The organism is Rhodococcus sp. 14-2470-1b, from assembly GCF_002259415.1.
In the GTDB taxonomy this organism is placed as follows: domain Bacteria; phylum Actinomycetota; class Actinomycetes; order Mycobacteriales; family Mycobacteriaceae; genus Rhodococcoides.
Genome location: NZ_NPFY01000006.1, coordinates 56,256 through 112,618, shown reverse-complemented (window position 1 = coordinate 112,618; position 56,363 = coordinate 56,256). Strand labels below are relative to the sequence as shown.

Genomic DNA, 56,363 nt, shown 5'->3' with positions numbered 1-56,363 from the left:
CGAATCGGTTGCGGCTCACCCAGTTCGGCGGCGATCTCCGTGACGACGGAGATGAACTCCGAGTTGGTCAGGACCGCGTCGATGTCGAAGGTCGCGCTGCTGCAGACGATCTCGTGCGTCGTCACGGCTCGCGACGCGTGACGGTAGCGGGTCAGCTCGCGTCGGGACGCCTTCTCGAACGCCAATCGTGCCGCGGCACGCACGGATGCCGGCGCCACCCGTCTCACCAGAGACACCGCATCCATCACGTCCGATGTCGAGCGCGGAGGAGGCTCGGGCGCAGAGCCTTCGAATGCCACTCCGGCTGCTGCCACCAGTCCGGCAGCGTCGGCCAGGGTGTGTGAACACGCCAACGACATGACGGTGCCGCCGGCGTCCGTGGTCGCCACCGCCATCCGCCAGCCGGGTCCGAACTCCGGGTCGAGGTCCACGTCGGCCTGCCGATCGGCCCAGTCGAGGATCTCGGAGGTCTTGACCGGCGAGGGTTCGACGGCCAGCGCATAAGACTGCGCCGCGTCGACCCAGCGCCGACGAGCGCCGGGAACCTTCGGGCTGATTATCCGTCGGCCTAGTCGTCCGAGACTCAGGTTGGCGTGGACTGCTGCGAAATCGGCTCGGTCGACCGCGTCGTCGCTACGCCAAATGCCCTGCAGTGCAATGGGTAAACCGTAGCCCCTGTGTGTTCTGAGGAAGATCTCGTCGACGACGGACAGTCGGCCCGGAGTCAACGCCCGTGTCTTCCCGCACCCGACGCGAACTGCTGTGCACCGCTGAGTGCATCCGCAGCCATCGAGATGGCGCCGTGCCGGAATTCGTTCACGATGGCCGCTTCCTCGTCGAGTCCGTCCTGCTCGAGCAAGGACAACCGATCCTCCCGCATGCATGTCTGCGGGAGCAAGGCCAGTTCGGCTGCGAGTGCTTCGGCCTCGGAGCGTGCGCGACCGACGGGCACGACACGGTTGGCGAGACCGATCGCAAGGGCTTCCTCGGCGTCGACGGCGCGACCGGTGAGGATCAGATCCATGGCGCGCGACGTCCCGATCAACCGCGGAAGACGCACGGTACCGCCGTCGATCAGCGGAACACCCCACCTCCGGCAGAAGACTCCGAAAGTGCTGTCGTCCTCGACGATTCGGAGGTCGCACCACAGAGCGAGTTCGAGACCGCCGGCAACCGCGTACCCGGAGACAGCGGCGATGACGGGCTTGGACAGGCGCATACGCGTCGGGCCCATCGGTCCGTCGCCGTGTTCGGTGGCGTGATTGGAGCGTTCGGTGCCGAGCGCTTTGAGGTCTGCACCGGAGCAGAATGTCCCGCCTTCGCCCCACAGCACCGCAACGGCGGCCGAGTCGTCGGCGTCGAACTCCTCGAATGCGCTGACCAACTGCTCCGCTGTGGGACCGTCGACGGCGTTTCTCGCCTCGGGCCTCGACAGGACGACGGTGGTGACGGGCCCCGAGCGTTCGATCCTCACTGGCATGACTCGACCGTACTCGAGAGGGCTTGCCTGAAGCAATGAATCAGTGCTTCACTTCTTGGCATGCCTTACCGACGGACCACCGCCGTACAAGCACGAATCGACGCCGGACGAGAGAAACTGTTCGACGCCGCCGTCGAGGTGCTGTCTTCACAGGGTTACCGAGGACTGTCCATCGCGTCCGTGGCCGCAGCTGCGGGAGTGTCGGCGGGTAGCGTCTACACGCACTTCGACAGCAAGTCCGACCTCGTCGTCGCGATCTTCCGCACCGTCTGTGGACGGGAAGTGCAGGCTGTCGTCGACGCGTCAGGCGCGAGTGGAGCCCGCGGAATGAGCCGGACGGGGTCGGGCAGCGTCGTGGAACGGGTCACGGCGATCGTCGAGACCTTCGCCGGGCGCGCGATGAAGAACCGCACCATGGCCTACGCGCTGTTGGCCGAGCCCGTCGATCCAGCCGTCGACGCCGAGCGTCTGGTGTTCCGCCGCAGCTTCGCCGCGGCGATCGGTGATGCTGTCGCCGACGGCATCGCGGCGGGCGACATCCCCGAGCAGAACGTCGAGATCGCTGCCGCGGCCCTCGTCGGAGCGGTGGGGGAAGTGCTCGTCGGCCCGCTGAGTCCGGACCGCACCGACACCGCCGACGTGATTCCGGATCTCGTTGCATTCGCCCTGCGATCGTTAGGAGTGTCATGACCTTCCCAGCCACCCATACCGTCTTCAACCAGGTCCCCGATCTGCTTCCATACGACACGTCCGACGACGCGTCGCTGCTCGAGGGCCTCCGCCGCGAAGGGGGCGGGTGGTCCGAGGACGAGGTTCGGCAGCTCGGGGCTCGCGCGGGAAGCGTGGAGGCCCAGGAGTGGGGACGCCTCGCGAACGAGAACCCGCCCGCACTGCGCACGCACGACAGGTACGGCAATCGAGTCGACGAGGTCGAGTTCCATCCGCACTGGCACGACCTGATGAACGTCGCGATCGAGAACGGACTGCACGCGACGCCGTGGCAGGACACCAGGCCCGGTGCACACGTCGCCCGGGCGGCCAAGTTCTACGCGTGGGGCCAGGCCGACGCCGGCCACATGTGCCCGATCTCGATGACCTACGCGGCCGTACCCGCATTGCGACACAACCCGGATCTGGCCGAGACGTACGAGCCGCTGTTGGCCTCGACCGACTACGATTTCGGTCTCCGCGTCCCCACCGAGAAGCGCGGTCTGACCGCGGGGATGTCGATGACCGAGAAACAAGGCGGCTCGGACGTTCGGTCGGGCACGACCATCGCGACACCGTCCACGGACGGCACGTACACGATCGTCGGACACAAATGGTTCACGTCCGCGCCGACGTCGGACATGTTCCTGACCTTGGCGCAGGCACCCGGCGGGCTGTCCTGCTTCCTGCTGCCGCGCGTGCTGCCCGACGGCTCCCTCAACCGCATCCAGGTGCAACGGCTCAAGGACAAGCTGGGCAACAAGTCCAATGCGTCCGGCGAGCTCGAATACCTCGGTGCCACAGGATGGCTCGTCGGCGACGAAGGCCGGGGCGTGAAGACGATCATCGAGATGGTCAACATGACCCGACTCGACTGCGTCATCGGTTCCGCGGCAGGAATGCGCAATGCCACCGTTCGAGCGGTGCATCACGCTCGCCACCGTTCCGCGTTCGGTGCCGCGTTGATCGAGCAGCCGTTGATGCGAAATGTTTTGTCGGACTTGATCGTCGAATCGGAAGCCGCCACAGCGGCCATGATCCGTCTGGCCGGAGCGACCGACCGGTCCGCACGTGGAGATGCGCAGGAGACCGAACTGCGCCGAATAACGTTGGCGATCACCAAGTACTGGGTCTGCAAGCGAGCGCCGTCTCACGCCGCCGAAGCGCTGGAATGTCTCGGCGGTAACGGGTACGTCGAGGAATCCGGTATGCCGAGACTGTTCCGGGAATCCCCGCTGATGTCGATTTGGGAAGGGTCGGGCAACGTCGCCGCGCTGGATTCGCTTCGCGCACTGGCCAAGCAACCCGACGTGGTGGAGGCGTACTTCGCCGAGGTCACGTCGGCGACAGGGGCGGATTCACGTCTGGACGACGCCATTGCGCGCGTGGGTAAGGAGCTCTCCGACACCAGTGACATGGAGTACCGCGCCCGCAGGGTGGTCGAACTGATGGCACTGGTGTTCCAGGGTTCGCTGCTGGTGCGGCACGGTGATCCCGCGGTGGCCGACGCATTCTGCGCGAGCCGCCTGGGAGAAGACTGGGGAGGAGCTTTCGGAACCCTGCCTACGGGATTGGACACCGCCGCGATAGTGGCCCGAATCTGAGAGTTACTTGGAAGTGGAGCTGTAGTGGCCCAACGGTTTTCGGTTGGATGCGGCCTGTACGAACGCTCGGGCGATTCTGTCGGTGAATTCTCGCGGTGTGGACAGGTCCTCCCAGTCCCACCGCACCACCGTCCACCCGAGCTGCTCCATTCGATGTCGCTCGCGTCGACCATCGATGTCCGTCAGCACCGGATCTGCGCCGTATACCCCTTCGCCCTCGTACCGTCCGACGACTCCATGATCCGGGTAGAGGAACGGCGAGCGTCCGACGTACCCGCCCACCTCGTCGAACAGAGACTGCCCCAGCAACGGAGGTGGCAGCGGCAGCGTGTCCAACAACATCCTGCTGCGCGTTTCACCGGTGCTCTGGCTGCGGCTCGACATCGACTGCACGGCCTGGCGTGCCTTGGCGATGCCGGTTCGGTTCCGGGCGTCGGTGAGCGCATCCTGAAGTTCCCGGTGCGTGGTGAGCCCGGCGCGCATGGCGTAGTCGCCGATACACACAGCCGGGTGCAGTGGAAGCGACCGAGCCAGGTCCACGATCGTCCGAGTCGGCGCGGTGACCGGAAACCCTTCCCGCTCGGTCAGATCCGCAGCCGGAAGTGGTGACCCGTGCAGCACTCGCTGGCGCCCCTTCTTGCCCGCATACGACCGCGCAACGGTGAACGTGACTTTGTCCAGCGGAATGTCCCACGTCTCCATCCGATGTAGAACCGCCGCCGACACATGACTGAACACCGCATCGGTGCTCGACTCCGCATAGATCGCCTCGGCGAGCACAGCATGCCGTCGATGCGCGTCGAGCCGTCGGTAGACGTCCGCGCGCACGAAATAACCGCGGCGGATGGTGACGATCTCCCCGCTTGCACGGCCGCGTCGCAGATCGTCGTCGGTGTATCCCCGTGCAAGCGCCTCGGTGCGCGAGAACATCCCCTGCTGATCGAAGTCCATACTGAATTGGACGCACCGGAGGGCCGTTCGGTTCACTCCGGGCAAATCCACCCACCCGTTGTGAGTTATCGGACCCTCTCAACGCACAACAGGTGGGTGGATTTCAGGGTCGGTACGGGGGAAGCGGTTCGGCTCGAAATGTCCCCTCAGGTTCCGGCATTCGTGCTCCACGAGCAAGCATCCGTCGGACCCGTTCGGTCAGAGCGTTCGGTTGCGCAAGATCACGCCAGCTCGCGCGCGCGAACGGCCATCCAGCGTCGCGGATGCGGTTCTCACGGTCCTTCTCGGCGAGCACGCTTGCCCGCGTGTCGGCCGCGTTCACTCCGTACTTGTCGGCCCCGTCGAACTCGAAGCATCCCCACGGCCCGGTGAACAAGAAATCCGTTCGGCCCAGGAACGTGCCGCCGGCGTCGTACACCGACTGATTGAGAAGGGGAGCAAACCCGGCGTCGACGAGAATCAATCGGGTGCGGGACTCCCCGACGCTGTCGCTGCGATCGGTCATCGCGGCTACGGCCCGGACGGCGTTCTGGATACCGGTGCGGTGCCGTGCGCTGCAGAGAGCCTCGTCCAGTTCGGTCCTGGTGACGAGGCCTCGACGCAACGCCGAGTCGCCCACGCACACTGCTCGTTCGAACGTCGTGGATCGCGCGATGTCCACCACCGTCCGGGTTGGGGTAGTGAGCGAAAGTCCGTGAAAGACTGTGCTTTCCGATTCCGACAGCGTCGAACCGTGCACAATTCGGCGCCGGCCCTTCCGTGCAGTGATGGTGCGTCCGGTCGTCGAGTGGACGTGCGCGAGGGGCAGCGCCCAGACATCCATTCCCCACGCGATTGCCGCCGACTGGTGGCTCAGCACCACCGGGGCTTCGTGAGCAATCGCGCGCGCGAGCAGCAGATGCTGCTGCTCGGAATTCAAGGTGGCGAAGAACGCTGCCGACACGAACGCGCCTGGCCGGACCGCGATCAGTTCACCGCGCAATCGCGCGTGCCGCAGTTGACCGTCGGTGACGCCCGATGCCAGAGCGTCGGAGCGAAAGAGCAGGCCCTCGAAGTCCATACCTACTTGGACGCGACGGAGGCAGGCTCGGTTCAGTCAGGTCGGCAAATCCACCCACCTGTTGTGAGTTATCGGACCCTCGCAACGCACAACAGGTGGGTGAATTCGAGGGAAGTGCTACTTGGAGCGACCCCGCTGATCGCGGTACCAGCGCACGAGAGCGTCGGTCGACGAATCGCTCTGCGGTGCAGGAGCTTCGGCGTCGGTCAGGACAGGCGTCAGTTCCAGCGCCTGGGTCTTGCCGAGTTCGACACCCCACTGATCGAACGAGTCGACACCCCACACGACACCCTCGACGAACACCTGGTGCTCGTACAACGCGATCAGCTGGCCGACCACCGACGGCGTCAGCTTCGGGGCGAGGATCGAGGTGGACGGACGGTTGCCGGGCATGACCTTGTGCGGAACGACGTCGGCGGCGGTACCTTCGGCGGCGATCTCCTCGGCGGTCTTGCCGAATGCCAGCACCTTGGTCTGCGCGAAGAAGTTGCTCATCAGCAGGTCGTGCATGGACCCGGTGCCGTCGCGCGTGGGGAGGTCGTCGGTGGGCTCGGCGAATCCGATGAAGTCGGCCGGAATCAACCGGGTGCCCTGGTGTAGCAGCTGGTAGAACGCGTGCTGTCCGTTGGTGCCCGGCTCACCCCAGAAGATCTCGCCGGTCGACGTGGTGACGGGGGTGCCGTCGGCCTTGACGGACTTGCCGTTGGATTCCATCGTCAACTGCTGCAAGTAGGCCGGGAAACGAGACAGGTCGTTGGAGTACGGCAACACCGCACGGGTCTCCGCGCCGAAGAAGTTGCTGTACCAGAGTCCGATCAGGCCGAGCAGCGCAGGCGCGTTGCTCTCGAGCGGCGTCGTGCGGAAGTGCTCGTCGATCTGGTGGAAGCCGTCGAGGAATTCACCGAACGCTTCCTTGCCGATGACAGCCATGACCGACAGGCCGATCGCGGAGTCCACCGAGTAACGGCCGCCGACCCAGTCCCAGAAACCGAACATGTTGGCCGTGTCGATGCCGAACTCGGACACTCGCTCTGCGTTGGTCGAGACCGCGACGAAGTGTTTGGACACGGCGTCGTCGCCCAGTGCGTCGACGAGCCAGCGCCTTGCGGCGGTGGCATTGGTCAGCGTCTCCAGAGTGGAGAACGTCTTCGACGCCACGATGAACAGTGTCGTTGCCGGATCCAGCCCATCGAGAGCGGCAACCAGATCGGCGGGGTCGACGTTGGAGACGAACTTCGCCGAGATGCCGGCATCGGCGTAGTGGCGCAGAGCGTCGTACACCATGACGGGGCCGAGATCGCTGCCACCGATGCCGATGTTGACGACGGTGGAGATCTTCGAGCCGGTGGCGCCGACCCACTCACCCGACCGGACGCGGTCGGTGAAATCACCCATGCGAGTGAGGACTTCGTGCACATCGGCGACGACGTTCTGGCCGTCGACCTTGAGAGTCGCGTCGGCGGGTAGGCGAAGGGCGGTGTGCAGGACCGCGCGGTCCTCGGAGGTGTTGATGTGGGTGCCCGAGAACATCGCGTCGCGACGGCCTTCCACGTCGGCGGCCCGGGCGAGCTCGACCAGAAGCGAGACGGTCTCGGAATCGACGATGTGCTTGCTGTAGTCGATGTGAAGATCACCCGCGGCGAGAGTGAACGCGCGTCCACGATCGTCGTCAGCGGCGAACAGCTCGCGGAGCGTCGTGGCTCCGAGTGCGTCGTGGTGTGCCTTCAGGTTCTTCCAGGCTTCCGTGCCCGTGATGTCGACGCTCATATCGTCCAACAATAGTGCCGGGCGCCTCGCTGTGCGCGCCTTCCTCGTTTGTCGTGGCACCGGTGAGGGCACACTCTCGGTATGGAGATCAACGCACTCATCGAATGCATTTCACCGAAACTGTGGATCGGCGGCCACGCCGTCGACGCGGAGAACGGCGCCACGTTCGACGTCGTCGACCCCGCCACCGGCAAGCCCTTCGCCAAGGTCGCCGACGCGAGTCCGGCCGACGCGAAGAAGGCGATCGACGCTGCTGCGTCGGCGCAGAAGTCCTGGGCGAAGACCCCCGCGCGTGAGCGTGGCGAAGTGCTGCGTTCGGTGTTCGAGAAGATCACCGAACGGGCGGACGACGTAGCCGCGATCATGACCAAGGAAATGGGCAAGGCGCTCGCCGAGTCCAAGGCCGAGGTCAAGTACGGCGCCGAGTTCTTCCGTTGGTTCGCCGAGGAGGCAGTGCGCATCGAGGGCCGCTTCACCCCCGCGCCGGCAGGCAACGGTCGGATCCTGGTCACCAAGGTGCCAGTGGGGCCGGTCCTGGCGATCACGCCGTGGAACTTCCCGCTGGCCATGGGTACACGCAAGATCGGACCGGCGCTCGCAGCCGGGTGCACCATCATCGTCAAACCAGCGGGTGAGACGCCGTTGACGATGCTGTTCCTTGCGCAACTCTTCGCCGAGGCGGGATTGCCCGACGGTGTCCTCTCGGTGATCACCTCGTCGAAGTCCAGTGCGGTCAGTGCGCCCATCCTCGAGGATCCTCGACTGCGCAAGCTGACCTTCACCGGGTCGACGGAAGTCGGCCGAAAGCTCGTCGAACAGTCTGCAGGCGGTCTGCTGCGCACATCCATGGAGTTGGGTGGCAACGCACCGTTCGTCGTCTTCGACGATGCCGATATCGACGCTGCCGTCGAAGGCGCGATGCTGGCGAAGATGCGCAACGGTGGCGAGGCATGCACTGCGGCCAACCGGATCCATGTCGCCAACAGTGTGCGCGAGGAATTCACCGCCAAGTTCGTCGCCAAGATGAAGGACATGACACTCGGTGCCGGCATCGACCCGGACACGAAACTCGGACCACTGATCAACGCAGACCAGCTGAGCAAGGTGCAGGAACTCGTCGACGATGCAGTGAACGCGGGCGCGACAGTGGCGCTCGGCGGCAAAGCACCCGGCGGCGACGGCTACTTCTACCCGGCCACGGTGCTGACCGATGTCCCGGCGAACGCCAGGATCCTGAAGGAAGAGGTCTTCGGTCCGGTCGCCCCGATCGTCGGGTTCGACACCGAGGAAGAAGGAATCGACGCGGCGAACGACACCGAGTTCGGATTGGCGTCGTACATCTACACCCGCGGCCTCGACCGCGCACTACGGGTCGCCGACGCCATCGACAGCGGAATGGTGGGCGTCAACCGCGGAGTCATCTCGGACGCGGCCGCACCGTTCGGTGGAGTGAAGGATTCAGGCTTCGGTCGCGAAGGCGGAAGCGAAGGAATCGAGGAGTACCTGGAAACCAAGTACATCGCCCTGACCTAGACAGTCGGGCCGGAGCCCCGGCGGAACCGAATGTACCGTTCGGTCACTCCAAGTGACCCAACGGTACATTCGCTCCCAAAAAGTCAGCTCGCGAAAGGTCAGCGGCCGAGACGCCCGCGGCCGAGACGGAGCAGCAGCATGGCGAGGGTGTGGCCCTCCTGGCCGAGGCTGCTGAAGCGGTCCAGCACCTTCATTTCGCGGCTGTGCACCATGCGCGGCCCGCCCGAGGCCATGCGAGTACGGCCGATCAGCTGGGAAACTTCGCTGCGACGCTGGATTGCCGCAAGAATTTCGGAATCGAGGCGGTCGATCTCCTGACGCAAGGAATCGATCTCAGCCTCGGACGTCGGCACTGCGCTCTCGGTCTCGATCTTGGTCGTGGATGCCATTTTTTCTCCTCGTGTCACAAGTTTGGATCGTTGCCCTGCTCGTCACCGTTACGTCCTCAGGTGATTCGTGGACGCTCCGCTCCAGAGACGGGCTGATGTGGTATGAGTCACATCGACTGCCCCGGGGAAGCCTCGTGTCTGGACTTCCGGGCGCACCTTCCTATGGACAGGCTCCGCTGGCGAGAGCCGAAGAATCGGCTGCACAGAGGGGGTGGCGACGAACGGCTATTTCGATCACCGATCCAGTGTGCCACCTCTGTGCAGTCCTGAAAAGTCGGTCGACGGGCTGAATGTCCGCATTGCTCTCGGTCGGCAGAACGGGGCTGGCGGCGCCTGTCAGGTTCGGGTAAAGGACTGTCGGAGCCCGCCGGTAACCTGGGCAGGCGATGAACACGAACCTCACTGCGGTACCAGCCCCCGGAAAATCCAGGTCCGAAACGCTGTTGGAGGGTCTCAACCCGCAGCAGCGTCAGGCCGTCGTGCATTCGGGGTCTCCGCTGTTGATCGTTGCAGGCGCCGGGTCGGGGAAAACTGCGGTGCTCACTCGCCGTATTGCGTATCTGCTTGCCGAGCGCGGCGTGGGGCCCGGCCAGGTTCTGGCCATCACGTTCACCAACAAGGCCGCCGCCGAGATGCGTGAGCGCGTCGCGGGACTCGTCGGTCCGCGTGCCAACAGCATGTGGGTTTCGACGTTCCACTCGAGCTGTGTGCGGATCCTGCGCAATCAGGCGTCGTTGCTGCCCGGCCTCAACTCCAACTTCTCGATCTACGACGCCGACGACTCGCGTCGCCTGCTGACGATGATCTCGAAGGATCTGCAGATCGACACCAAGAAGTTCTCGGCGAGATTGCTCTCGACAGCGATCTCCAATCTCAAGAACGAGCTCATCGGGCCCGAGGACGCAGCCGCGGACGCGGAGAAGCAGATGGTGGAGCTCCCGAAGCTCGTCGCCCAGGTCTACGGCATCTATCAGCAGAGACTCCGGGCGGCCAACGCCATGGACTTCGACGACCTCATCGGTGAAACCGTCGGTCTGCTGCAGGCCTTTCCTCAGGTCGCGGAGTACTACCGTCGACGGTTCCGGCACGTCCTGGTCGACGAGTACCAGGACACGAACCATGCGCAGTACATGCTCGTACGGGAACTGGTGGGTCGTGAGGACTCCGACGGTGCCCTCGAGGGCGCGGTCGCTCCCGGTGAGCTCTGCGTCGTCGGTGACGCGGATCAGTCGATCTACGCGTTCCGCGGCGCGACCATCCGCAACATCGAGGAATTCGAGCGCGACTACCCCGACGCCACCACCATCCTGCTCGAGCAGAACTACCGGTCGACCCAGAACATTCTGTCGGCCGCCAACTCCGTCATCTCGCGCAACACCGGCAGGCGGGACAAGAAGCTGTGGACGGACTCCGGCGAGGGTGAGCTCATCGTCGGGTACGTCGCGGACAACGAGCACGACGAGGCGTCGTTCGTGGCGTCGGAGATCGACCGTCTGGTCGACAACCACGACGTCCGCTACGACGAGGTGGCGGTCTTCTACCGCACCAACAACTCGTCACGTGCGCTGGAGGAGATCTTCATCAGGCTCGGCCTGCCATACAAGGTGGTGGGCGGTGTCCGCTTCTACGAGCGCAAGGAAGTCCGCGACATGGTCGCGTACCTGCGGGTGCTGTCCAACGAGGACGACACGGTCAGCATGCGACGCATTCTCAACACTCCGCGCCGGGGAATCGGCGACCGCGCCGAGGCATGCGTGGCCGTTCACGCCGAGCAGCGGGACATCAGTTTCTCCAAAGCTCTGCACGACGCCGCCGACGGCAAGGTTGCGTTGCTCAACTCTCGCTCGCAGAAGCTCATCGCGCAGTTCCTGGAACTGCTGGACGAACTCCGGGATGTGCTGGGCACCACCGACGACGACGGCAACGACATCGCCGATATCGGTGACGTGGTCGAGGCTGTTCTGGACCGCACGGGATACCGCGCCGAACTGGAGGCGAGCAGTGATCCTCAGGACGGTGCCCGTCTGGACAACCTCAACGAGCTCGTCAGCGTGGCACGGGAATTCACGTCCGAGGCGCGTAACCTCGCCGCTCTCGAAGCCGAAGCCGATGCCGAAACCGAAGCAGACTCCGACGACGAGGTGGACGTCGAGGAAGGTACTCCCGAGCCGGGCTCCCTCGCTGCGTTTCTCGAGCGGGTGTCACTTGTCGCGGACACCGATCAGATTCCAGATTCCGGCACCGGCGTCGTCACCTTGATGACGCTGCACACGGCCAAGGGCCTCGAATTCCCGGTGGTCTTCGTGACCGGCTGGGAGGACGGCCAATTCCCGCACATGCGTGCGCTCGGCGACCCAGCGGAGTTGTCCGAGGAACGACGCCTCGCCTACGTGGGCATCACGCGTGCGCGTCACCGTCTGTACGTCACTCGCGCCATCATGCGGTCCGCCTGGGGGCAGCCGATCAACAACCCGGAATCACGATTCCTCCAGGAGATTCCGCAGTCCCTCATCGACTGGAAGCGGGAGGACCCCGGTGTCGGCGGACGGTCGATCGGCGGCGGCCGCGCCCGGCCGGGTGGCTTCGGGGGCGGCGGTTTCGGTAGTGGTGGCTTCGGCGGCGGCGGGGGATTCGGAGACCGACGCGGGCAGCAGTCGTCGCCGAGTTTCGGTGCCGCACGCGCACGCAATAACACTCTCGTGCTCGCGGTGGGAGACCGGGTGAATCACGACAAGTACGGTCTCGGAACGGTTCTGGAATCCACGGGCTCGGGCACGTCGGCCATGGTTCTCGTGGATTTCGGTACGTCGGGGCGAGTGAAGATGATGCTCATCGGCGGCGTTCCGATGACCAAGCTCTGAGTAGTAGAACAGCCGCGCACCGAGAAATCGGTGTGCGGCTGTACGTTTCACCGGGCCGGTAGGCCGGAAGAGGGAGCTGGAGTTCTCAGTCCATCTCGGGTCCGAGGCCGATGCCTCGGGACGCGAGCCAGGGGAGAGGATCGATCTTGTTCTCGCCGGGCAGGTGAACCTCGAAGTGGAGGTGAGGGCCGGTGGAGAAGCCGCGGTTGCCCATGCGAGCGATCTGGTCGCCTGCCATGACTTCCTGGCCGACGCTGACCGTGGCACTGTCGATGTGTCCGTAGACGGTGATGGTGCCGTCTGCGTGCTGCAGGCGAACCCACATGCCGAAGCCGGACGCGGGGCCTGCATCGATGACCTTGCCGTCGGCGACCGCGAGGATCGGAGTTCCGATGGCGTTCGCAATGTCGACGCCTGCGTGCAGAACGCCCCAGCGCTGACCGAAGTTGGAGGTGTACGTCCCGAGCGCGGGGAGTACGAACAGTGGCCGTCGAGCAGCAGCCTCGCGTGCGGCGCGCTCTTCGCTGAACCGCTGGCCCTTGGCGAGCAGGTCGTTGAACTGGCTCAGATCCACCGGGTTGGCAACGTTGAGGATTTGCGGGGCCGACGAGGGGGCAACGTCCGTTGTGGTGTCAGCGGCGAAACCGGCGGCCTGCGGGACGGCAGTCGCTGCGATGCCGGGGGCTGCGGGTGCTGCACCGGCAGCGAGTGCTACTTCCTCGGAAGTGCTCGGCGTCGCGGGACCGTGATCGATGACCGCCTGCCCTGCTGCAACCACGGCACCGGCGGCGACGGCGAGCACCGCTGCACGCCCCTTCAGTGCGGTGGGAGGCGTCGGGATGCGGTGAGCACCGCGTCGACGAGACACGGTGATCTCGTCCGCTGCGATGACGTCCGCGGAAGGCCCGGAAACGACGGAAGGCCCTGCCGGAACCTCGACATCGGGAGTGCTGTGCAACTCGCTGTCGTGGTAGCTCTCGGCAGAGCCGTAATTGCTCGCGAAGTAGTCGTAGCCGTTGGCCTGGAGATCCGACGCGGACTGGATGTCCGACGATTCGTAACTGTCGGCTTCCCAGCTGGTCTGGGTCGAGTACACCGTGGGTGCGGTTTCAACAGCCGCGGCCGGTTTGACGAACCGACTGGTGGTGAAGGACGCGCGGTGTTGCGACAAGACCCTGCGACCTCCGTTCCGTGATCTGCTCGTGACTTAAGACTCGGCAGACGGTAACGAAACGATTGCAGGGCGCGCAAGTTAATCGGCTTTCCCGCGGGGATATGTGAGATGGCTCACAAGCCGAGCAGGGCTTTTGCCGAGATCGCCTGTGATCCCGGACAGCGGTGCAATACCCACGGCGCCGTTACCGAAACGCATCCGCCGAAATCCTACGGCGCGTGCTCTGCCGTCCATCGTCCGCCGACCGATAGCGTCGACAGGCGTGGCTACCTCCCCGCATGCGTCACCACAGATGATTTCCGCACGCCCGCAGTCCGGCCCGTCGGCCCGCGGCGCTGCTCTGACCGCGACTGGACTCGTCTCGACGGCGGCCCTCCTCGGGCTGGCCTCGATGGCGATGGAGACAACCTCGTCGACCTCGGACGGGCCGGGAGCGGGTGTGTTCACGGCGGAAGTGCTGTCCGTCGCCCCGGTCGTCGTGGTGGCCGTACTCGCGATCCTCACGGTCATCGCCAGGCCGGCGCTGGCGGGTGCTCTCACGGCAGGGTTCGGCGCGATCTCGGTCGGCCTCGCAGTTCTCGACGTGGGACTGCTGGCGTCGCCGATCGATGCGAACAGACTGGAACTACTGAGGCCGACTACCGCGGAGGCACTGACGCCGAGCCTCGGTGCCTACTTCGTCCTCGCTTCGCATGCTGTCGCCGTGGTCGGGGGAGTGTTCGGTCTCGTCGCAATCGGCAGGGCGTCGTACGACGACGGATACGGCATCTCGTCGCGAACCGATTTCACGGGCCGCGCGTCCGCGGTTCGCATCGGTGGCGCGCTCTCGGTACTGGCCGTGCTCGCCGCGATCTCTGCCGCCGCCGCCCTGTTCGCGGTTCCCTACGTCTCGACGGACTCGATCGTGCTGATCCGCGCGGTCGTCGAATCTCCGTGGGCGACTGCTGTCGGGTCGGGCGTCCTCGCTTGTGCGGTGGTGATAGTCGTGTCGGCGGCACTCGCGTCTATCTCGCCGACGGTTGCCGCAGGCAGCATGCTCGGCGCAGGCCTCGGCGTCGGCGGGGTATTCGGCGCGCGGGTGATGGCCGGAGAGAGCTCCGGGCCGAACATCGGGGTCTCCGGGGGGAGTTGGATCGGCTCCGTTGCAGGTGTCGCACTGATCGTGATCGCACTCGCGGCTCTGCCGGCGTCGGCGATACGGGATCGGGCCTCGGCAGGCGGTCCCGTCGCGAGGGGCGAGCTGGACGGTTCGGCGCACTTCATGCGCTGGCATGCACTGGCAGGGGCAACGGGTGTTCTGGCGGGTGTTCTCGTCGGCGCAGGCGCGTTCCTGCCGGTTCTCGATGTCCCGGCCGGGCTGCCGGAGCCAGACGTGCTCGCCACTCGTGTAGCCCTCGTTGCCGGGTTCGTCCTGGTCGTCGCGTCCATCCCGCTGTTCTTCTCGCTGTTCGCGGCGGTCGTCAGGCCAGCCGTCGGCGTCCTGGCTGTCGCCGCAGTCTCCGCGTCGGCAGGAGTGCTGCAGGCAGCAGTCCTCGCCTCGGACATCGACGGCGTCGGACTCGGTGTGGGTGGCGCAGCCACGGCCGTCGGTGCCGTCCTCGCTGTCGTGTGCGCCGGAGCCGTGCTGTTGGCGGGCAGCGCCGAGCGCGACGACGTCGATACCTCCGACGTGCGCTCGGACAGGACTGTCGGCGTCGTGGCCCTCGTCGGTGGAGTCGTCACAGCCATCTCGTACGCCCTCCCCCTGTATTCCGGGACCGATGTGTCCGCCCCGTCGCTCCTCGGTGTTCCCTGGGGCGCCGAAGGGTGGGGATGGGACGCCTGGGGGCAGGCCGCGTCGGCGTCGACGATTCTCGTTGCGGCCGTCGTGGCGTCCAGGTCGCGTCCGGCTCGTGGGGCTGCACTTCTTCTCGGTTGCGTGGTCGCGACAACTGTCCATCTGCTCGGTTGGCCGCTGACGAACGGGCGATCGGTCGACGCCTCGCTCGGGGCGGGGCTGCTGGTAGGGGTCGTCGGCGTGGTGATACTTGCTGTGGCAGCGCTACTTTCGGTCGGCAGTGCCCGTAAGTGAGGCGCAGGACACACCTACCTCCTCGGTGAGATAGACCACATACCATCTGGCCGGGCGTAACGGCGTCGGAGCACGTGGATAAAGTCGGTGATCGGACCCGCTCACACCCCTGGAGCGGGCAGTCAACGTAGACGAGACGGTGAGCTGATGGATCTCTTCGAATACCAGGCGAAGGAATTGTTCGCCAAGCATGGCGTACCCACCTCCGCCGGTCGTGTCACGGACACGGTCGCAGGAGCAACAGAAATTGCCGAAGAAATCGGCAAGCCAGTAATGGTCAAGGCGCAGGTCAAGGTCGGCGGCCGAGGCAAGGCCGGCGGCGTCAAGTACTCCAAGGACGTTGCAGCAGCCACCGAGAACGCCGAGTCGATTCTCGGCCTCGACATCAAGGGCCACGTCGTCAAGAAGCTTCTCGTTGCAGAAGCCTCCGACATCGCCGAGGAGTACTACATCTCCTTCCTGCTCGACCGCACCAACCGCACCTACCTGGCGATGTGTTCGGTCGAAGGTGGAGTCGAAATCGAGGTGACGGCGGAGGAGAACCCCGACGCACTCGCACGTATCCCGGTCGATGCCGTCAAGGGCGTCGACCTTGCTTTTGCTCGTGACATCGCCGAGAAGGGCAAGCTGCCCGCCGAGGTGCTCGACGCCGCTGCGGTGACCATCCAGAAGCTGTGGGAGGTCTTCATCAAGGAAGACGCTCTCCTGGTCGAGGTCAACCCGCTGGTTCGCACCCCGGACGACCAGATCCTCGCCCTCGACGGCAAGGTGACGCTCGACGCCAACGCAGACTTCCGTCAGGCCGGCCACGCCGACTTCGAGGACAAGGACGCTGCCGATCCTCTCGAGGCCAAGGCCAAGGAGAACGACCTCAACTACGTCAAGCTCGACGGACAGGTCGGCATCATCGGTAACGGTGCCGGACTCGTCATGTCGACCCTCGACGTCGTCGCATACGCAGGCGAGGCACACGGCGGCGTCAAGCCTGCCAACTTCCTCGACATCGGTGGCGGCGCCTCGGCTGAGGTCATGGCCGCAGGCCTCGACGTCATCCTCGGCGACGAGCAGGTCAAGAGCGTGTTCGTCAACGTCTTCGGCGGAATCACCGCCTGCGACGCAGTGGCCAACGGCATCGTCGGCGCACTGAAGAAGCTGGGCGACGACGCCAACAAGCCGCTCGTGGTTCGTCTCGACGGCAACAAGGTCGAAGAGGGACGCAAGATTCTCGCCGACGCCGCGCACCCGCTGGTGACGCTCGCCGGAACCATGGATGAAGGCGCCGACAAGGCCGCCGAGCTGGCAGCGAAGTAGAGGAAACCATGTCTATCTTTCTGAACAAGGACAACAAGGTCATCGTCCAGGGCATCACCGGCGGCGAAGGCACCAAGCACACCGCCCTGATGCTCAAGGCAGGCACCAACGTCGTGGGCGGTGTCAACGCACGCAAGGCCGGCACCACGGTCAAGCACGTCGACGCCCAGGGCAACGACATCGAGCTCCCCGTCTTCGGTTCGGTTGCCGAGGCAATCGAGAAGACCGGCGCCGACGTGTCCATTGCGTTCGTTCCGCCCGCATTCTCCAAGGACGCCATCGTCGAAGCGATCGACGCGGAGATCCCGCTGCTCGTCGTCATCACCGAAGGCATCCCCGTGCAGGACTCCGCATACGCGTGGGCCTACAACGTGGAGAAGGGCAAGAAGACCCGCATCATCGGCCCGAACTGCCCCGGAATCATCACCCCCGGTGAAGCTCTCGTCGGCATCACGCCTGCCAACATCTCCGGCACCGGCCCCATCGGCCTGGTCTCGAAGTCCGGCACGCTGACCTACCAGATGATGTTCGAGCTCCGCGACTTCGGCTTCTCGACGGCCATCGGCATCGGCGGAGACCCGGTCATCGGCACCACGCACATCGACGCCATCGAGGCATTCGAAGCGGACCCCGAGACCAAGCTCATCGTCATGATCGGTGAAATCGGCGGCGACGCAGAAGAGCGCGCAGCCGACTACATCAAGGCCAACGTCACCAAGCCGGTCGTCGGCTACGTCGCAGGCTTCACCGCTCCCGAGGGCAAGACCATGGGCCACGCAGGCGCCATCGTCTCCGGCTCCTCGGGCACGGCCCAGGCGAAGAAGGACGCACTCGAGGCCGCAGGCGTCAAGGTCGGCAAGACGCCGTCCGAAACCGCTGCTCTCGCACGCGAAATCCTGGAATCGCTCTCCGTGAAGTAAGTTTCAGCTCGAACGAAGCCCGCCGGGAGCTAGTGCCGGCGGGCTTTTTCGTGCTGTTTCGGGTTGTCCTTCCGGCATCGATGTCACATGGCATCTGTCTGGCCGTTGCCGCGGGCCATCGATGCCGAAGGGATGTGAAGTTCTCAGAATCATCGTGATGCGAAATGTGTTCATTACTCCGCGTAACAGTTTCACTTGCCCAATGACAACCACGGAAAATCGCAGTGCACTGACCAAGGACTGGCCTGATGCGCCGACGTCCGCCGAGGGCTGGATTGCTCGGGCGGGCGAGGTGGCGCAGCTGCTTGCCGTCGACGCTGTTGCTCGCGACAAGGGCCATCAGGCTCCGCACGCCGAGGTGCAGCTGCTGAAGGATGCTGGGCTCGTCACGTTGCTGGGGCCGGTCGAGCACGGCGGAGCGGGTCAGGATTGGCCGACGGCGTACCAGGTGATTCGTCGTGTCTCTGCGGCCGACGGGTCGATCGGCCAGCTGCTCGGCTACCACCTGCTGTGGTTCTGGGCTGCGCGGCTCGTCGGCACGAAGGAGCAGATCGAGGCGGTCGAGGCCGATGCGACGAAGAACAAGTGGTTCTTCGGGGGCGCCGTCAATCCGCGTGACAACGACGTCGCCGTCACCGACGAGGGCGACACCATCGTCTTCGAGGGGGCGAAGTCCTTCTCGACGGGCAGTCGCGTCTCCGACGTGACGGTCCTCGAAGGCGCACTGACGGGTAGTGACGCGCACGTCTTCGCTATTGTGCCGTCGAACATCGAGGGTTTGACGTTTCACGACGACTGGGACAACATCGGCCAGCGTCAGACCGAGAGTGGCAGCGTCACCATCGACAAGGTGCGCGTCGACTGGGCGAGTGCGGCGGGATTCGTCGACAAGCAGTTCCAGCCGCGGGTCTACAACACGTTGAACGTGCCGACGATTCAGCTGGTGTTCGTCAACTTCTACCTCGGCATCGCTCGCGGCGCTTTGGAGGAAGCGGCGTCGTACACCAAGGACAAGACGCGAGCGTGGCTGCACAGCACCGTCGACAAGGCGGTCGACGAGCCGTACATCATCGACATCTACGGTGACCTGACGTCCAAGCTGTGGGCGGTGGAAGCGCTGGCCGACGCAGTTGCGTTGGAAGCGCAGCAGATCCACGACAACGCGTGGGATGTGACGGCGGAAGAGCGCGGCGACCACGAGGTGCGCGTCGCTGCGGTGAAGGCGCGTGCCACCGAGGTGTCGCTCGAGATCACCTCGACGGTGTTCGAGGCTCTCGGTGCCCGAGCGACGGCGAGCAAGTACGGATTCGATCGTTTCTGGCGCAACGTCCGCACCCACACGCTGCACGATCCGGTCGCATACAAGCGCCGCGAGGTCGGTCGATGGGTGCTGACGGGCGAGTTGCCGCAGCCGACCTGGTACTCGTGAGCATCACCGAAGGAGAACGATGAGTACCGAAAGAGTTGCCGACGCCATCAAATTCGCCTACTGGGTGCCCAATGTCAGTGGCGGTTTGGTGACCAGCGACATCGAACAGCGCACCAGCTGGGACTACGAGTACAACAAGAAGTTGGCGCAGACCGCCGAGAACAACGGCTTCGAGTACGCGCTCAGTCAGGTTCGCTACGAGGCCAGTTACGGCGCCGAGTTCCAACACGAGTCGACGAGCTTTTCCCTCGCGCTCCTGCTTGCCACGGAACGACTCAAAGTCATTGCGGCCGTTCACCCTGGCTTGTGGCAGCCGGCGGTTCTGGCGAAGCTCGGCGCTACGGCGGACCATCTGTCGAACGGCCGTTTCGCGGTCAACGTCGTCAGCGGCTGGTTCAAGGACGAGTTCACGCACCTGGGTGAGCCGTGGCTCGAACACGACGAAAGATACCGTCGCAGTGCCGAATTCCTTCAGGTACTGCGCAAGATCTGGACCGAGGACGACGTCGACTTCCGTGGTGATTTCTACCGAATCCACGATTTCACGTTGAAGCCGAAGCCGTTGAACACCAAGGAACGACCCAACCCGGAACTGTTCCAGGGCGGTAACTCGTCGGCCGCGCAGGAGAACGCCGGTCGATACTCGGATTGGTACTTCAGCAACGGCAAGGATTACGACGGAGTCACCGAGCAACTCGACAACATTCGTCGTGTCGCTCAGGCGAACGATCGTGAGGTCAAGTTCGGTCTCAACGGCTTCATCATCGCGCGCGACACGGAGAAGGAAGCCAAGGACACTCTCCGCGAGATCATCGAGAAGGCCAACAAGCCGGCCGTCGAGGGTTTCAAGGGTGCTGTGCAGCAAGCCGGTTCGTCCACGAAGGACGGCAAGGGCATGTGGGCGGACTCGACGTTCGAGGATCTCGTGCAGTACAACGACGGTTTCAAGAGCCAGCTGATCGGAACTCCCGAACAGGTGGCACATCGCATCGTCGAATACCGCAAGCGTGGGGTCGACCTGATTCTCGGCGGCTTCCTGCACTTCCAGGAAGAAATCGAGTACTTCGGGGCGAAGGTCCTACCGCTCGTGCGTGAACTGGAGTCGTCACAGGTGCTCGTCGACGCAGGGTGAGAGGGGAGCCTCGCGGCAAGCGGGGCAGTCGAGTCGGGTCCGTAGACTAGCTTGGTCTACGGACCCGTACTCATTTTTTCTATCGAGGAGAGTGCCATGACGTATCCAGCAGAAGGCCAGCGTCCGCAGGGGCCAGGTCCCGGCGGTTATGGCAGTCAATCACCGGAGGGTGCTCGCTCTGCCGAGTCGACTCCGGGTGGTTACGGCGGTTACCCGACGCCCAGCCAGTCGTACGGCACTCAGCCGTCCTACGGAACGCAGCCACCGTCGTACGGTCAGCCGCCGTCGCAGCAGTCTGCGCCGACGGGTCAGTACAACCCGCCGCTGGCGTCGGACCGGTCGTCCTCGTTGCCGCGAATTCTGACGCTCGTTGCCGTGGCGCTCGGCGTCGTGAACTTCCTGGTCGGTCTCGCCGGCCAGTACGAGTTCTTCAGCGAAGGCGTCAACTTCTTCTTCGTGCAGGCGGGCGACCCGACGTCCATCGCGCTTCTGCTTGCTGCGGGCCTCGTCGCGGCGGTCGGTCTGCTGCCGAAGCAACCGAACACGGTCGGTATCGCTGCCGCTCTTGCCTTGTCCGGGTGGCTCGTACTGGTGTTCCAGAGCTTCAACGTCGGCGACGACTCCTCGGTGGGCGCGCCGGTTCAGTTGGGGATCGGCACCTTCGTCGTACTCGTTCTCGGTTTCGTCCAGACCGTCATGGCCGTCGCGGCCACGCTGTTCGGTGCGGGCATCCTGAAGGCTCCGCAGCCCAAGCCCGCGGGTTACGGTCAGCAGAACCCGTTCCAGGGATACGGCCAGCAGGCACCCGGGTACGGCCAGTCGGCGCAGAGCCAGAACTACGGCGGATACGGCCAAACACCTCAGAGCCCAGGTACTCAGGGTTACAGCGCACCACAGGAACGTGGGCAGTGGAGCGACCAGGGAAGTGCCCCGCAGCAGGGGTATGCCCCGCCTGCCTACACCGGGCCGTCGCAGAACCAGCCGAACCAGCAGAACCAGCACACCACCGGCAGCCTCGGTTACCCGGTCGGAACGTCGAAGCCGGATGCGGGAGCCAGCGGATTGACCGGTCCGGCCGGTCAGAATTCGCCGTTCAATCAGCAGCCGTACAGCCAGCCCCCGGTCGGTTCGGGTGGCTACGGCGCGCCGCAGCACGCAGCGCCGAGAGCGGAGCCTGCAGGAGCTACATCGGCTGGAGCGCAGTCAGCCGGACAACAGTCTGCGGGAGCGTCGCGTCAGGGGGACGAGCCCGAGGACACGTCGGACACCCCGCCGTACAGTGCGCCTACGCAGGCGTTCGGCCAGTCGGCCGCGCCGGAGGACGACAACAAATAAGGCTGTGTCGGCGCGCCTGAACCACCCGTCGGCAGGTAGGTGGAACGCTCGACTCCGATGAGCGCCGTATTGAATCAGGAGAGGAAACGCGCCCGACGGACGTCTCGTCCGCCGGAGCGTCGACCTCTGTTGTCTCCCTCCGAATCCACCACCATGCTGACCGTCGGGTTCCGCATTCCGGGTGTGCTCGTCGCGATCATTGCGACGGTCGTTCTCGTGACGCTGGTGTCGGTCAACAGTGAGCTCACCGGCACTTTCGGGGCAATCGCCGGGCTGTGGTTCGCGATCCATCAGGTCCCGTTCAGTATCGAGGGCACCTCCCTGGGCGTCTTCCCGCTCGTCCCGACGCTTGTTCTCGTCCTTGTCGTGGCGCGGGGCGTCGCGCGGGCAGTCGGCCGGGCGGAGACTCGTCGGGAACACGGTCTGATCGTGGGCGCGGCGGTGTTCGGTCCGGTTCTCGTGACCGCGATCGCGTTGGCGGTGGCCGCGGATGCGTCGTCGGTGATCGGGCTCGACACACCCAATGCTCTGCTGGCTTTCGCGTGGGTGGCGGCCGTCCACGCGGTGTCCGCGGGCATCGGACTGGTGTGCGGGGTGTGGGACACCGAGTCGGATCGTCTGCCGGAATGGCTGCGCGGAATCGTGGCTCCGACCATCCGGGCGGCGGCTGTCCTCGTCGCGGGCGGCGGTGCGATCGTGCTGGCCGCGATGCTGGCGTCGTGGTCGACGATGGAGATGTTGCTGGAATCCGGAAACGGCTTCGTCGGTGTACTCGGCTTGACGGTGCTGTCGATCCTGTACCTGCCCAACGTGCTGCTCGGCGCGATTGCGGTGTCGGTCGGATCGTCGGCGCACGTGGGCGACGTATCGGTCAGCATGTTCCAGGCCACGGGAGGTCCGCTTCCCCCGCTGCCGGTCTTGGCCGTCCTGCCCGAGGGGCCGTCGCAGACGCTGTGGATGCTGATGCTCGTGATTCCGATCGGCGCCGGCCTGCTGCTCGGACGTGACTGCGCGAGGCGCACGGTGGACGTGCACTACGCACTGTCCGCGGTGTGGGTGGCGAGCGCCGTCATCGGCGTGTCCACGCTGATGCTCGGTTTCGCGGCGGGCGGAAATCTGGGCACCTTCGGAACCGTTCAGGTGACGGTATGGTCTCTCGGCCTGCTCGTTTTCGCCTGGCTCGCCGTCGTCGGATCCCTCGCAGCCGCCGTGACCGCATGGCGCGGAGGGTCCAAGCAGACCCCGATCGCCGACGACCTCGACACGGAACCCCGGCGCGAGCAGGAACCCATCGCCGCCATCGCCGCGCCCGTCGCGCATCCAGAACATGCAGTGGACGCGGAGGTGGTCGCTGTGCTCGACGAAGACCCGAAGGTCACGGCACCAGTTGCCGACGACTGCGAGGACGTCCTCGATGCCGAGATCGTCGAACCACCGGACGCGGGCCAGGTCGATCCGGTGGCACCGGAAGCTACGGCCGAGGCGGAGATCGTCGAACTCGACGAACCAGGGGAAAACGATCGGCCCGAGGACACGGACACGGACACGCCCGACGACCGGCCCTGACGTCCACTATCGCTGCTGCAGTGGACGAGTGGCTGGATGTGCGTGAGCTCAGCCGGCGCCCAGATAGGCGAGTACAGCCAACACCCGCCGGTTCGTGATGCTGTCGGCCGGCAGCGTGAGCTTGCCGAAGATGTTGCCGATGTGCTTGGTCACCGCGCCCTCGCTGACGACGAGTCGTTCGGCGATCGCGGTGTTCGAGCACCCCTCGGCCATTAGCGCGAGTACCTCTCGCTCGCGGGCGGTGAGTGTTTCGATCGGTTCGTCGTGCGATCGACGCGCCATCAACTGAGCGATGACCGCGGGGTCCATCGCAGTGCCACCGCCCGCGACGCGGCGCACCGCGTCGATGAATTGATCCGGTTCGAAAACACTGTCCTTCAACAGATATCCGACTCCGCCATGTCCGTCGGCGAGCAGCTCACGCGCATACAGTTGCTCGACGTGCTGGGAGAGCACCAGCACCGGGAACGCAGGCACTGCGCGGCGAATCGCCAGCGCGGCCTCCAGCCCCTCGGTGGTGAACGTCGGCGGCAGCCGCACGTCGAGTATCGCGACGTCCGGACGATGCTCGAGGATCACCTGGGTGAGGTTCTCGCCGGTGTCGACCGCAGCGACGACGGTGCAGGCGAAGGACTCGAGAAATGCGGTGAGACCCTGCCTCAGAAGGAAGAGGTCTTCGGCGATGACAACGCGCACGGCACCTCCATGTCGATGATCGTAGGTCCCCCTGACGGACTGTCGAGGGTCATGCCTCCGTCGAACGCCGCGAGCCGGCGCCGGATCCCTGCGAGACCCGAACCGGCGTCGAACGCGGCACCGCCGTGTCCGTCGTCGACGACGCGAGCACGAAGCTTGCCGTGCGCGTACGTCAAGCCGATGTCGGCGTGTCTCGCGCCAGAATGCTCGAGGATGTTCGCCACCGTTTCGGACACCGCGAAATACAGGGCGGACTCGACCGGGGGAGGAGGCCGTCCGATGACATCGGAGCTGGTTTCGATCGGAAGTGGACTCGCGAGAGCGAGCGCACGGACCGCGTCGACGAGGCCGCGCTCGGCCAACACTGGCGGATGAATACCTCGCACGAGATCACGTAGTTCGGTCAGGGCGGCAGCCGACGACGACCGCGCGTCGGCGAGCAGCTTGCGTGCGGCCTCTGGGTTCTTCTCCAGCGTGCGCTCGACGGCTCCGAGCGTCATACCCATCGCGACGAGTCGCGCCTGGGCCCCGTCGTGCAGATCGCGTTCGATCCGGCGCAACTCGGCGGCACTGGAGTCGATGACGTCGTCCCTCGTTCGCGTGAGGTGTCGCGCACGGGCGGCGAGCGCCTCGGACTTCGTCGGGCCGAGCAGAGCGCGCGTGAACAATGCGTATGCGCGAATCATGGTCGGGGCGAAGTACGTCCAGATTACGAAGAATCCGACGGCGACGATCGCGGCGAGACCGGCGTCGAGGTAGCTCTCGATGTGGATGGGCCCGTACCAGCGGCCGTAGCCGGCGTCGTGAATCGGACGCCAGAGACCGGCGGCCAGAACGATCCCCTCTCCGACGTAGTAGAGCAGCGCGGCGGGCAACATCATGAGCAGACCGACCGGGACTCCGAGCAGCAGCCAGGCCAGGTCGCGCCACGTGGCAGGGTCTTTGAGTATCCATCGCCACCGAGCGAATCCGGCAAGTGGACGCCCGGTCGCCGACACCGGTGCCGGGCGATACGGGTCATCGACCCGAACGCCGGAATGTGTTGCCAGCTGTCGGCCGAGCGAGCACACCCATCGGACGAGCGCGATGGTCTCGGGCAGCAGAAACAAGCCGATTCCGACGACGCACAGAAGGAGCACCAACGCAGTCAGCAGTGCAGCGAACAGACCGCCTTGTGACAGCACCGCGAGTGCGACACCGACCATCATCGCGTGTCCGGCGCGCCGAATTCGGTGGCCCATTCCAGTCATCGTGCCAGAACGGGAGTGTTCATTTCGGCCATGATCGGATCGGGGGGTCAATCGGGCCGAGTCACCGAGTCGACTGCTGGTCGTGCCATGCCGCGCCATGCAGGCACCATCGTCGAGCCGATCGTGAGGGCGATCGCCACCACCACGATGCCGATGTAGATCATCGGTGAACCCGAGGGCATCGCCGAGCCGCTCTTGACCAGGCTGTACGGAACCATCGTCGCGGCCGCCGCCACCGTTCCGAGCACCACGGCGGTACCGACGATGAAGCCGCTCTCGACACCGAGCATGCCCAGCACCTGCCGACGCGTGGAACCCGTCAGACGCTGCAGACCGAACTCCCTGCCGCGCTTCCTGGTCGCAGCAACGAGCGTGTTGACCACGGTGATGGCTGCGTAACCGATGATCATCGCCACGATCGTGTAGTTGGCCGAGACCAGGATCTGCTGAACGCGTGTGTTGTCGCTTATCAGCGACGCCCTGTCCGATACCGACGCCCCCGGCAGGAAAGCGGCGGCCGAGTCGAGCTCGCTCCGCAGTGTCGATTCGTCGACACCCTCCTCGGCGCGGACGAGAATCTGTGGGGCCAGTCCCGACGTCGTGTGCGCCGCGAGTACGTCGGCGGGCAACAGAATGCTCGGGTCGTTCAGGTCGTCGGCGTGGATCGACACCACGGTCGCGGTCAGCGGTGCGCCGTCACCGAAGTGCAGACCGAGGCTATCGCCCACCTGGACTCCGAAGCTCGTCGCCTGGCTCTCCGAGATCGCGACGCTGTCGCCGATGAGATCGTCGATCGACCCCGCGATGGATTCGAAGCGGATCGTGTCCTGGACTCCTGCCGCAGTGACACCTCGGAAGCCGAAGTCCGAGCCGCCGCCAGGACCGTCGACGAAGCCGTCCGACGTCACCAACTCGGAGGTACCTGCGACGCCGGGGAGCGCCGAGATTTCCTCGACGACGCCGGGAGCGAATCCACCGGTGACCGACTTCTCGGATTCGTCGCCGGTCGAGATAACGTAGTCGGCCAGCAGGTTGGTGGCATACGTTTCGGTCTTGACGGCATTCTCGGTGCTCTGCATGTACAGGGTGCCGACGGCGATACCGACGAGCAGCACGATCGGTGCGACCGCTCCTGCCATCCGGATGCTGCGAGCACGAGCGTTGTTGACCGCGAGGAATCCGGCCGAGCCGGTCAGCATCCGAACAGGCCATCCGACGACTGCGACGATGACCTTCATGAATCCCGGTGTGAGCAGGGCGAGTCCGATGCCGACGAGAACCGAGGCCGGGCCTGCGGTGCTCGCGAGTATCGGACCGTTCTCCATGACGGCCACCGTCACGACGGACATCGAGATCCCTGCGGCCAGGAACAGGACAGCGAGGATCAGACGCGGACGAGTGAGCCAGCGCGTCGGCTCCGTGGCTTCGGAGAGTGCGGCGAGCGGCTTGGTGTTCGCGGCGCGGCGCCCGGCGACGAGTGTTGCCGCGATCGCCGCGGCCATCGCGGTGACGATGCCGACGATTACCGGGACGAGACCTTGGTGGAACGTCATGGCAGAGGACACGATCCCGCTCGACGCCAGCTGATCGAACAGGAACCGGCCGAGGACATAACCGGGGATCACGGCCAGCGCGGTCGCGACGACACACAGCAGTATCGTCTCGCCGAGGATCATGCGGCGTACCTGGCGCGGGGTGCTGCCGATCGCTCGGAGCAGCGCCATTTCACGTTGACGTTGACCCAGCGACAAACTCAGCATCGAGGCGACGCCGAACAGCGCGATCAGCAACGCCCAGCTGCCGAAGATTCCGGCGAGAATGGTCAGCGTCTGCTGGCTCGCGAGTGCTCCGGGAAACTCGGCGAGTCCGCGGTTCTCGCCCGTCAGAACCGTTGCGGCACTGCCAACTGCCGTACCGATCTCGGTAGCGACCGCGGCTGTGTCGGCGCCGGGTTCGGTGAGCACACCGACCGAGTCGATCCGGCCGTTGGTGCCCGCGAGATCGGTCGCCGCGGAGTCGGAGAAGAACACGGCGGGAGAGCTGTCTCCCGCGTCGACGATTCCAACGACGGTGAACTGCTCGGTGGCGCCGCGTACTGCGACGTCGACGGAGTCTCCGGTGGACACTCCTGCACTGTCGGCCAGTTGCCGTGAGAGCACCACATCGGAGTCGGACGTCGGCTCGACGCCAGCGGAGAGGGTGAATGGAGTCAACTGGGCGGAGGACCAGTTGTGGCCAGCGTTGTCATTCGAGCCCGATACAGGTGAACCGTCGGACAGCACGGCTGCGGGCAACGACAGGTCAGCGATCGCAGTGGCCACACCGGGAACCCGGGCGACCTGATCGACGATCGAGCTGTCGATTCGAGTCCGTTCGGTCAGTGCGACGCCGTCGTGCGTCTGATTTCCGGTCACGACGACGGCGGCGCCGCCGAGACGTTCAGGAGCTACCGCGGCACGTATTCCGGTTTCCATCAGTCCACCGCACGCCATCACGATCGCTGCACCGAGGAAGAGCGCGAGGAACGTTGCGACGAAGGACGTCAGTCGATACTTCAGCGAGCTGAGTGCGAGCCGAATCATCAGCGCTGCCCCCCGACACCTGCTGCGGAGACTCCGGGTGTACTGGCCGCGCGGGCGTCGAGGTGAGTCATTCGCTCGGCGATGGCGGAGGCCGTCGGGCGGTACAGCTCGCCGACGAATTGACCATCAGCGAGAAACACGACGCGATCGGCGTAGGACGCGGCGACGGGATCGTGGGTGACCATGACGATGGTCTGCCCGTTGGCGTTGACCGACTCACGCAGCAAGGTGAGAACGTCACCGGCGGTGCGGGTATCGAGCGCGCCGGTGGGTTCGTCGGCGAAGATGACGGACGGCTCTGCGGCGAGAGCGCGTGCGATGGCGACGCGCTGCTGCTGACCACCGGACAGCTCGCTCGGCAAGTGGTTGACACGGGCTGCGAGGCCGACTGCGTCGATCACCATCATGATTCGCGTGCGATCGATCTTGCGGCCGGCGAGACGCAGCGGCAGTTCGATGTTCTGCGCGACGGTCAGCGACGGAAGCAGGTTGAAGGACTGGAAGATGAATCCGATGCTTTCGCGGCGCAATTCGGTGAGGCCGACCTCGTCGAGACCACCGAGGTCGTGGCCACCGACCGTGACTGTGCCCGAATCCGGTGTGTCCAGTCCTGCGGCGCAGTGCATCAGCGTGCTCTTACCGGACCCCGACGGGCCCATGATGGCGGTGAAGGTGCCCTGTGCGAATCCGATGGTGACTCCGCGCAGTGCGGCGACCTCGTTCTCACCGGAGCCGTAGGTTTTCGTCACTGCGTCCACGTGTACTGCAAGAGGATGATCGGCTGGTCGTCTGGTGTGCATCGTGTGCTCCTCGAGAGAAGTCGATGTGAAGCTGCATGCAGCCTGTGTGGTTCGTCTACGACGCTATTGCTCGCGATCGTGGTTTCACATGGAGCCAAAGGGCGAATCCGGGGTGGAGTTTTCTCCACCCCGCTACTGCACCACCGCGCACATCTCGGCGCGCACCGAGCTGGGGATCGTGGCAAGCCTCCCGACCGAGCCTCGGGACGCCGAGGAACTGTTCGCGGCCCTCGACCAGGAACTGACGTAGAGCCTCTCGATCGAGAAAGGACCTGCGTTACGACGCCCGAACAGGCAGCGACTATTCTTCACACTGGTCCCGGTCAGATACAGACGGGCGATCCGGCCTCGATCGATCAGGAGAAGTGCGCTGACTGCCACCCGTGAGCACCCAGCACGCGTCGTTGTCCTCGCTTCGGGCACCGGATCGCTTCTGCAGTCCCTGATCGATGCGACGAAGGCCGAGTCCTATCCGGCGCGGATCGTTGCGGTCGGTGTCGATCGTGATTGCGACGCTGCCCGGCATGCACACACTGCCGGGATTGCGCATTTCCGCGTCGGGCTGAAGGAGTTCGCGGATCGTGATGGCTGGGACGCGGCTCTCACCGAACGTGTGCTGGCGCACGAGCCCGATCTGGTGGTGACCGCCGGCTTCATGAAGATTCTCGGTTCCGATTTTCTCGGTGCGTTCGCCGGACGCATCGTCAACACTCATCCTGCGCTGTTGCCGTCGTTCCCCGGTGCGCATGCAGTGGAGGACGCGCTCGCCTACGGCGTCAAACTGACCGGGTCGACGGTGCATCTCGTCGACGCCGGTGTCGATACCGGGCCGATTCTGGCTCAGGAAGCTGTGCCCGTGCTGGGCGACGACGATGTCGCGACTTTGCACGAGCGAATCAAGACCGTGGAACGCAGGCTTCTGGTCGATGTGATCGCAGCTGTTGCCACCCGAGGTGTTGTCTCCGATGGACGAAAGGCTCAGATTCAACCATGAGTGAACGTAAAGCAGTGCGCCGCGCACTGGTCAGCGTCTACGACAAGACCGGTTTGATCGAACTCGCAACCGGCTTGCACAAGGCAGGCGTCGCTCTGGTCTCCACCGGATCGACAGCATCCAAGATCGCCGACGCCGGGATCCCGGTCACCAAGGTCGAGGATCTCACCGGGTTTCCCGAGACCCTCGACGGTCGTGTGAAGACGCTGCATCCGCGTGTCCATGCGGGTGTTCTGGCCGATACCCGTCGGCCGGAGCATGTTTCGCAGCTCGAGGAGCTGGGCATCGAGGCGTTCGAGTTGGTCGTGGTGAACCTCTATCCGTTCACCGACACCGTTGCCAGTGGCGCGACACCGGACGAATGCGTCGAGCAGATCGACATCGGTGGCCCGTCGATGGTCCGCGCTGCCGCGAAGAACCACCCGTCGGTGGCGGTCGTGGTGGATCCGGCTCGGTACTCCGATGTACTCACCGCAGTGTCCGGCGGCGGGTTCACGCTCGCCGAGCGCACTTCGCTTGCGGCACAGGCGTTCCAGCACACCGCTGCGTACGACGTCGCGGTCGCCTCGTGGATGAGCAGCGTTCTCGTGGAATCGGACTCGCAGTTCCCCGCATGGATCGGCGGCACCTGGGACCGCGCGGCAGTGCTGCGTTACGGGGAGAACCCGCATCAGGCCGCAGCCCTGTACAAGGACCCGGCAGGCACCGGCATAGCTCAGGCCGAGCAGCTGCACGGCAAAGAAATGTCCTACAACAACTTCACCGACGCCGACGCAGCATGGCGTGCCGCTTTCGATCACGAGGGCCCGACCGTCGCGATCATCAAGCACGCCAATCCGTGTGGCATCGCCGTCGGCGCGGATATCGCCGAAGCGCACCGCAAAGCCCACGCCTGCGACCCCGTCAGTGCTTACGGCGGCGTGATCGCAGCCAACCGCGAAGTGACGGTCGCGATGGCCGAGCAGGTCGCGGAAATCTTCACCGAGGTGATCGTCGCTCCGTCCTACGCTGACGGTGCACTCGGAGTTCTACAGCGCAAGAAGAACATTCGTGTGCTGCTCGCGGCCGCCCCGTCGGGCAAGGGTGTCGAGCTCAAGCCGATCTCCGGTGGGACTCTGCTGCAGGAACGCGACGCCATCGACGCCGACGGCGACAACCCGGCCAACTGGACTCTGGCAGCCGGTGACGCAGCGGACGAGCAGACGCTGAAGGATCTCGAATTCGCCTGGCGTGCAGGCCGTGCCGTCAAGTCCAACGCAATCCTGCTGGCCAAGGACGGCGCGTCCGTCGGCGTCGGTATGGGCCAGGTCAACCGCGTCGACGCAGCTCACCTCGCCGTCCAGCGCGCGGGCGATCGCGTCGTCGGTTCGGTTGCCTCCTCGGACGCCTTCTTCCCGTTCCCCGACGGCTTGCAGGTTCTCCTGGCCGCCGGCGTCAAAGCCGTCGTGCAGCCCGGCGGTTCCGTCCGCGACAACGAAGTCATCGCCGCAGCCCAGGACGCCGGCGTCACGCTGTACCTCACCGGTTCGCGTCACTTCGCGCACTGATCCAGCGCCGAGCGCGAGGTTATGTGCGAATTCGGTCCGAATTTCGTACATAACCTCGCGTTCGCAGTTCACACGGGAGCGCCGGCAGCGCGCAGCGCGTCCCGTATACGCGCAATAAGTGCCGTCGGACTGCGGCTGAGCAATTGTGAGCTGACTCTGATGACGGTCCAGCCGAGCGTTTCGAGTCTGTGTGCGCGCTCGATGTCCCAGGCGCGCTGGCGGGCATCGGACCAGTGGTGGTGGCCGTCGTACTCGACCGCTACTTTCCACTTCGCCCAACCCATGTCGATCCTGGCGAAGACGCGTCCGTCCGTTCCCCGGACTGCTATCTGAGTGAGCGGACGAGGGAGCCCGGCGTTCACGATCAGCAACCGCAATCTCGACTCCTGCGGTGATTCCGCGCCGGCGTCGGCATGTGCCACAACGTGGCGGAGTTGAATCGAACCGCGGACGCCCTTGCATTGACCGGCAAGTTGTTCGATCGTGCGGGGCGGCATCGAGGTGGCATTGCACAGCCCGTCCACCTGTATCAATGCCTCCTCGAACTGGCCTCTACGGCCGAGGTCGAAAGCTGTACGTGCAGCAGTGGTGACCCGAATTCCGCCGATGGTTTCGATGTGTTCGGGCGGTAACTTGTCGCCTCTGATCTCGATAACGTCCGACAGTCGGCGATGACCGTGCCAGATGAGCTCGGCGCGGTGATCAGCGGCAATCCACTTGTTGCCGTGAATGGCGGCTGCGCTCTGACCCGCCACGACGGCTTTCCCGCGCGAGAACAGCCATGCTGCGCACGCGCGCGTCTTTGCGTCGATCTCGTCCGTTCGGCGGATATAGACGTCGCGATAGATTCGCCGGTGATCGCGGCGCAAGGCGGTGCGCGTGAGACGTCCTTGTCGTACCGCGTCCGATCCCAGAAACGGGCGATTGTTCATGCGGAAGACGATCTCAACTGACACCGACGTTTTGCCGTGGCTATCCACATCTGTGTATAGCCACGGCACGTGTTTCTCGATCTATGGTATTGGAACGCCGAACGCGAGCCTATGTGCGTATTTCGACGGATATCGCTGCACAACCTCGAACTCGGCGAACGGTGCTTCTTCTGAGACGGGCGTACTTTGGTGAAGTGACCTCTAATCGACCTGGCATCACCACTGTCGGCGAGTTGCGTGCATCCGGACACGTGCAGCGCTCTGTGAAAGAAGAACTCCGGGAAAATCTGCTCGACGCATTGCGTGAGGGCAGGGATGCGTGGCCGGGAATTCTGGGCTTCGACAAGACTGTGCTTCCGCAGTTCGAGCGAGCGATTCTTGCTGGTCATGACGTTGTTCTGCTCGGTGAACGCGGGCAGGGAAAGACGCGCCTTCTTCGTACGTTGAATCTTCTGCTCGACGAGTGGGCGCCTGTCATCGCAGGTTCCGAGCTCGGCGAGCATCCGTACGAACCCATCACTCCGGCGAGCATCAGACGGGCACGTGAGCTCGGCGACGCGTTGCCCGTCGAGTGGCGTCACCGTAGCGAGCGATACTCGGAGAAGCTGGCTACTCCGGATACGTCGGTTGCGGACCTTGTCGGCGATGTCGACCCGGTGAAGGTTGCCGAGGGACGGAGTCTAGGGGATCCGGAGACCATCCACTTCGGGCTCGTGCCGCGGAGTCATCGGGGGATCGTGGCGATCAACGAGCTCCCCGATCTTGCGGAACGTATTCAGGTTTCGCTGCTGAACGTCATGGAGGAGCGGGACATCCAGGTCCGCGGCTACACGCTGCGTCTGCCGCTCGATGTCGTGCTCGTCGCGAGTGCGAATCCCGAGGACTACACCAACCGTGGGCGGATCATCACTCCGTTGAAGGACCGTTTCGGCGCGGAGATTCGTACTCACTACCCGCATGCGTTGGCCGACGAGATCTCGGTGATCGAGCAGGAGGCCAACCTCCCGGCGAACGTGCCGTCGTACCTTCTCGAAGTGCTGGCGCGGTTCACCAGGCTGCTGCGTGAGTCGCCGTCCGTCGACCAGCGTTCGGGTGTGTCGGCGCGGTTCGCCATCGCCGCGGCGGAGACCATCGCGGCCGCGGCGGTGCATCGTGCTGCGGTTCTCGGCGAGAGCGATGCGGTGGCGCGGCCGGTAGACCTCGGAACCATCATCGAAGTCCTCAGGGGCAAGGTGGAATTCGAGTCCGGTGAAGAGGGCCGTGAGACCGAGGTGCTCGAGCATTTGCTTCGACGCTCGACGGCCGACACGGTGCGGGACCGGCTGGGTGGGATCAATCTGGCACCGCTCGTCACGGCCATCGAACAGGGTGAGCCGGTGGTGACGGGCGATCGAATCGCCGCCAAGACACTGATCGGTGAGCTGCCGGACCTCGACGTGCTTCAGGAGATCGACGAGCGTCTGAACGCGACGTCCGATGGCGAGCGGGCTGCCGCAACGGAACTCGCACTGGAAGGGCTATACCTTGCGCGAAGGATTTCCAAGGATCCCGATGACGACGGACAGACGGTGTACAGCTGATGCCTGCCAGTAGATACGGGCGGTATCACGACGGCCCCGATCCACTGGCACCGCCGGTAGACCTGCGCGAAGCGCTTGAGTCGATCGGTGAGGACGTGCTCGAGGGCGCATCGCCGCGTCGGGCGATGCAGGAGATGCTCCGGCGGGGTACCCGGAACATGCGGGGCCTCGACGATCTGGCGGCCGAGGCCAACCGTCGGCGACGGGATCTTCTGCGGAAGAACAACCTCGACGGAACACTCCAGGAGGTCCGCGAACTCCTGGACAAAGCCGTCCTCGAGGAGCGCAAAGCGTTGGCTCGTGCGCTCGACGACGACGCGCGTTTCCAGGAGATGCAAATCGGGGATCTGTCCCCGTCGACGGCGCAGGCCGTGCAGGAGCTAGCCGATTACGACTGGCGTTCGTCGGAAGCTCGCGAGAACTACGAGAAGATCAAGGATCTGCTCGGGCGTGAGATGTTGGACCAGCGTTTCGCGGGTATGAAGAATGCGCTCGAGAACGGGACGGACGAGGATCGGCAAGCCATCAGCGAGATGCTGAAGGATCTCAACGAGCTTCTGGACAAGCACAACCGAGGCGAGGACACCGATCAGGACTTCTCGGAGTTCATGGCCAAGCACGGCCAGCACTTCCCCGAGAATCCGTCGAACGTCGAGGAGCTACTCGATTCCCTGGCCCAGCGATCCGCGGCAGCTCAGCGTCTGCGCAACTCGCTCAGTCCGGAGCAGCGAGCGGAGCTCGATGCGTTGGCGCAGCAGGCATTCGGAGATTCGAATCTGCTGCAGCAACTCGACCAGCTCGATCAGAACCTCCAGCAAGCCAGACCGGGGGAGGATTGGGACGGGTCGCAGAACTTCCGTGGCGAGAACGGCATGGGTCTTGGCGACGGAACCGGTGCGCTACAGGACATCGCTGACCTGGAGAACCTCGGAAACCAGCTCTCTCAGCAGTACAACGGCGCCGCGCTCGACGACATCGACGCCGACGCGTTGCTGAAACAGTTGGGGCCGGAAGCTGCGGCGGATGCTCGGATGTTGGCCGAGCTCGAAAAGGCGCTCGAACAGCAAGGATTCATGGACAAGGGTGCCGACGGTCAATGGCGGTTGTCGCCCAAGGCGATGCGTCAGCTGGGACAGTCCGCCCTCAAGGACGTCGCGGGACGAATTTCCCGACGCGGCGGCGAGCGGGACACGCGCAAGGCCGGTGCGATGGGCGAGCCGACGGGGGCTTCTCGGGCATGGGAATTCGGTGACACCGAGCCGTGGGACGTCACCCGCACCGTCAACAATGCCGTCCTGCGCACCGCAGCCGAGGGCTCGACGTTCCCAGTGCAGCTTCAAGTGACCGACGTCGAGATCAGCGAGACCGAAACGCGGACGCAGGCGGCCGTCGCGCTGCTCGTCGACACGTCGTTCTCCATGGTGATGGACGGTCGCTGGGTGCCGATGAAACGCACCGCTCTTGCGTTGAATCACCTCGTCAGCACCAGGTTTCGCGGAGACGATCTGCAGCTGATCGGCTTCGGTCGTCACGCGCAGACACTGACGGCATCGGAACTGGCCGGTCTCGACGGGGCGTACGACCAGGGCACCAATCTGCATCACGCGTTGATGCTGGCGGTGCGGCACCTGCGTCGGCATCCCAACGCGCAACCCGTCGTGCTGATCGTGACCGACGGCGAACCCACCGCGCACCTCGAGCCCGACGGGCATGCATATTTCGACTATCCGCCGTCGAACAGGACTTTGGGGCTGACGGTCCGTGAACTGGATACGGTGGCGAAGCTGGGTGCGCAGGTGACCATCTTCCGGTTGGGAGACGATCCGGGGCTGGCCCGCGTCGTGGACAAGATGGCCGAGCGGGTAGGTGGGCGAGTCATCGCTCCCGAGTTGGATGGGCTCGGAGCCGCAGTGGTGTCGGACTATCTGAAACGCAGGAAGTCCCGTTAGTCCTTGGCCTTGATGCTGACGCCGCCCCAGAATGCGAAGCCCGTCACGACGATTCGCGGGGCGCCGGGAGCACCTTGTTGGCTCAGATGATCGAAGCCGCCCATGATGCCTGCGCCGCGTACTTCGACGGCGACGTTGCGGGGGACCGTGATGTCGATGCCGCCCATGATCGCGACGCAGTTGATCGTCACCTCGGGAGCCGAGAAGTGCGCTCTGCGTAGGTCGATTTCACCGCCGCCCCAGAACGCGACGGCCTCGACGCGGGGTGCGACGGTCCATTCGCCTTTGCGCTCGAATCCACTCATGATGGCGACGGCGCGATCGGTGGAACGGCTGGGAGTCGAGTAGAGAGCTTCGGTGGGCGGCGTCAGCGCAAGGTCACTGGTGAGAACATCGAGTTCGCCGTAGGTTTTTGCGCGGTACGCGGCGGCCGTGCGCTCGTCGTACTCGGACACCGTGAGCTGGCCACTGGCAAGAGCGTCGCTGAGGAGTTTGGCGACGAGGTTGCGGTCCGCGTCGGCGGCGCGGACGGATTCACGGTTCTGTTCGGGCAGGTGATCGCTCACCTGGGTCAGGTTACTAGGCTGCGTTGACGATGGCGCGGTCTCCGACGGGCGAACTCAAGGTCATCTGCATCGTGCCGTACACGGCGACCATGATGCAGGCCTTGTCCGCGGCCTCGGGAAGCGTTCCGGTTCGTAGCGCGATGACGACCTCGGTATCGGACTCGGTGACCTCTACTTCGGCCCCGTAACACTCCGGGGTTCCGGTGACGAAATGGATGGCGATGGTGTTGGGGGAGATCTGGCTCCACGACTCGAACGGCGTCGACACAGCGCGCACCAGCCCTGGTGTGGACTCGAACATCGTCCCGACGTCGCCCACCGGGACCTCGACGGGCACCGGCGGTGCACTGGGACTGTGCATGAGCTGCGCCGACGTAGGGGTGGTGGCTTCGACGTCGTCACCGCCGTCGGCAGGGTCGTTGCCGCACCCGACGAGCAGGACGCACAGCAGAACTCCTGCAGCCAGAAACCTCATGGCTCCAAAGTAACCGCGGGAGCTGAGGAGAACCTTTGGGTAGTCGAAGAATCGGGCGACGGGTCTAGGCGAGCAGGGCCGTCACCAGTGCGATGACGGGTATCGCCGCGATGGTGGTGACGAAGGCCGTGTCCCGGGCCATGACGACGGCGCGGTCGTAGCGGTTCGCGAAGACGAAGACGTTCTGGGCGGTGGGGAGGGCGGAGATGACGGTGATGGCGAAGAGTTCGTGGCCTTCCAATCCCATCGCGAGTCCCATCAGGTAACCGAGGACCGGCTGGAGCACCATTTTCATCGTCGACGCGAGGACGACGTCTCGCCTGGGGCTCTTGCCTTTCTGGAGGACGCGGGCGCCGTAGAGGGAGAGACCGAACGCGAGAAGAGCGCCGGGAACGGCAGCGCCGCCGACCAGGTCGAACGGTTGCATGATGGCTTCCGGCAGTTCGATGCCGAAGATGGACAGCAGGAGTCCTGCGGCGCCGGCGAGGACGATGGGGTTCTTGAAGGGCGTGACGACGATGTTGCGGATGGACGCCTTCTTGCCCATGGTCGACAGGTCCAGGATGGTCAGTGCCAACGGCGAGTACACCATGATCTGGAAGAGCAGCAGAGGCGCGACGAAGTTGGCGTCGCCCAGTACGAAGACTGCGATCGGGATTCCGAGGTTGGCGGCGTTGACGTAGGACGATGCCAGGCCGCCTATGGTCGCCTCGGGTACACGGCGTTTCAGCACGAGCCGTGCCAGGAGGAAGTAGAGGGATCCGACGACGAGCGCGGTGACGCCGGCGATCACGAGGATCGGCGACAGGATGACTGCGAGATCCGCCTGAGCGAGTGTCACGAACAACAGGGCGGGTGTTGCGACGAAGAACACGAGCCGGCTGAGGACGAACTGGCCGTGCTCGCCGAGGACCCGGAACTTCGCGAGTACGTAGCCGAGCGCGATGACGATGAAGATGACCGTGAAGCCTTCGAGAACACCGGACATGGAGCGGTAGGTCTCGTTTCTCTCAGGGAGGCTGGCCAGGACTAACTCTAGTGCTCACGCAGAAAGGCCACGCACCCGGAGAGTGCGTGGCCTTTCGTACGAGAAGTTGTTACCGGCTGGTGAACGGCAGCAAGGCCATCTCACGAGCGTTCTTCACTGCGACGGCGACCTGACGCTGCTGCTGCGGCGTGAGGCCGGTGACGCGGCGGCTGCGGATCTTGCCGCGGTCCGAGATGAACTGACGAAGAAGGTTGATGTCCTTGTAGTCCACCGTGGTCACCTTGGCGGCGTTCAACGGGTTCTTCTTGGGTCGACGTCCTGCCTCTGCGCGGACCTTCTTCGACGGTGCTCTCTTGACTGCCATCTGTTCTTCCCTGTTCCTTACCAGCTCGACTTGTGGACGCCTGGCAGCTCCCCACGGTGGGCCATCTCGCGTACCTTCACGCGTGACAGTCCAAATTTCCGCAGGTGGCCGCGCGGACGTCCATCCGCAGCGTCACGATTGCGCAATCGTACCGGACTCGCGTCGCGCGGTAGACGCTGCAGTGCCGCTTGGGCCTCGGCTCGCTCGGAATCGGGCGTCGAGGGCTTCCGAACGATCTCCTTCAATTCGGCCCGGCGCGCTGCCCAGCGGGCGACGACGACCTTGCGCTGCTCGTTCTTGGCGATCTTCGATTTCTTGGCCATGTCAGCGCTCCTCACGGAAGTCGACGTGCTTGCGGACGACGGGGTCGTACTTCTTCAGGACGATGCGATCGGGGTCGTTGCGACGGTTCTTCCTGGTCACGTAGGTGTATCCGGTGCCTGCGGTCGACTTGAGTTTGATGATCGGACGGACGTCCGTGCTCTTTGCCATCAGACTTTTTCTCCTCGTGCCACGAGTTCGGCGACGACGGCGTCGATTCCGTCACGGTCGATGGTCTTGATCCCCTTCGCCGAGAGCGTCAGCGTGACGCGGCGGCCGAGGCTCGGGACGAAGTAGGTCTTCTTCTGGATGTTCGGGTCCCAGCGACGGCTGGTCCTGACGTGCGAGTGCGAAACGGACTTACCGAATCCCGGCTTCCGTCCCGTCACCTGGCAGTGCGCGGACATACGCGGTCCTCTCTAGCTGACATGACAATCGTTTTCGACAAAGCGATGTTTCGAATGTAGCGTGACAACGCAAGAAATGACAATCGTTGTCGATAGAAGGGGTCTGCTTGTGGACGGCCGCACACCACTCGTACTCGTATCCGGTTGGACGGGTGCCATGGACGACGTGGTGACCTCACTGCTCGGGCCGGGCACCGTCGCCGTACGCCACGACCTCAGTCGCGTCTACGAGGGCGTCGTCCGCCGGACGCTCTACATGGACGGCGACGCACCGCGCGAAACCATTCTCGAGCTCGCGCACGGCTGTGTCTCCTGCACGCTGCGTGAGGACCTCCTCCCGCTACTGAGGACGCTGTCCACCCGTAGTTCGGTGCGACGGATCGTTCTGGCGATGGATCCTGCCCTCGAGCCGGAAGCGTTGTGCTGGGCGATCGAGAACGTCGTCGTCGCGGGCATCGTCGGTCAGGTCGACGGATCGGCCTCGCGAGACGTCCGTATCGAAGCCGTGATCGACTGCCTCGACGCCGCCACCTGGCTCGCGGACGCCACCGGCGACGACGCCCTGGCCGACCGAGGAATCGTGGCCAGCGGCGACGACGACCGGACCGTCGCGCAGGTCGTCGTCGGGCAGGTCGACTATGCCGATGCCCTCGTCGTCACCGCAGGCCCGGAGGTCGACGCGTGGGAACGCGCCAAGCTCGCCGCCGTGCTGGCTCGTCTCGCTCCCGGGGCGCCCATCGCCTGGGTGGGGCCGGGGCACAGGCTCGACGCCGACGCGCTGGTCGCGGCCGTCCCGCTGGGTGCGCGTCGCGGCACCGTCACCGACGCCCACTCGCCGCTGCTGCGCGGCGAACCTCCACTCACCGCGGATTGCGGAGTGACCCTTGTCGAGTTCTCGGCGACGCGTCCTTTCCATCCCGAGCGCTTGCACGAGGCGATCGACGTTCTGCTCGACGGTGTCGTCACCGCACGGGGACGCGCCTGGGTGGCAACTCAGCCCGACGAGGCCCTGTGGATCGAATCCGCCGGCGGCGGCCTGCGCGTCGCCAGTGCCGGAAAATGGCTGGCCGCAATGACACCGGAGGAACAGGACGCCGTCGACACCTCGCGTCGGGCGATGGCTGCCCTTCGGTGGAACGACGAGTTCGGTGACCGGGACACCTCGCTGGTCGTCCTGGTCCACGCCGCCGACCCCTCCGAAATCGACCGGACGCTGCAGTGGGCGCTGGTGTCCGACGACGAGATGACCGACCGCCACGCGTGGGCCGAATGGAACGACCCGTTCGGTCAATGGCACGAAGACCCGTGCGAAACAACAGAATCCCCGTACTCCGAGCAGAAGAAAGAGGCACAGGAATGAAGGCAGGAATCCACCCCGACTACCACCCCGTGGTATTCCAGGACGCAGGAACAGGAACCAAATTCCTCACCCGATCCACCATCACCTCGACCCGCGACATCGAATGGGAAGACGGCAACACCTACCCGCTCGTCATCGTCGACGTCACCAGCGAGTCCCACCCCTTCTGGACCGGTGCCGCACGCATCATGGACACCCAGGGTCGCGTCGAAAAGTTCGAGAAGCGCTACGGCCGTCGCAGCCGTAAGGAGGCCTGAGACATGGCTGTACCGAAGCGGAAGATGTCGCGGTCCAACACCCGCAGCCGTCGTGCACAGTGGAAAGCCGTCGCTCCCGACCTCGTGAGCGTCCGCGTCGGCGGGCAGGAATTCAAAGTCCCGCGCCGGCTCGTCAGGGCCGTACAGACAGGTGTCTACGACCCGAGCTGAACCGTCCTTTGTCCAGAACCAACCCGTTTATCCGAGCGAACGTGGGGTTCGGTCAGTCTGACTGACCGAACCCCACGTTCGCTCCGCGTCGGGAGGGCAAACAAACCCCTGGCGTCCGGTGTGGAGAAGCCGTTAGTCTGTCGAAGTGTCCACTTCCTTCGCTCTTCGGTCCGCTGCTGCCCTGACGTGCACTGTTCTTGCGTGCACCATGGCAGGTGCTGTTGCATCCGCAGAGCCGGTGGACAGGACGCCCGGCACAATTGTGGATACGTCGCCGCTGCCCACGGATCTGTGGATTCCCGGAACCGGTGAGGCGCAGCGCATCACGTACTGGACTGTCGGATCCGATGGTGCTCCGGCGCTCAGTAGTGGAACGTTTTTCGTTCCGGAGGGACCGGCGCCCGAGGGTGGTTGGCCTGTCGTCGGTTGGGCTCATGGCACTTCGGGTCTCGCCGACGAGTGTGCGCCGTCCCGTGTCGGCCCCGCCGACCGTGAGCGAGATTTCGGCTACCTGTCGACGTGGATCGACCAGGGATACGCGATTGCCGCGACCGATTACGTCGGCCTGGGCACGCCTGGCTTGATGCCGTATCTCGACGGCAAGGTGTCTGCACACAGTGTCGTGGATTCGGTGAAGGCGGCCAGATCCGTCGAGCCGTCGTTGTCGAACAAGTGGGTAGTGATCGGCCAGTCCCAGGGCGGTGGCGCAGCGATCACCACCGCTCGATACGCGACGGAATACGGTGGCCCCGAGCTGGATTACCGCGGAGCCGTCGGGACCGGGGTGCCGGCGAACATCGAGCTGGCACTTCTGCCGCTGGGACCGGGAGTTCTTCCGGTCGCCGCGGGCAAGGGTCTGACGACGTACCTGCTGTACATCCTGGCGGGTCTGCGATATGCGCATCCGGAGATCGACCTCGACTCGTACCTCACCGAACAGGGAAGACAGCTGGTCGACCGCGCGGAAAGGGTCTGCGTGTTCGATGCTGAGGACGAGTTCGCCGGCACCGTCTCCGGTGATCTGTTCGCCAAACCGCTGAACCAGATTCCGAATTTCTACGGTCTGTTGAACGACTACATGGGCGTGCCCGTCTCCGGCTACGACCGACCGGTCTTCATCGGACAAGGTCTGACGGACGTGGATGTGCCTGCGCCCGCTGCTCTTTCACTGGTTGCTCAGATGAAGTCGAACGGTCAGGACGTCACGCTCCACACGTACCCGACGGATCACAGCGGTGCACTACTGCAATCACAGGCGGATTCCGTTCCGTTCGTGAAACGACTTTTCGAATAACGCCAACCAGTCACGCACCGTATGAAGGCGTTCATTCTTCTGTGATTGACTAACGTTAGCGCGCAACACTTCTGACCAATTTTGTCGGTGGTCGGTGGTTGGATACGTCGCATGTCAATCATCGACCTCTCCCGTGAAGATCACTCGTACTTCCTCGGGCTGTTCCAGACCGATGGTCATCTGCAAGCCAGTACCGGTCGAAAAGGGAAGGCTTCGATTGAACTGGCAGTCAAGGATCGAGAGCTATTGATGCAGCTTTCCGCACTGTTTCCCAGCGTCAATGTGAACATTTCGACTCGTACGAGAACCACTAATTTCTCGGATTCTTACACCTCTGCCACATGGCGTGCCTGCAGCCTCGAATTTCGACGGGAGTTGCAAGCGTGCGGCGTCCCAGTTGGTCGCAAATCCCTGAGAATCCAGCCGCCCGATATTCCCTATCATGCGCGGGGCTACTTCCGTGGACTGATCGACGGTGATGGCAGCGTAGGGTTCACTCGAAGGGGGTTCCCGTTTGTAGCTTTTCTTACAGCTTCGGAGGCGATGGCCGATCACTTCTGCGCGACGGCGAAGACGATCACAGGAGCCGTACGAAACCCGAAGCGAAACAAACGTGACAATGCTTTTTCTCTGATGGTGGCCAGCGATCCTGCATCACAATTGGCGAAGTGGGCGTACCCGCCGGGCTGCCTTGCTCTGGACCGTAAGCGACGATCGGCAGCCGCCGTCGCGGCCTGGGCCAGACCCGAAGGAATGCGTGCGCGCGCACTTCTGGGCAAACGCGCTTGGACGCCGGAGGAGGATTTCATCGCTGTGACGTTGCCGCGCGAAGCGGCTGCGCAGAAACTCAATCGGACGGTGAGTTCGGTGAAAGTCAGGGTGTGGAGGCTCGAGCAGGTCGCCAAGTTCGCAGATGCCGGGGCCGTGGCGCCGACCGTTGATACGGCTACCGAAGCCGACCGATAACCTTCGCGAACATGCCTCTGCTCAGTGTTACTGGGTTTGATTGTCGGCGTGCTTCACACATGTTTTTCTCACAGCCACTTCTGGCGTTTGAAGACCAGGTAGAGGACGGAGGACAGGACGACCATGCCGAGGATGGCCATGGGATATCCCAGGTGCCATTTGAGTTCCGGCATGTCCTCGAAGTTCATCCCGTAGATGGCGGCGATCAGCGAGGGAGCGAACAGGATTGCGCCCCAGGACGATATTTTCTTGGTCTGCTCGGTCTGATCGAGGCTGACCTGCGTCATGGCGCGCATTTCCTCGTTCTGCTGCTGCGCGACGAGTGTGGCGTGGGTTTGCAACGCGTTCTGCAGCGTCGCTTTGAAACCCTCCACGCGTTCGGTGATGCGGACGCAGTGGTCGAGGACGTCGCGGAGGGATCGTTTGAGTTCGACGTCGAGTTCGTACTCGTTGTTGCCGCGCTTCAGGGCGTCGATCATCGACACCAATGGTTCGGTTGCGCGCTGGAATTCGGCTACTTCACGCGAGAGCGTGTAGATGCGTCGGGACACGGACGGGTCGCCGGAGAAAAGCTGGTCCTCGATTTCGTCGATGTCGTTCTGCAGCCCTTCGACGACGGGCTCGTACTCGTCGACGACCTGGTCGAGGATGGCGTACATGACGGCTTCGGTGCCGAGCGTCAACAGCTCGGGATCGGCTTCCAATCGCGATCTGACGGCGGACAATTCGGGCGATTCGGCGTGGCGGATGGTGACGACGAAGTCCGGTCCGAGGAAGACGTGCAGCTCACCGAACTCGACCTTCTCGGTTTCGTCGATGTAGCGGGCGGGCCGGAAGACGACGAAGAGTTGGTCGCCGTACTGCTCGAGCTTGGGGCGCTGGTGGGCGGCGATGGCGTCTTCGACGGCAAGGCGGTGGAGGCCGAATTCGGCTGCAACCGAATTGATCTCCTCTTCCTCGGGTCGGTACAGTCCGATCCACGCCATGCCGTGTCGATCCCGCATGGCCTCGTACGTGCTGTCGAGGTTGTCCGGGGTGACGGCACGCTTGCCGTCGACATACACCGCGTTGTCGACGATCGGCAACTTTCTCACCTGCACTCTCTTCGGTAGTGACCGTGGAAAGCCTGCCAGACCGGGTCGCAGGCGTCAGACTGGGTGTATGGATCAGCGCGTACATTTCCTGACACTCGCTACTCCCGACGTCGACGCGTCCCGGGCGTTCTACCGAGACGGCCTCGGGTGGACACCTCTACTGGATGTACCGGGAGAGATCATCTTCTTCCAGATCGCGTCGGGCTTGGTTCTGGGCTTGTTCGACGCGCAGAAGTTCACCGAGGATCTGGGGCGGAACGACGGGCCCGCAACGGTGGGCGGGTTGACGCTCTCCCACAACGTCGGCTCGCCCGCCGAGGCCGACGCAGTGGTGAAGGCGGCCGTCGAGGCAGGCGGAACATTGATCAAGCAGCCGCAGAAAGCTGCATTCGGTGGGTACAACGGCCACTTCGCCGACCCCAACGGCGTCATCTGGGAGGTATGCCACAACCCCGGCTGGAGCGTGGACGAGGACGGGACCGTGAAGCTGAAGGAAGTCTGATCACACCATGTCGATTCAACGGATTCTGTCGGAGGTCGAAACCTACGAGGGTGTACTCGACCTTGCTCCAGGGCCTGGGAGTGCACACCCGGAGATATCGTGGGGCGATCACTTCTTCTATTACGCGCCCGACGGACAGATTCCGCGCACCCGTCAACCGTTCGCGACGATCGTGACGAAAAACTATCCCGGGGACACGGGTTCGCGTCTGGACGACACCGATCGTTGGCGCCTGAACATTCATTCGGGAGCGGACCGGTTCACCGAAGATCCGTCGGTGAGTGACGTCGGCGCCGTGGATGTGTTTCTTCCTCATCCGGTGTACCCGGGTTGGGTGTGCGTGGTGAATCCGGGGACTCGAAGCCTCGATTCTGCTCTTGAGCTTCTTCGAATCGCGTACCTGGCCGATCGGCAACGCGTCGAGCGCCGAGCGCGTCGATCGGACTCCGCGTCCGACGGATCGGAGTAGGAGACTCGTCCACCAGCGAGTTGGAGGCGTCGACCACTCGTGCGACGCTTGTCCCGTGCTGGTCGAGGTGCTGGGGTATGTGGGAATCGTGGCGTTTGCGGCGTCCGGGGCGTTGATCGGTGTTCGTAAGCGGTTGGACTTGTTCGGGGTGTGCGTCGTCGGGATCACGACGGGTATCGGCGGGGGCATCATTCGCGACGTTCTGCTGGGGATTCATCCGCCGACGTCGTTGGATCAGTGGCCGAATGTGACGGTTGCTCTGGTGACGTCGTTGGTGGTGTTCGTGGCGCATCCGGTGATGAATCGGATTTGGCGTGGGGTTCTGTTGTTCGATGCGTTCGGGATGGGGCTGTTCGCGGCGACGGGTGCGACGGTCGCGTTGGCTGCCGGTGGCAGCTCGTTGTCTGCATGCTTGATCGGCGCGACGACGGCTGTTGCCGGTGGCGTCATTCGAGATGTTCTCGTCAACGAGGTCCCGCTGCTGCTGCGTCGTGACTTGTACGCGGTGCCGGCTCTGCTGGGGTCGACGGTGGTGGCGGTCGTCGAGGGGTCGGGTCTTCCGGACAACGTGGGCCTGGTCGCGGGCACGATCCTTGCGACGGGTCTGCGGGTGCTGGCTCTGTGGCGACGATGGAATCTGCCGATTGCGCGGCGCCTGCCGAGTGTGGACTAGACCCCTTCTCAGACATATCTCAGTCCGTCAGGACAAACTATGACAATGCGCATTTTGGTTGTCGACGACGATCGAGCAGTCCGGGACTCGCTCAGGAGGTCGCTCACCTTCAACGGGTACACGGTGGAATTGGCGGTCGACGGGCTCGATGCGCTCGAGAAAGTCGCTGCGGCTCGCCCGGACGCGTTGGTTCTCGACGTCATGATGCCGCGGTTGGACGGGTTGGAAGTGTGTCGTCGGCTGCGCAGTACGGGCGATGATCTGCCCATCCTGGTGCTGACTGCGCGTGACTCCGTCTCCGAGCGCGTCGCGGGACTCGACGCCGGCGCCGACGACTATCTGCCCAAGCCTTTCGCGCTCGAAGAACTGCTTGCTCGCTTACGTGCGCTGCTTCGCCGGACGGCCATGGACGCCGAGGGCGAATCGGAGGCGATGACCTTCGCTGATCTGTCGCTCGATCCCGTGACCCGTGAGGTCACCCGCGGGGAGCGGTCGATCAGTCTGACACGCACCGAATTCTCGTTGATGGAGATGCTGATGATGAACCCGCGTCGGGTTCTCACTCGCAGCCGCATCCTGGAGGAGGTGTGGGGGTACGACTTCCCGACGTCGGGCAACGCTCTCGAGGTGTACGTCGGCTACTTGCGTCGTAAGACCGAGGCCGAGGGCGAGCCTCGGTTGATCCACACTGTCCGCGGCGTCGGTTACGTTCTCCGCGAGACGCCTCCGTGATGGTCGCTCCCTTCGGTCAGCGTTCGTCGGCAGGGCAGCGCTCGTCGGCAGGGCAGCGTTCGTCGGACCCGGCCGCGATGCGTCCTCCGATGCCGCTGACTCGCACGGTGTCTCTTCGCTGGCGGGTGACGTTGTTGGCGGCGTCGGTGGTGGCTGTGGCGGTGGCCGTGATGGCGATCGCGGCGTACGCGGTGGTCTCGCGGGCTCTGTACGGCGACGTGGACAGTCAGCTCCGCACGCGTGCGGACGCTCTGATCAACAGCAACATCGTCACGTTCGACCCTCGTTATGTCGCCGGTGCGACGCTCTACAGCACCGACGTGTCCGTCGCGCTCGTCTTTCCGGACCTGAGCAAGTACGTGCCGCCGGGTTCGAAGGTGCCGATCGGTGAGCCGGAAATCGCTGTCGCGGAGGGGCGGACGGATCTGTCCTTGCGCACGGTCGACGATCAGCGTGTTCTGAGTCAGCGTGCGCAGGACGGCAGTGCGATCGTCATCGCGCAAAGATTGTCGCCGACGGGTGCTGTGCTGGACCGGCTTGCGTGGGTGCTTCTGATCGTCGGCGCCTTCGGCGTGGTACTGGCGGCAGGTGCGGGTATGGCTGTCGGCAGAACCGGGCTGAGACCCATTGCGCGTCTGACCGCTGCTGCGGAACGGGTTGCGCGGACGGATGATCTGACGCCGATTCCCGTGACCGGCGACGACGAATTGGCCCGGCTGACGACGAGTTTCAACACCATGCTTCGTGCGTTGGCCGAATCGCGTGGGCGGCAGAGCCGATTGGTCGCCGACGCCGGTCACGAGTTGCGTACGCCGCTGACGTCACTGCGAACCAACATGGAATTGTTGATCGCTGCCGGCCGTCCCGGGGCGCCGGCGATTCCGGACGAGGACATGGCAGAGCTGCGCACGGACGTCGTCGCGCAGATTCAGGAGTTGTCCACCCTCGTCGGTGATCTGGTGGATCTGGCTCGGGAGGACGCACCGGAGACGGTGTTCGAGCGGGTGGATCTCGCCGACGCCGTCGAGCGGAGTCTCGAGCGAGCGAGGCGTCGTCGCAACGAAATCGACTTCGATGCGACGCTCGAGCCGTGGTTCGTCTACGGCGATCAGGCCGGGTTGTCGCGCGCGGTTCTGAACGTGTTGGACAATGCCGCCAAGTGGAGTCCGGCGGGCGGTGAAGTTCGTGTGGTGATGCGCAAGATCGGTGACGGTTTGATGGAGCTGACCGTCGATGACGCGGGTCCTGGAATTCCCGAGGAGGACCGGGAATTGGTGTTCGAGCGGTTCTATCGCTCGACGGCATCGCGGTCCATGCCGGGTTCCGGTCTCGGGTTGGCGATCGTGCGCCAGGTCGTCGTGAAGCACGGTGGAACCATCGGTGTCGAGGTGTCGGACCGCGGCGGTGCGCTCATTCGGATCGTTCTGCCGGGTGAATCGGCGCCGGACCTGGTGGCTGCCGAAGAGGGCGATTCCGACGGCACAGTCATGGGAAACTGATAGGCGCATCTCAGCGCACTCTCAGTACGGACCGGCAATGTAGTCGACAACAGAGCGGGTGACTTCGCACCACGCGAGGTTTCTAGTGAAAGAAGCGACTGCAGATGACCGACGATCGTAACGACTCCGAGCCGAACACGACCCCGCACGATCCTGCCCAGCAGAATCCGACGCGACAGAATCCGGCTCCGCAGTCCGATCAGCATGCGACACAGCAGTTCCCGACTCAGCAGGGGCAGCAGGGTTCGCACAACCCGTACGGCGCTCCTTCGTACGGCCACAATCCGTACCAGCAGGGCGCGCCCACCCAGAGCTACGGATACACCCAGTCTCATGCAGCTCCGACGCAGCACGACGCTCCGGTGCAGGCTCCGCCCGCACTGCGCAGGCGACCGGGCCGCGCGACGATCGCTGCGGGTGCTATTGCACTCGTTCTGGTCGGCGGCGGAATCGGCGGGGCAGTGGGTGTGTACGCGGCGGGAGGCGGCAACGGTGCCGGCAACGCCACCAACTCACTCAACTCGACGGTGACGGCGGCTCAGCCTGCGGCGAACATCCCCGACGGTTCCATTCAGGCCGTCGCGAACAAGGTCCTTCCCAGCGTCGTGCAGATCCAGGTGACCGGCAGTCAGGCCGAGGGCGAGGGTTCCGGGGTGATCCTGTCGTCGGATGGCCTTATTCTGACCAACAACCACGTGGCGACGGGCGCGGGAGCCAACGGCAAGCTCACGGTCGCCTTCAACGACGGTTCGACGGCTCAGGCGACGCTGGTCGGTGCCGATGCGGTCTCGGACATGGCCGTCATCAAGGTCGAGGGTCGCACCGACCTGACGCCGATCGAGCTCGGAACGTCGTCGAACCTCCAGGTCGGTCAGCAGGTCGTGGCCATCGGCTCGCCTCTGGGCCTGGCCGGAACCGTCACGACGGGCATCGTGTCCTCGCTCAACCGCCCGGTCTCGACGAGCGGTGAATCCGGCAACCAGAACTCCGTCATCGACGCCATTCAGACGGATGCGGCCATCAACCCCGGTAACTCCGGTGGAGCGCTCGTGAACACCGAGGGCCAGCTGATCGGCATCAACACCGCTATCGCGACCCTCGGCGGTGGCCAGTCGACCGGATCGCAGAGCGGATCGATCGGCCTTGGCTTCGCAATTCCGGTCGATCAGGCAAAGCGCATCGCCGACGAACTGAGTACGACGGGCAAGGCCACGCAGGCGATGATCGGCGTCCAGGTGCCGTCTCAGGACAACGCGAACGGCGCGACGGTCGTCGAGGTCACCGAAGGCGGTCCTGCGGCTGGAGCGGGCATCCCGACGGGTGCGGTCATCACCAAGGTCGACGATCGTGTGATCACGAGCGGTGACGCACTGATCGCCGCTGTGCGTTCGCACGCGCCGGGAGACTCGGTGAAGATCACCTACACCGAGGGCGGCAGCGAGAAGACTGTGGACGTGACACTCGGAACGGCAGAGCCTCAGACGGCGGCGGTGCAGGCACCGTCCGAGTCGCAGTCGCCGCTGCAGATCCCCGGCTTCCCCGGTGGTCGATGATGCCGATCGACACCGAACGTCTGGCGACAGTGGCAACTATTTACGCACAGCGTGAATCGGGAGCGGGCTCTACTACTACGGTTATCGGTATGGAACACGAGGCACCTCTGGCCGGGCGGGCTTTGGTCGTGATCGTCGACGATCGGACCGCACACAGCAACGAGAAGGATTCGACGGGTCCGTTGGTAACGGAGCTGCTCACCGAGGCGGGCTTCCTGGTCGACGGGGTCGTCGCGGTGACGTCGGACGAGGTCGACGTTCGGAACGCGCTCAACACGGCGGTGATCGGCGGTGTCGATCTGGTGGTGTCGATCGGCGGAACCGGTGTCTCGCCGCGCGACGTGACTCCCGACGTCACGGCCGAGGTGTTGGACCGAGAGATTCCAGGAATCAGCGAGGCGCTGCGGTCCTCAGGTCTCGCGGCGGGTTCGCTCGACGCCGGCCTGTCGCGTGGTCTCGTGGGGGTATCGGGGAGCACCCTGGTGGTCAACCTCGCGTCCTCGCGGGCGGCAATCCGCGACGGTATGGCGACGTTGACCCCGCTGGCCGCACAGGTCATCACCGAGCTGTCCGGATTGGACGCTTGAGCATCGCCGATGCCTGAGGACGAGACGCCCGGGAGTAACAGGGCAGAGCAGAACAAGACAGAGCTAGACGCTGAGAGCCGGGCCCGTGCGCAACGGGCCCGGCTTGCTCGCGTTTTCGGCGACGTTCTCCCCGAACAGACTGCCGACGATCGGAGCGAGTCGACGTCCAGGACGTCGGCCGACTGGTTCGAACGCGAGCGTCCGCCCCATCACTTTTGATGTGATCCACAACACATTTCTTTGTGTGAATCACAGTCCTGTTAGTAGTTCGTTTACGCGCCGTTAGCGTCGGCTCGTGTCCGATACGCACTGCTTGACTTCCAATCAGGGCGATTCGAAACCTCGCGCCCGGCGATCGGTCTCCGCCCGGGCACTGCGTTACTTGAACGTCTTCCCATATCAGCGCGTGTTTACGCCGCGGTGAGGTTTGTAACGGATCGACAACGGCGGCGATGGGTGTGACCGGGGTTACTGTCCGGTAGGGTGTGAAAACCGTTCACATGCTTGAAACACATCACGATTCGGGCATGTACGACGGGCAATCGTAGGGATTGTCACGATCCGGCAACTCCTCTAATGTTCCCCTCAGCTTCTGGCAGACCGGGTGCGAGCAACACGCTCCGGACGCGGCTGGCAGAACTGTTATACGAACCTGATCCAAGGATCTAGTTCTGCTCGGGGAGTCGTAGCGTCGTTGCTGACGAGGAACCGAGGGTGAAAGCCACAAGCTTCCCGTGCGACTGCGCTGGGACTGAACATGATGAGGAAGTAAATGACGGAGATCCAGAAGCCGCGGCGTAGCCGTGGACTGAAGTCCATGGGCGCTGCAGTTGTTGCCGGCGCTTCGGTTGTCGGCCTGGTGCTCGGTACGGGTACCGCGTCCGCCGCTGTCGACAGCACCAACTCGGTTGTGGATGCCAACGGCAACCTCATCACCGTGACGCTGTCCGACACCTTCATCAACAGCGTCCCGCCGCTGGATGGCAACCCGCTCACTCGTGAGTGGTTCGCCAACGGTGTTGCAGGCTGGACCGTTACCGGACCCGACGCCGACGACTTCGAGGGCACCGTGAAGGTCGGATACCAGGTCGGCTACCCGGCCAGCCTCGGCGGCAAGATCACCTTCGGCTACGAGACCCCGAACTTCAGCATCGGTGGAAGCTCGGATTACACCACCGCTTTGGACGGCACTGAGACCACGGTTGGTGGCGACTCGTCCTACTCCACCAACAACCTCCTGCCGTCGGTCGGGTTCTCGGCTGAGATCGCTCCCGGACCCGGCATCGTCGACGCCACCGGCGCTTCGGGTGATGTCCAGGGCACCGAGGGTGACGGAACCGGCCCGTCCGGCACGATCCAGATCGCCAATGTTCACGGCACAGCTACCGGCATCCTCGGCAACGTCCGCGTCCGCCCGTACGTGTCGGTCACCAGCTCCACCGGTGACGTTGCTGTGACCTACGGCAACCCATGGGTTTTCAACTGATCTCGATCTGTTGACAACGGTTTCATCCCAGTGTTGACACACTGACATCACGATCGGGCCCGTCCGGAATCATCCGGGCGGGCCCGATCTGTGTTGTCTCCCTTCCATCTTCGATGACGTGCGGCAGGTGCCGGTGCACCTGCACGGCACGAGAAATGGCTGATACCAAATGCGTTCCACTCTGATCTCCGCTGTTGCGCTGACTGCGCTGGTCGCCCTTGCCGGATGTAGCGGTGACAGCGGCGAATCCGCGTCCGGAGCGAATGCCGATGCGTGCACCCAATTTGCGGCAGCACATGACGAGCTAACCGACTTGACTGCAGCCGGCCCCGTCGACGGCGACGCCGAGAAGTGGACGGCGGACAAGGATGCCGCAATCGCCAAGTTCGGGCCGCTCGGCGACAGTGCCTCCGGCGACGTGCAGACGCAGCTGCAGTCGTTGGTGACGGCACTCCCCGCTGACTCGCTGGAACTGGCCGAGCCAGACAGTGAATCAGGTCAAGCGTTCGTGGACAACTCCGCTGCTGTCGCATCGGCGTGCGAGAGTGACGGAACCACGATCACTCTTGCCGAGTTCCCGCTCCAGAAGTTCTGATCGCCCATTATCTCTGTGAAAATGGCCCCGGCGAATCGCCGGGGCCATTTGTCTTAGGTTCAAAGATTTCTGAACCGAAAGATTGTTTGCCTTAAGAAAAGCACCTGTCCCTACCGATTCGTCGGCAGAAGCAGGCGCTATTCCTCTCGCTTTTCAGGACTTGCTGTGTGCCCCACCGCTTGGCTCGTCGGTGTCGCCGATGGCTTCGCCGCTGCCGCCGGTGGTGTCCGCGGGGGTCGAGAGCTTACGGCCGACGTCGGTGCCGCCGGCGAGGATGTCGCGGATCTGGACGAGAACGTCGACGTCGCTCAGCTCCTTCTCGGGCTGGCTGACGAACCGCTTCTTGGCCGTGTTCACAGGCAAGATGAGGACGAAGTAGACGACAGCCGCGATGATGATGAAGTTGATGACTGCGGTCACCACTGCGCCGACATTGATGAAAGTCTCGGCGCTGGATGTGATTTGGAATCCCCAGCCGTACTCGTTGGAACCGCCGATGGCGGCCACGAGGGGATTGACGATGTTGGTGGTGAATGCCGTGACGATCGCAGTGAACGCAGCGCCGACGACAACCGCCACGGCGAGGTCCACGACGTTTCCTCGGAGCAGGAAGTCCTTGAATCCCTTGAGCATGAGCCCTCCTCATTTTCGATCGGACGTGCGCATTGTGTACTGGGGCAAGACGTTAGTCGAACGAGATGCGGATCTGTCGGACGTCGCAAGTGATTGAAAGTGCGCGTATGTGAGGGTTACACACAAAAATCATTCGAAGTTGTTAATGACTACGGGCATTTCATCCCGTATCCTTCCCCAGGAATGAGTCTCGGTGATGTAAGTCGAGGCGGTCGGATTCGGCAGGAGTGGAGCCTGCGAAACGACTCGATGTGTTGCTTCAACGAGGGGAATTATGAACAAGTCTCGTTTCACGGCGCTGCGCCGAATCGGCCGAATCGCGGCGCTCGGTGCAGCCGCATCGATGGCCGTCGGACTGATGTCCACCGGGGTGGCCAATGCCGAAACCTTCGTGCCCCTCCCTAACGGCGAAAAGGTGGCAGGGCCCTACAAGATCGCCCACTTCGACGAGTCCGCCAAGGTTGCTCCGCAGATCGCCTTCAACGGGCTGAACCGGAACGCATGGGCCACCGGCACTGCGCTGTCGGAGGTCCCCGAGGGTGCAGAAGGCACCCTCAAGACCGGATATCTCGTCGGGTGCCAGTTGGACATGGAAGACCTCAACCTCGGTTTCGACCTCGGTGCAGGCATCGAAGGCGGCAACACCAACATCATCACGCTGTTCCCCAATCTGTTCCAGATCGGTGGCGAGGGCGAGACCACCAACAAGATCGAGGGCGGTCTGTCGTTCGAGGTTCCGCTGAAGGATCGCGAAGTTGCTGCGGTCGAGGTCGCCTCGAAGGACGTCAAGGGCCCCGTCACGGCGATTCAGTACCAGGACGTCGCGATCTCCGTGCAGAACTGCGGTGGGTACGCCCAGGCTCGCTCGTACACCACGCTCGAGCTGACCGGCGATTACCGATACAAGGGCACGCTCTACGGCCAGCCGTTCAGCCTCGGCTGACGCTCGAACGACTTCGCAGAACTTACGAGGGGAATAGACCAACGTGAAGAACAACAAGAGCGCAGCCGCACGCATCGCGGCCCTGGGCGCAGCAGGAGCCGTCGCACTCGGCTTCTGGTCGGCCGGCGCAGCCAACGCAGACACCTTCGTGCCGCTCGCGGACAACGAGATCTCGAAGACGCTCATCGACGGAACCGTCGTGACCATCAAGGGATTCGGCCAGAGCGGCCTGATATCGCCGTCCATGGGTGCTACCCCGACCCAGCGCAACGTGTGGGTCACCGGCAACTACACCGTCGAAACCTCCAACCCCGGTGGCGGTTCCATCGAACCGGGCTTCCTCGTCGGATGCCAGGTGGACTTCGCGGCCGGCATCAGCGGCGGCGTCGAAGGATCCTTCGGCCAGGGCAACACGATCAAGCTCGAGCCGGGTAAACCCCTGAGTTCACTCGAGATCAACCGCACGCAGCCGAACACGTACGACATCGGCGCAGGCGTCAACCTGGACCTGGCTCCCGGTCAGCTCAACGACATCAAACTGGTCGCTGACGAGACAAGCGCCAAGATCGACGGCGTCACCGTTGCCACGGACACGTCCAACAGCTTCGACTTCTCCGGCAACGGCGGCGGTTACACGTACGCCGACGAGACCCTCAGTGTCTCGGGCTGTGCAGGATTCGCTGAGGCGCGGTCCTACGTCAACGTCACCATCGACAACGACGCAGTGACGTCCACCGTGACGCTGTGGGGACAGCCCTTCAGCATCGGCTGATTCGTCGCATTTTCGGCTTCTGGCGGTGACGCATTTCGCGTCACCGCCAGAGGTGTTTTACCCGTCAGTAAGCAAAGTACTTGTGATTTTTAACAGAGTTAGTGCAAGGCGACCTCGCACGATAGGATCCCGGTTATGGGTCGTCACAGAGCAGGGGATGCTGCACCGTCACGTGACTGGATCGACGCTCAGATCGGCAAGCGGCACCGGCTGTCGCGGTTCCACGATCCGAGTATCGCGCTGGATGATCAGTCTGCGCTGCTCTGGCTGTTCCCGACGCGAGCCGACGTGGGGGATTACGCCCACCGGGACGAGGCGTACCGGAACCTCGGAACGTCCGCAGCCCTCAATGTCATGCGAAACGTCTTCGCCGACTTCGACTCCTACGTGCTCCACCTCTCGGACCAGCGCGTCGTGGAGCACCGGCCCATGCGCGCCGACGACGCGTTGCACAGTGACGTCTTCATCGAGACCTACGAGGCCGCCGACGGCGCCGACGTCTACGGGGTCCGCGTCGTCTTCACCGACACGATCGGCGCACTCGTGTTCACCGACCACGCCACGTTCGTCGGCAAGTTGGAGCCCCAGCAGGCCCCGATCCACGACGAAGAAGTGAAGCCTCCCGCGAAGACCGACCCGGGGCTTGCCGCCAGCAGCTGAGCGGGCCCTAGCGCAACGTCACCGTGAGCGAGCTGGTCAACGAGGCTCCGGCAACGGTCGTTGCATCGTTCGCTGACATGGCGATCAGCACCACACGATCACGGCCGCGCTGCTGGGCGGTGTCGGCCGACACGAGAACGACTACGGCCTCCGTCGCCAGAATGCGAGGCGACTTGTCGTCGTCACCGTTGCCGACCGTCAGAACGTCGACGACGTCTCCGGAGCGAAGTAATTCGGTCACACCAGGATCGCCCAGCCGAACGGGGACCACTCGGGCATCGGCCGTGTCGGTGATTGCCTCCGCCAGTCGCGACGACAACAAGCGCACGTCGGTGAGCGGCTCACCGGCACGGATCGGGCCGGCCAGAGTGCGCGCCGACGCGTCGTCGACATCGGTGATCGCGCCGTCCGGAACGGACGACGGCGCGTACTCGCGAAGTTCCACGTCGCCGACCGTCAACTGGACTCCAGGAGTCAGATCACGCGCCGCGACGACCACGACGACATGATCGTCGGCCGCCGCGTCCCGCGCGAACAGTGCCACGGCGCACACCGCGAGAACACCCGCCGCGATGCGGCGCAGGAGGACAGCGTGCATCCAGGCCGGCCGAGCCGACAGGCGATCGAGCAGGGTGGCGTCGAGACGAGAGGACGCAGCGAGTTTCGACGGGGGTCGTCCGGAAGACCGGCGGCGATCACGGGAAGGCGGCATGTCGGTCACGCTAGCGACCGCGGACCCTTACACCGACGAAAACAGGCCCCGGCTGTGGATGAAGCCGGAGCCTGTGGACAACTGGAAAAACTAGGAGCTGGCAGCAGCCTTCGACGGCGTGCTCGACGTGGACGTGCTGGAGCTGGAGGATGAAGAATCGCTGGTCGACGACGTCTTGGTCTCCGTCTTGGTCGACGAGTCGCTCTTGGATTCGCCTGCGCTCTCGCTCACCGAGCTGGATCCGCCGCGGCTGTCGGTTCGGTAGAATCCGCTGCCCTTGAACACGATGCCGACCGAGTTGAACAGTTTGCGCAGCTTGCCCGAGCAGGCCGGGCACACCGTCAGGGAGTCGTCACTGAAGGACTGCACGATGTCGAATCGGTTGTCGCATTCGGTGCAGGCGTACGAATATGTGGGCATCGATGATCCTCCGCGCTGGTCCACTCCATCGGTGAAAGAGAGAGCATTGGCACTCTACAGTCATGACTGCCAACGAAGCCATTCGGCCGACTATTCCCCAGTGAGTTCCACCAGGCCACCGTCCGGTGTCAGCGCGTGCGTGGACCGTCGATCATGCGGTTCCTCGGGCAACTTCTCCACCAGTTCCCCGTCACGCACGATCGCGACGATCGGAACGCCTGGTTCGACGAGGTCGAGCGTCCT

At 64.3% G+C, this 56,363-nt stretch carries 57 protein-coding genes (2 of these 57 cut by a window edge); 33 read left to right on the top strand and 24 right to left on the bottom strand.

Going from position 1 to position 56,363, the window contains the following annotated elements:
- Positions 1-728, bottom strand: the 5' portion of a protein-coding gene (locus CH293_RS03765; protein WP_094719418.1) for a hypothetical protein. It extends 481 nt beyond the left edge of the window; 728 of the gene's 1,209 nt are visible here — the first part of the coding sequence; its start codon is at positions 726-728; its stop codon lies beyond the left edge, outside the window.
- Positions 725-1,480, bottom strand: coding sequence for a crotonase/enoyl-CoA hydratase family protein (locus CH293_RS03760; RefSeq protein WP_176459901.1), 756 nt, complete (start codon positions 1,478-1,480; stop codon positions 725-727). The genes CH293_RS03765 and CH293_RS03760 overlap by 4 nt, the downstream gene beginning before the upstream one ends.
- Positions 1,481-1,540: 60 nt before the next feature.
- On the opposite strand from CH293_RS03760, the gene CH293_RS03755 reads away from it, so the two are divergent.
- Positions 1,541-2,170 (top strand): TetR/AcrR family transcriptional regulator, encoded by a 630-nt coding sequence (locus CH293_RS03755; RefSeq protein WP_094719416.1) that lies wholly within the window; start codon positions 1,541-1,543, stop codon positions 2,168-2,170.
- Positions 2,167-3,792: an acyl-CoA dehydrogenase family protein gene (locus CH293_RS03750; RefSeq protein ID WP_094719415.1), complete on the top strand. Its 1,626-nt coding sequence runs from the start codon at positions 2,167-2,169 to the stop codon at positions 3,790-3,792. Before CH293_RS03755 ends, CH293_RS03750 begins: the two co-directional genes overlap by 4 nt.
- Positions 3,793-3,795: 3 nt before the next feature.
- Here the strand turns inward: CH293_RS03750 and CH293_RS03745 are convergent, their stop codons facing one another.
- The 3 genes from CH293_RS03745 to pgi form a co-directional block, all read right to left on the bottom strand.
- Positions 3,796-4,743 carry a type IV toxin-antitoxin system AbiEi family antitoxin domain-containing protein gene (locus CH293_RS03745; protein ID WP_094719414.1) on the bottom strand — a complete coding sequence of 316 codons (948 nt, stop codon included), beginning with the start codon at positions 4,741-4,743 and terminating at the stop codon, positions 3,796-3,798.
- Positions 4,744-4,846: 103 nt separating this feature from the next.
- The gene (locus tag CH293_RS03740) at positions 4,847-5,803 is read right to left on the bottom strand and encodes a hypothetical protein (RefSeq protein WP_094719413.1); all 957 of its coding nucleotides are present in this window, start codon (positions 5,801-5,803) and stop codon (positions 4,847-4,849) included.
- A gap of 117 nt (positions 5,804-5,920) precedes the next feature.
- On the bottom strand, positions 5,921-7,570 hold the full coding sequence (gene pgi / locus CH293_RS03735; protein ID WP_094719412.1) for a glucose-6-phosphate isomerase: 1,650 nt from the start codon (positions 7,568-7,570) through the stop codon (positions 5,921-5,923).
- Between the two features lie 81 nt (positions 7,571-7,651).
- On the opposite strand from pgi, the gene CH293_RS03730 reads away from it, so the two are divergent.
- Positions 7,652-9,103 carry an NAD-dependent succinate-semialdehyde dehydrogenase gene (locus CH293_RS03730; RefSeq protein ID WP_094719411.1) on the top strand — a complete coding sequence of 484 codons (1,452 nt, stop codon included), beginning with the start codon at positions 7,652-7,654 and terminating at the stop codon, positions 9,101-9,103.
- Between the two features lie 98 nt (positions 9,104-9,201).
- Here CH293_RS03730 and CH293_RS03725 read toward each other — a convergent pair whose 3' ends face one another.
- Positions 9,202-9,492: a chorismate mutase gene (locus CH293_RS03725; protein ID WP_019664463.1), complete on the bottom strand. Its 291-nt coding sequence runs from the start codon at positions 9,490-9,492 to the stop codon at positions 9,202-9,204.
- A 386-nt stretch (positions 9,493-9,878) separates the two neighbouring features.
- On the opposite strand from CH293_RS03725, the gene pcrA reads away from it, so the two are divergent.
- A complete protein-coding gene (pcrA, locus tag CH293_RS03720) occupies positions 9,879-12,353 on the top strand; it encodes a DNA helicase PcrA (RefSeq protein WP_094719410.1) in 2,475 nt (824 codons plus the stop codon).
- An 85-nt stretch (positions 12,354-12,438) separates the two neighbouring features.
- On the opposite strand, the gene CH293_RS03715 is transcribed toward pcrA, so the two are convergent.
- On the bottom strand, positions 12,439-13,524 hold the full coding sequence (locus tag CH293_RS03715) for a M23 family metallopeptidase (RefSeq protein ID WP_094719409.1): 1,086 nt from the start codon (positions 13,522-13,524) through the stop codon (positions 12,439-12,441).
- A gap of 265 nt (positions 13,525-13,789) precedes the next feature.
- On the opposite strand from CH293_RS03715, the gene CH293_RS03710 reads away from it, so the two are divergent.
- The 7 genes from CH293_RS03710 (at position 13,790) to CH293_RS03680 (ending at position 23,291) form a co-directional block, all read left to right on the top strand.
- On the top strand, positions 13,790-15,598 hold the full coding sequence (locus CH293_RS03710) for a hypothetical protein (RefSeq protein WP_255122686.1): 1,809 nt from the start codon (positions 13,790-13,792) through the stop codon (positions 15,596-15,598).
- A 147-nt stretch (positions 15,599-15,745) separates the two neighbouring features.
- Positions 15,746-16,909, top strand: coding sequence for an ADP-forming succinate--CoA ligase subunit beta (sucC, locus tag CH293_RS03705; protein ID WP_019664467.1), 1,164 nt, complete (start codon positions 15,746-15,748; stop codon positions 16,907-16,909).
- Positions 16,910-16,917: 8 nt separating this feature from the next.
- Positions 16,918-17,829, top strand: a complete 912-nt coding sequence (sucD, locus tag CH293_RS03700; RefSeq protein WP_019664468.1) for a succinate--CoA ligase subunit alpha — start codon at positions 16,918-16,920, stop codon at positions 17,827-17,829.
- Positions 17,830-18,031: 202 nt separating this feature from the next.
- Complete coding sequence (locus CH293_RS03695; protein ID WP_176459900.1) at positions 18,032-19,258, top strand: acyl-CoA dehydrogenase family protein; 1,227 nt, start codon at positions 18,032-18,034, stop codon at positions 19,256-19,258.
- A gap of 19 nt (positions 19,259-19,277) precedes the next feature.
- Positions 19,278-20,390, top strand: coding sequence for a dimethylsulfone monooxygenase SfnG (sfnG, locus tag CH293_RS03690; protein ID WP_094719407.1), 1,113 nt, complete (start codon positions 19,278-19,280; stop codon positions 20,388-20,390).
- Between the two features lie 96 nt (positions 20,391-20,486).
- Positions 20,487-21,725, top strand: a complete 1,239-nt coding sequence (locus tag CH293_RS03685) for a DUF5336 domain-containing protein (RefSeq protein ID WP_094719406.1) — start codon at positions 20,487-20,489, stop codon at positions 21,723-21,725.
- A 57-nt stretch (positions 21,726-21,782) separates the two neighbouring features.
- On the top strand, positions 21,783-23,291 hold the full coding sequence (locus CH293_RS03680) for a DUF6350 family protein (protein ID WP_255122685.1): 1,509 nt from the start codon (positions 21,783-21,785) through the stop codon (positions 23,289-23,291).
- 48 nt (positions 23,292-23,339) lie between these two features.
- Here CH293_RS03680 and CH293_RS03675 read toward each other — a convergent pair whose 3' ends face one another.
- Genes CH293_RS03675 through CH293_RS03660 form a run of 4 tightly spaced genes read right to left on the bottom strand, consistent with a single transcriptional unit; the run spans position 23,340 to position 28,619 of the window.
- Positions 23,340-23,987 carry a response regulator transcription factor gene (locus CH293_RS03675; RefSeq protein ID WP_094719405.1) on the bottom strand — a complete coding sequence of 216 codons (648 nt, stop codon included), beginning with the start codon at positions 23,985-23,987 and terminating at the stop codon, positions 23,340-23,342.
- On the bottom strand, positions 23,951-25,228 hold the full coding sequence (locus CH293_RS03670; RefSeq protein ID WP_217900736.1) for a sensor histidine kinase: 1,278 nt from the start codon (positions 25,226-25,228) through the stop codon (positions 23,951-23,953). Before CH293_RS03670 ends, CH293_RS03675 begins: the two co-directional genes overlap by 37 nt.
- A 56-nt stretch (positions 25,229-25,284) precedes the next feature.
- On the bottom strand, positions 25,285-27,819 hold the full coding sequence (locus CH293_RS03665) for an FtsX-like permease family protein (RefSeq protein WP_094719403.1): 2,535 nt from the start codon (positions 27,817-27,819) through the stop codon (positions 25,285-25,287).
- Positions 27,819-28,619 carry an ABC transporter ATP-binding protein gene (locus CH293_RS03660; protein WP_094719402.1) on the bottom strand — a complete coding sequence of 267 codons (801 nt, stop codon included), beginning with the start codon at positions 28,617-28,619 and terminating at the stop codon, positions 27,819-27,821. The genes CH293_RS03665 and CH293_RS03660 overlap by 1 nt, the downstream gene beginning before the upstream one ends.
- An 88-nt stretch (positions 28,620-28,707) precedes the next feature.
- Here CH293_RS03660 and CH293_RS28115 point away from each other — a divergent pair, with 88 nt between their 5' ends.
- From CH293_RS28115 to purH, 3 genes are all read left to right on the top strand, one after another.
- Entirely contained in the window at positions 28,708-28,869 is a 162-nt protein-coding gene (locus CH293_RS28115) for a hypothetical protein (RefSeq protein WP_176459899.1), read from the top strand.
- A gap of 105 nt (positions 28,870-28,974) precedes the next feature.
- Positions 28,975-29,613 carry a phosphoribosylglycinamide formyltransferase gene (gene purN, locus CH293_RS03655; protein ID WP_094719401.1) on the top strand — a complete coding sequence of 213 codons (639 nt, stop codon included), beginning with the start codon at positions 28,975-28,977 and terminating at the stop codon, positions 29,611-29,613.
- Positions 29,610-31,160 (top strand): bifunctional phosphoribosylaminoimidazolecarboxamide formyltransferase/IMP cyclohydrolase, encoded by a 1,551-nt coding sequence (gene purH / locus CH293_RS03650; RefSeq protein WP_094719400.1) that lies wholly within the window; start codon positions 29,610-29,612, stop codon positions 31,158-31,160. The genes purN and purH overlap by 4 nt, the downstream gene beginning before the upstream one ends.
- 68 nt (positions 31,161-31,228) lie before the next feature.
- On the opposite strand, the gene CH293_RS03645 is transcribed toward purH, so the two are convergent.
- Positions 31,229-32,092 carry a DUF559 domain-containing protein gene (locus CH293_RS03645; RefSeq protein WP_094719520.1) on the bottom strand — a complete coding sequence of 288 codons (864 nt, stop codon included), beginning with the start codon at positions 32,090-32,092 and terminating at the stop codon, positions 31,229-31,231.
- 194 nt (positions 32,093-32,286) lie between these two features.
- Between CH293_RS03645 and CH293_RS03640 the strand changes: the two genes are divergently transcribed.
- Both CH293_RS03640 and CH293_RS03635 read left to right on the top strand, forming a co-directional pair.
- Positions 32,287-33,672 (top strand): sigma 54-interacting transcriptional regulator, encoded by a 1,386-nt coding sequence (locus CH293_RS03640; protein ID WP_037103887.1) that lies wholly within the window; start codon positions 32,287-32,289, stop codon positions 33,670-33,672.
- Positions 33,672-35,621 (top strand): VWA domain-containing protein, encoded by a 1,950-nt coding sequence (locus CH293_RS03635; protein WP_094719399.1) that lies wholly within the window; start codon positions 33,672-33,674, stop codon positions 35,619-35,621. The genes CH293_RS03640 and CH293_RS03635 overlap by 1 nt, the downstream gene beginning before the upstream one ends.
- Here the strand turns inward: CH293_RS03635 and CH293_RS03630 are convergent.
- The 7 genes from CH293_RS03630 to rpmB all read right to left on the bottom strand — a co-directional run bounded on the left by CH293_RS03630 (position 35,618) and on the right by rpmB (position 38,742).
- Entirely contained in the window at positions 35,618-36,187 is a 570-nt protein-coding gene (locus CH293_RS03630) for a DUF1707 domain-containing protein (protein ID WP_094719398.1), read from the bottom strand. The two genes, CH293_RS03635 and CH293_RS03630, sit on opposite strands and share 4 nt — an antisense overlap.
- A gap of 13 nt (positions 36,188-36,200) precedes the next feature.
- Positions 36,201-36,662 carry a hypothetical protein gene (locus CH293_RS03625; protein ID WP_019664482.1) on the bottom strand — a complete coding sequence of 154 codons (462 nt, stop codon included), beginning with the start codon at positions 36,660-36,662 and terminating at the stop codon, positions 36,201-36,203.
- Between the two features lie 64 nt (positions 36,663-36,726).
- Complete coding sequence (locus CH293_RS03620; RefSeq protein ID WP_094719397.1) at positions 36,727-37,650, bottom strand: AEC family transporter; 924 nt, start codon at positions 37,648-37,650, stop codon at positions 36,727-36,729.
- A 109-nt stretch (positions 37,651-37,759) separates the two neighbouring features.
- Positions 37,760-38,014 carry a 30S ribosomal protein S18 gene (gene rpsR, locus CH293_RS03615; protein ID WP_008719028.1) on the bottom strand — a complete coding sequence of 85 codons (255 nt, stop codon included), beginning with the start codon at positions 38,012-38,014 and terminating at the stop codon, positions 37,760-37,762.
- Positions 38,015-38,031: 17 nt separating this feature from the next.
- A complete protein-coding gene (gene rpsN, locus CH293_RS03610) occupies positions 38,032-38,337 on the bottom strand; it encodes a 30S ribosomal protein S14 (protein WP_037103923.1) in 306 nt (101 codons plus the stop codon).
- 1 nt (position 38,338) lies between these two features.
- Positions 38,339-38,509: a 50S ribosomal protein L33 gene (gene rpmG, locus CH293_RS03605; RefSeq protein WP_170945158.1), complete on the bottom strand. Its 171-nt coding sequence runs from the start codon at positions 38,507-38,509 to the stop codon at positions 38,339-38,341.
- Positions 38,506-38,742, bottom strand: a complete 237-nt coding sequence (rpmB, locus tag CH293_RS03600; protein ID WP_037103928.1) for a 50S ribosomal protein L28 — start codon at positions 38,740-38,742, stop codon at positions 38,506-38,508. The genes rpmG and rpmB overlap by 4 nt, the downstream gene beginning before the upstream one ends.
- Positions 38,743-38,818: 76 nt before the next feature.
- Between rpmB and CH293_RS03595 the strand changes: the two genes are divergently transcribed.
- The 5 genes from CH293_RS03595 to CH293_RS27815 all read left to right on the top strand — a co-directional run bounded on the left by CH293_RS03595 (position 38,819) and on the right by CH293_RS27815 (position 42,790).
- On the top strand, positions 38,819-40,102 hold the full coding sequence (locus CH293_RS03595) for a GTP-binding protein (protein WP_176459897.1): 1,284 nt from the start codon (positions 38,819-38,821) through the stop codon (positions 40,100-40,102).
- Positions 40,099-40,359 (top strand): type B 50S ribosomal protein L31, encoded by a 261-nt coding sequence (locus CH293_RS03590; RefSeq protein WP_037110617.1) that lies wholly within the window; start codon positions 40,099-40,101, stop codon positions 40,357-40,359. The genes CH293_RS03595 and CH293_RS03590 overlap by 4 nt, the downstream gene beginning before the upstream one ends.
- A gap of 3 nt (positions 40,360-40,362) precedes the next feature.
- Positions 40,363-40,530 carry a 50S ribosomal protein L32 gene (gene rpmF, locus CH293_RS03585; RefSeq protein ID WP_094719395.1) on the top strand — a complete coding sequence of 56 codons (168 nt, stop codon included), beginning with the start codon at positions 40,363-40,365 and terminating at the stop codon, positions 40,528-40,530.
- Positions 40,531-40,738: 208 nt separating this feature from the next.
- Complete coding sequence (locus tag CH293_RS03580; RefSeq protein ID WP_369597556.1) at positions 40,739-41,824, top strand: lipase family protein; 1,086 nt, start codon at positions 40,739-40,741, stop codon at positions 41,822-41,824.
- Between the two features lie 111 nt (positions 41,825-41,935).
- On the top strand, positions 41,936-42,790 hold the full coding sequence (locus tag CH293_RS27815) for an LAGLIDADG family homing endonuclease (protein ID WP_141217135.1): 855 nt from the start codon (positions 41,936-41,938) through the stop codon (positions 42,788-42,790).
- 68 nt (positions 42,791-42,858) lie between these two features.
- Here CH293_RS27815 and CH293_RS03570 read toward each other — a convergent pair whose 3' ends face one another.
- Positions 42,859-43,875: a magnesium and cobalt transport protein CorA gene (locus CH293_RS03570; RefSeq protein ID WP_037110770.1), complete on the bottom strand. Its 1,017-nt coding sequence runs from the start codon at positions 43,873-43,875 to the stop codon at positions 42,859-42,861.
- 76 nt (positions 43,876-43,951) lie between these two features.
- On the opposite strand from CH293_RS03570, the gene CH293_RS03565 reads away from it, so the two are divergent.
- From CH293_RS03565 to CH293_RS03520, 9 genes are all read left to right on the top strand, one after another.
- On the top strand, positions 43,952-44,386 hold the full coding sequence (locus CH293_RS03565) for a VOC family protein (protein ID WP_094719392.1): 435 nt from the start codon (positions 43,952-43,954) through the stop codon (positions 44,384-44,386).
- 7 nt (positions 44,387-44,393) lie between these two features.
- Positions 44,394-44,855, top strand: coding sequence for a DUF6194 family protein (locus CH293_RS03560; protein ID WP_094719391.1), 462 nt, complete (start codon positions 44,394-44,396; stop codon positions 44,853-44,855).
- 55 nt (positions 44,856-44,910) lie between these two features.
- Positions 44,911-45,528 (top strand): trimeric intracellular cation channel family protein, encoded by a 618-nt coding sequence (locus CH293_RS03555; RefSeq protein WP_094719390.1) that lies wholly within the window; start codon positions 44,911-44,913, stop codon positions 45,526-45,528.
- A gap of 39 nt (positions 45,529-45,567) precedes the next feature.
- Positions 45,568-46,260 carry a response regulator transcription factor gene (locus tag CH293_RS03550; RefSeq protein WP_170945144.1) on the top strand — a complete coding sequence of 231 codons (693 nt, stop codon included), beginning with the start codon at positions 45,568-45,570 and terminating at the stop codon, positions 46,258-46,260.
- Between the two features lie 77 nt (positions 46,261-46,337).
- Positions 46,338-47,759, top strand: coding sequence for a HAMP domain-containing sensor histidine kinase (locus CH293_RS03545; RefSeq protein ID WP_241483806.1), 1,422 nt, complete (start codon positions 46,338-46,340; stop codon positions 47,757-47,759).
- A gap of 104 nt (positions 47,760-47,863) precedes the next feature.
- Positions 47,864-49,312 carry a S1C family serine protease gene (locus tag CH293_RS03540; RefSeq protein WP_094719389.1) on the top strand — a complete coding sequence of 483 codons (1,449 nt, stop codon included), beginning with the start codon at positions 47,864-47,866 and terminating at the stop codon, positions 49,310-49,312.
- An 89-nt stretch (positions 49,313-49,401) separates the two neighbouring features.
- Positions 49,402-49,899, top strand: a complete 498-nt coding sequence (locus CH293_RS03535; RefSeq protein ID WP_019664499.1) for a molybdenum cofactor biosynthesis protein B — start codon at positions 49,402-49,404, stop codon at positions 49,897-49,899.
- Positions 49,900-50,671: 772 nt separating this feature from the next.
- Complete coding sequence (locus CH293_RS03525) at positions 50,672-51,385, top strand: MspA family porin (protein ID WP_094719388.1); 714 nt, start codon at positions 50,672-50,674, stop codon at positions 51,383-51,385.
- 169 nt (positions 51,386-51,554) lie between these two features.
- On the top strand, positions 51,555-51,980 hold the full coding sequence (locus tag CH293_RS03520; RefSeq protein ID WP_094719387.1) for a hypothetical protein: 426 nt from the start codon (positions 51,555-51,557) through the stop codon (positions 51,978-51,980).
- 153 nt (positions 51,981-52,133) lie between these two features.
- Here the strand turns inward: CH293_RS03520 and mscL are convergent, their stop codons facing one another.
- Positions 52,134-52,613, bottom strand: a complete 480-nt coding sequence (gene mscL / locus CH293_RS03515; protein WP_020111421.1) for a large conductance mechanosensitive channel protein MscL — start codon at positions 52,611-52,613, stop codon at positions 52,134-52,136.
- Positions 52,614-52,887: 274 nt separating this feature from the next.
- Here mscL and CH293_RS03510 point away from each other — a divergent pair, with 274 nt between their 5' ends.
- From CH293_RS03510 to CH293_RS03500, 3 genes are all read left to right on the top strand, one after another.
- On the top strand, positions 52,888-53,556 hold the full coding sequence (locus tag CH293_RS03510) for an MspA family porin (protein ID WP_020111420.1): 669 nt from the start codon (positions 52,888-52,890) through the stop codon (positions 53,554-53,556).
- 43 nt (positions 53,557-53,599) lie between these two features.
- Complete coding sequence (locus CH293_RS03505; protein WP_094719386.1) at positions 53,600-54,328, top strand: MspA family porin; 729 nt, start codon at positions 53,600-53,602, stop codon at positions 54,326-54,328.
- A gap of 135 nt (positions 54,329-54,463) precedes the next feature.
- Positions 54,464-54,988: a hypothetical protein gene (locus CH293_RS03500; protein ID WP_020111418.1), complete on the top strand. Its 525-nt coding sequence runs from the start codon at positions 54,464-54,466 to the stop codon at positions 54,986-54,988.
- Between the two features lie 7 nt (positions 54,989-54,995).
- Here CH293_RS03500 and CH293_RS03495 read toward each other — a convergent pair whose 3' ends face one another.
- The 3 genes from CH293_RS03495 to CH293_RS03485 form a co-directional block, all read right to left on the bottom strand.
- The gene (locus tag CH293_RS03495) at positions 54,996-55,709 is read right to left on the bottom strand and encodes an SAF domain-containing protein (protein ID WP_094719385.1); all 714 of its coding nucleotides are present in this window, start codon (positions 55,707-55,709) and stop codon (positions 54,996-54,998) included.
- Positions 55,710-55,790: 81 nt separating this feature from the next.
- Complete coding sequence (locus tag CH293_RS03490) at positions 55,791-56,120, bottom strand: FmdB family zinc ribbon protein (protein WP_019664510.1); 330 nt, start codon at positions 56,118-56,120, stop codon at positions 55,791-55,793.
- Between the two features lie 90 nt (positions 56,121-56,210).
- Positions 56,211-56,363 carry the 3' end of a 5-formyltetrahydrofolate cyclo-ligase gene (locus tag CH293_RS03485; protein WP_052059295.1) on the bottom strand. It continues 444 nt past the right edge of the window, so only the last 153 of its 597 coding nucleotides appear in the window; its start codon lies off the right edge, out of view — the gene reads right to left on this strand; it ends in the stop codon at positions 56,211-56,213.

Bases quoted from the DNA above. Each gene is read 5' to 3' on its own strand.
- CH293_RS03645 (WP_094719520.1), bottom strand. From the start codon at position 32,092: ATGAACAATCGCCCGTTTCTGGGATCGGACGCGGTACGACAAGGACGT.
- CH293_RS03500 (WP_020111418.1), top strand. From the start codon at position 54,464: ATGGGTCGTCACAGAGCAGGGGATGCTGCACCGTCACGTGACTGGATC.
- CH293_RS03560 (WP_094719391.1), top strand. From the start codon at position 44,394: ATGTCGATTCAACGGATTCTGTCGGAGGTCGAAACCTACGAGGGTGTA.
- CH293_RS03520 (WP_094719387.1), top strand. From the start codon at position 51,555: ATGCGTTCCACTCTGATCTCCGCTGTTGCGCTGACTGCGCTGGTCGCC.
- CH293_RS03595 (WP_176459897.1), top strand. From the start codon at position 38,819: ATGACAATCGTTGTCGATAGAAGGGGTCTGCTTGTGGACGGCCGCACA.
- CH293_RS03545 (WP_241483806.1), top strand. From the start codon at position 46,338: ATGCGTCCTCCGATGCCGCTGACTCGCACGGTGTCTCTTCGCTGGCGG.
- rpmF (WP_094719395.1), top strand. From the start codon at position 40,363: ATGGCTGTACCGAAGCGGAAGATGTCGCGGTCCAACACCCGCAGCCGT.
- CH293_RS03490 (WP_019664510.1), bottom strand. From the start codon at position 56,120: ATGCCCACATATTCGTACGCCTGCACCGAATGCGACAACCGATTCGAC.
- CH293_RS03670 (WP_217900736.1), bottom strand. From the start codon at position 25,228: ATGGGCCACCGAATTCGGCGCGCCGGACACGCGATGATGGTCGGTGTC.
- CH293_RS03695 (WP_176459900.1), top strand. From the start codon at position 18,032: ATGACAACCACGGAAAATCGCAGTGCACTGACCAAGGACTGGCCTGAT.
- CH293_RS03760 (WP_176459901.1), bottom strand. From the start codon at position 1,480: ATGCCAGTGAGGATCGAACGCTCGGGGCCCGTCACCACCGTCGTCCTG.
- CH293_RS03730 (WP_094719411.1), top strand. From the start codon at position 7,652: ATGGAGATCAACGCACTCATCGAATGCATTTCACCGAAACTGTGGATC.
- CH293_RS03540 (WP_094719389.1), top strand. From the start codon at position 47,864: ATGACCGACGATCGTAACGACTCCGAGCCGAACACGACCCCGCACGAT.
- CH293_RS03745 (WP_094719414.1), bottom strand. From the start codon at position 4,743: ATGGACTTCGATCAGCAGGGGATGTTCTCGCGCACCGAGGCGCTTGCA.
- rpsR (WP_008719028.1), bottom strand. From the start codon at position 38,014: ATGGCAGTCAAGAGAGCACCGTCGAAGAAGGTCCGCGCAGAGGCAGGA.
- rpmB (WP_037103928.1), bottom strand. From the start codon at position 38,742: ATGTCCGCGCACTGCCAGGTGACGGGACGGAAGCCGGGATTCGGTAAG.
- CH293_RS27815 (WP_141217135.1), top strand. From the start codon at position 41,936: ATGTCAATCATCGACCTCTCCCGTGAAGATCACTCGTACTTCCTCGGG.
- sfnG (WP_094719407.1), top strand. From the start codon at position 19,278: ATGAGTACCGAAAGAGTTGCCGACGCCATCAAATTCGCCTACTGGGTG.
- CH293_RS03590 (WP_037110617.1), top strand. From the start codon at position 40,099: ATGAAGGCAGGAATCCACCCCGACTACCACCCCGTGGTATTCCAGGAC.
- CH293_RS03620 (WP_094719397.1), bottom strand. From the start codon at position 37,650: ATGTCCGGTGTTCTCGAAGGCTTCACGGTCATCTTCATCGTCATCGCG.
- CH293_RS03525 (WP_094719388.1), top strand. From the start codon at position 50,672: ATGACGGAGATCCAGAAGCCGCGGCGTAGCCGTGGACTGAAGTCCATG.
- CH293_RS03635 (WP_094719399.1), top strand. From the start codon at position 33,672: ATGCCTGCCAGTAGATACGGGCGGTATCACGACGGCCCCGATCCACTG.
- CH293_RS03740 (WP_094719413.1), bottom strand. From the start codon at position 5,803: ATGGACTTCGAGGGCCTGCTCTTTCGCTCCGACGCTCTGGCATCGGGC.
- CH293_RS28115 (WP_176459899.1), top strand. From the start codon at position 28,708: ATGGAGCCAAAGGGCGAATCCGGGGTGGAGTTTTCTCCACCCCGCTAC.
- CH293_RS03550 (WP_170945144.1), top strand. From the start codon at position 45,568: ATGACAATGCGCATTTTGGTTGTCGACGACGATCGAGCAGTCCGGGAC.
- CH293_RS03665 (WP_094719403.1), bottom strand. From the start codon at position 27,819: ATGATTCGGCTCGCACTCAGCTCGCTGAAGTATCGACTGACGTCCTTC.
- mscL (WP_020111421.1), bottom strand. From the start codon at position 52,613: ATGCTCAAGGGATTCAAGGACTTCCTGCTCCGAGGAAACGTCGTGGAC.
- CH293_RS03510 (WP_020111420.1), top strand. From the start codon at position 52,888: ATGAACAAGTCTCGTTTCACGGCGCTGCGCCGAATCGGCCGAATCGCG.
- pcrA (WP_094719410.1), top strand. From the start codon at position 9,879: ATGAACACGAACCTCACTGCGGTACCAGCCCCCGGAAAATCCAGGTCC.
- pgi (WP_094719412.1), bottom strand. From the start codon at position 7,570: ATGAGCGTCGACATCACGGGCACGGAAGCCTGGAAGAACCTGAAGGCA.
- CH293_RS03625 (WP_019664482.1), bottom strand. From the start codon at position 36,662: ATGAGGTTTCTGGCTGCAGGAGTTCTGCTGTGCGTCCTGCTCGTCGGG.
- CH293_RS03685 (WP_094719406.1), top strand. From the start codon at position 20,487: ATGACGTATCCAGCAGAAGGCCAGCGTCCGCAGGGGCCAGGTCCCGGC.
- CH293_RS03725 (WP_019664463.1), bottom strand. From the start codon at position 9,492: ATGGCATCCACGACCAAGATCGAGACCGAGAGCGCAGTGCCGACGTCC.
- CH293_RS03755 (WP_094719416.1), top strand. From the start codon at position 1,541: ATGCCTTACCGACGGACCACCGCCGTACAAGCACGAATCGACGCCGGA.
- purH (WP_094719400.1), top strand. From the start codon at position 29,610: ATGAGTGAACGTAAAGCAGTGCGCCGCGCACTGGTCAGCGTCTACGAC.
- CH293_RS03565 (WP_094719392.1), top strand. From the start codon at position 43,952: ATGGATCAGCGCGTACATTTCCTGACACTCGCTACTCCCGACGTCGAC.
- CH293_RS03660 (WP_094719402.1), bottom strand. From the start codon at position 28,619: ATGCACACCAGACGACCAGCCGATCATCCTCTTGCAGTACACGTGGAC.
- CH293_RS03580 (WP_369597556.1), top strand. From the start codon at position 40,739: ATGGCAGGTGCTGTTGCATCCGCAGAGCCGGTGGACAGGACGCCCGGC.
- sucC (WP_019664467.1), top strand. From the start codon at position 15,746: ATGGATCTCTTCGAATACCAGGCGAAGGAATTGTTCGCCAAGCATGGC.
- CH293_RS03535 (WP_019664499.1), top strand. From the start codon at position 49,402: ATGGAACACGAGGCACCTCTGGCCGGGCGGGCTTTGGTCGTGATCGTC.
- CH293_RS03680 (WP_255122685.1), top strand. From the start codon at position 21,783: ATGAGCGCCGTATTGAATCAGGAGAGGAAACGCGCCCGACGGACGTCT.
- rpsN (WP_037103923.1), bottom strand. From the start codon at position 38,337: ATGGCCAAGAAATCGAAGATCGCCAAGAACGAGCAGCGCAAGGTCGTC.
- sucD (WP_019664468.1), top strand. From the start codon at position 16,918: ATGTCTATCTTTCTGAACAAGGACAACAAGGTCATCGTCCAGGGCATC.
- CH293_RS03750 (WP_094719415.1), top strand. From the start codon at position 2,167: ATGACCTTCCCAGCCACCCATACCGTCTTCAACCAGGTCCCCGATCTG.